Here is a 57671-nt window from a genome sequence, read left to right on the forward strand (position 1 = left end):
TCATGCGTAATCCGGTCGGTTGCAAGCACCGATCATAGAATTGTGTAATCACACGTGCAGCCTTGCGCACCTGTGAACAAGCACACGCTTCTGCGAACGCCTTCAAGGCCGTTGTATCGAGTTCATGTCTTTCCTTTTCCATGGATAGGAGTATATACCCCTATTTTTGCCGTGTCAAGTTCCTGCATTCCACATAATTCGTATAGACAAATGCAAATACATGCCCTAGAATGTTATATTTGTTTGGAGCTGAAATTTTCCGGGTGCGATCTTGATCCCTGGCTATGAGTTTGTCTAAATAAAAGATTATGCTATGCCTCTATGTAAGCAAAGGAGCTGTATATGTTGTCTATGCCAACACTGCTATCGCGAGTGGCGGAACTACCTGCGAAACGTTTGTATCTGGTTGCTGGTCCTGCTGCCTCGGGCAAGACTACCTTCTCCCTGGCCCTGGCGCGCTATCTGGGCGCGGCCCTGCTCTCGATGGATCACTATTACGTGGATGAGGAGCAGGTGGTGAGAGAGTACGATGAAAAGTATGGGCTGGTGCCGCAGTGGGAGAGTCCAGAGGCTTATAACGTAGAGCGTATGCAGCAGGATATATGCGAGCTGCTGCGCACAGGCCATGCAAAGATTCCTCACTACAGTTTCGTGGAGAACCGCAAGGTGGGCGAGCAGGAGATGAGCCTGGGCCTGGAGCAGCCTCTGATTGTCGAGGGGTTGTACGCGATCCGTTTTGAGCCCTTATTTCGTGAACTGACGGATTCGTTTGTGTCGCTGTATATTCAAGCCGAGACAGAGGTCCGGCGTGCGCGTTCTCGTGTGCGTGATGTCGTTGAGCGTGGAAAACTACCCGAGGAGTTTGAGAAGCGCTACCATTTTGTCTCGCTGGGCGAACAGCGCTGGGGACTCTCACAGATGCGGGAGGCCAATTTTGTGGTGGAGGCAAATGAGGAGACGCGAGAGTGTTTTTTTCTGTAAAGCCTCTTCTTATTTTCGTCGCTAATGGAGGCTGCAGTACGAGATGTCAGGAAGAAAGCGCCAGATGAAAATTGCCTTTATTGGCACAAGTTGTGTGGGCAAAACAACGTTACTAGAACGGTACAGAGAGACATTCAAAAATGATCCAGGAGTGGCATTCGTTGCGGAAGCGGCAAGAATGTTTTTCGCAAATCATGCGACCTCTGATCGATTCTCTGTTGAGACACAAGGAAAAATTCAGCTTCTCGCCCTCAGAAACGAGCAGGAGGCGTATGCAACTGGAGCACATCTTCTCTTCTGCGACAGGTCTGTGCTTGACGCAGTCGTCTATGTAAGAGCCTGCGGTGATAAACTGGGCGCAAACAAGCTCTTTGAGAGAGTACAAACGTGGTCCTCTACCTACTCCAAACTGCTTTTACTCGATCCAGTTGGTGTAGACTATGTGATAGATGGTATTCGGCAGGAAGATCTCGATACAAGACAGCAATTCCATGACGCTTTTATCCATTTCTTTGAGGAGACATCTCTTCCATATGAACTCCTCAATGGGACATTTCAAGAGCGATGTCGTAGGATCGATGAAATCCTCAAAGCTTTCCAGGAGGAGGAAAAAATTAAGCTGCCAGGGTAGCAAAATCAACCTTGAAAGTTGGGTGTGCTTAGCGGATTAATGCGTTTTGGGGAATATTCTTTACAGGCTCTACAGAGCACCGTGGTTACCTGGTTGCCGTTGGAATGCGCATCGTACATAATGGGAGAGGAAAGATCATCTAGTATGTTAGATGAACGAATGTACCTGTTAGTGAGCCAAAGAGAAGGTTGTCTTTCTTATGGGAAAACAGGATATGCTTGCAGCAGATGGACTGCGTAGAGAAGACCTCGCGCTTATTACCGGGCGCGCCCATTACGTCGATGATATACGCCTACCGGAGGGGCGACCGGCGTCCCTGCATATGGCGGTTGTGCGCAGCATCTATGCCCACGCTATGCTTGGGCAGATCGATGTGGAGGCGGCGCGAGCGCTACCGGGAGTCGTGGGAGCATTTACGGGTGAGGAGCTGGTGAGTGATATGCCCATCCTCGAACCCGCGCCTATGCCAGGCCTGAAGAAGCCGCAGCGGCGTCCCATGGCTCTGCAACGAGTACGCTATGTAGGTGATCCCGTGGCGGTCGTGCTCGCAGAGAGTCCAGCCCTTGCAGCCGATGCGCGCGACCTGGTCGATATCAGCTATGAACCCCTGCCAGCCGTAAGCGATCCCGAGGAGGCACTCGCGCCTGGTGCTCCCCTGCTCTATGAAGAATTTGGCTCAAACATCGCCGTGCAGACGCATGCTAGCGGGGGTGATATCGAGGCCGCCTTTGCCCAGGCTGAGCATACAACGCGCTTTCGCGTTGTGAACCAGCGTATCGCCCCTAGCTCGCTTGAGCCACGTGGATGCCTATTTGACTTTGATCCCGCAACGGGCGAGCTAACAGCCTGGTTATCTTCACAGTCCATCTACCGCGCCAGAGATACCCTGGCGCATTTCCTGCACATCGCTCGCGAGAAGATTCATGTGTATAATGCCGAGGTGGGTGGGGGCTTTGGCTCCAAGGCGGGTTTTGTGGGCGAGGAGCTGGTTGCTGCCGCGCTCGCCGTCAGGTATGGACGGCCAGTGAAATGGATCGAGAGCCGCAGCGAGAATTTGCAGGCGCAGACGCAGGGACGAGGGCAGATCAATTATATCGAAGCAGCCTTCCAAGGCGATGGTCGCTTGCTTGGATTACGTGTGCATACGGTAGCAGACCTGGGGGCTTTTCTCGCCGCGATTACCGCTATGGTTCCGCATGGCACGGCCTATCTGCTGAGTGGCCCCTACCAGGTACAGGCTATTGATGTACAGATGGTTGGCGTCTACACTAATAAGGTTGCGACCGCGCCCTACCGAGGCGCGGGCCGACCAGAGGCGGCATATATCCTGGAACGCACACTGGATCGCATCGCACATATCTTAAAGTTCGATCCCGCCGAGGTGCGACAGCGGAACTTTATCGCCGCGAACGACTTTCCTCATCGGACAGTCATGGGCATGAGCTATGAGAGCGGCAACTACCAGGCTGGCCTGGAGCGCTTGCTGACCCTCGCAGACTATACTGGTTGGCGTACGAAGCAGCGCGAGCAGCGCTCCCAGGGTGAGAGCAAGCACCTATTAGGCATCGGGCTGGCAACCTTCATCGAAAACTCTGGCGGGAGCATGGGGCCGATCAGGCCTGGTATTCCCCAGGAGGCTGCCACAGTACGCATTCGGTCTGATGGCACTATCCTGGTGCAGAGCGGCGTGGCTTCCAATGGCCAGGGACACTTCACTGCCTTTGCCCAGATCGTGGCGAAAGAGCTGAATGTGCCTATGTCGCACGTTGAAGTTCAGATGAACGACGCCTCTCTGCCGGCCTTTGGCATTGGCACCTTTGGTAGTCGCACCACTCAGACCTCTGGCTCGGCGGTGCTGCTCGCTGCTCAGGCTGTGCGTGAGAAGGCCTTGCAGGTGGCGGCGCGGACGCTGGAGGTTTCTCCACAGGACCTGGTGCTGGAAGATGGACAGGTGATGGTGCAGGGCGTCCCGGCGCGCGTGTTGCGTCTGGGTGAACTGGCAAGGATGGTTGAGGCGCAGCCTGAGCTGATTGAGCATGATGCCCCTAATCCTGTAAATGGCGTTCCTATCGAGGGCCTGGCTGCCTGGCGTGACTTTGTCTCGCCTGAGTCGACCTTCTCCTCGGGCGCGCACCTGGCGGTCGTCGAGATCGATACTGAGACGGGCGAGGTAAAGCTGGAGGCATATGTCGCGGTCGACGACTGTGGGCGCGTGCTCAACGAATTCCTGGCCGAGGCTCAGGTTCATGGCGGCGTTGCCCAGGGAATTGGCCAGGCCCTCTACGAGGAGACGCTCTATGACCAGGAGGGACAGTTCCTTACCAGTACCTTCATGGACTATGCCATGCCCTTCGCGCGGGGCATACCCGAGATACAAGCCGCCTTTGTCGAGACGCCTTCGCCCCGCAATCCCCTGGGCGTGAAGGGTGTTGGAGAAGGAGGCACCATTGGCGCGCCCCCGGCGGTCGTCAACGCCGTTCTGGATGCCCTGGAACCGCTAGGTATTCAGAACATCGATATGCCCATCAAACCTGAGCGGGTCTGGAGCCTGATCCAGTCCGCGTATCAGGGTATCTTGAAAGACGAAGATCCTGTGCTCCCCTCAGTCTTCCAGGCAGAGGTCAAGGCCTCCAACGAAGCTCCCGAATTCGGGTAAAAATACATGTGGTGTGGTGGGTTGAGTTGCCGCAGGCAACTCAACCCACCACACCACATGTATGATCATGGTAAGACACCCTTAGCGCTGTTGCGCTCGTAGCCTGGCGAGGCGTTCGTTATCTTGCTGGAGCCTGGCTTCAGCGCGGGTAAGCAGTGTTTCGATCTGCTCATGGGGCCAGATGACGACTCCATCATCATCCGCGATGATCAGATCGCCATCACGGACGATAGTCTCTTCAAAGGTGATGCGCCCACCCACGACTGCCGGACCGTCCTTACGTGAGGCAGTAGGGGTCACCCCACGACACCAGACGCGGAATACTTCAAGTGCTTTAATCTCCCTGGAATCACGGACCAGGCCATCCGTAATCAGGCCCGCGAGTCCTGCATTCTGCATTTCGAGGGCGAGCAGGTCACCCACAGTCGCTGTCCGCGAGGCATGCCCACCCGCGACGACTAGCACCGTTCCCGGCTCAGGTGGTGCTTCCAGCACTTTGCGAATGGCCAGGTTATCATCCTGGCTCATCAGCGCGACATAGGCTGGGCCAACGACGCGTGAACCCGGTAACAGCGGAAGAATATAGTTGGGAAGGACGCCCTTTCCTTCGCTCGCGTCAGATGCTAGCGTGGCCGAGAGCCACTCTGGATACTCTCTCATATGCTTTCTTTGCCTTTCCCTATTAGCAGCTAAATAATGCGATATGCATCTTCTGCATATCGCCTCGCGCCTACCACATCGCCTACCCGTTATTATATTTGCGATTGCCCCGAGATGCCCGCCCGGGCAAGCTATATCATATAACATAGCGAGTGCCGCAGGCGCGAGAATTAGTTGCCTCGCTGCATGCGTTCGACAATCAAGGTCATCACATGGCTGACTGCCAGGGCGACCTCTACATCTTCCTGTCCCTGAAAGTCTTCGCGCGTGGGGCTGTGGAGCGCAATAATACCAAAGAGGCGCGATCCTATCAGGAGCGGTAAGAGAAGGGTTTGCTCCATACCTGGAGCCAGGTCTTGCAGCGGAGTGGGAAGCTGTGATGTCTGGAAGAGAGACGTTTCCTCTTGCTGGAGATGTACCAGCAGAGGCATGCCTTCCAGTGATTTCCCCATGAACCGATGCGCCAGGCGTTGCTCCTCTGGCTCATCCAACCCCAGACAGAGTAGATCCATGACGGTCATGTTGGCATCTAGAAGGAGAATGCTTGCACGTGTGGTGTGGAAGAGTTGACATTGTAGAGCGGTGATTTGCTTCAAGCTCTCACGTTGTTGTCTAAGCTGATTGGTATCAGGCCTCTTGGTTGCTTCTAGCGCAATGACATGCGCAAGCTCCAGAAACATATTGAGGCGATCATAGATCTGGCGCTCAAGCGCGCGCTGCCGAGTCACATCGCGATAGACGAGGACGGCCCAGCGAATACACCTCTGTTCGTCGTAAATGGGAGTGCCACTCACATTAAGGAGGCGGTCCTGACCATCCAGCGAATGAATGAAGATGTCGAGCGTGCTCTCACCCGTCAGGGACTCGCCCGCGAAGATACGCGCCAGCGGCGTCTGCTCTATCAGCAGGTGCTGCCCCTCCACAGAGCGAACTTGCAGAAGTGCGAAACGTTCTTCGTGCGAGAGGGCGAGGAAACGCGGATGATGTTCAATCAAAAAGAGATCATGAAAAGCCATATTGGCCCAGAGGAGAAAGCCCTCCTCATTGAAGACCGCCAGCGGATCGGTCAGCGTTTCGATGATCTGCAGGAGAGAAGGCGAGAGTGGCAAGGCGGTATCTGTGGTGGCGGCAGAAGAGTTTGACAAAGCAGGCATGTCTCTCACTACACCCGAATCTGCTCTGCCAAAGTTGTTATAGAGACTTTTCGGTGTGAAAGAATCTATTGGTGGTAACATAAACTCAGGCTTTTGGGGGAAAAAGGTACGCTGGTTATTCTGAAGCATATTCACACACCATTTCATCTAGCTACATTTTAAATTGTTTACCAACATATTTGAATACATGAGCTTGCCTGTACTACTATAACATAGATGTGTGGAAAGGCGTCAATGGTGTAAAAGCGTATAAAATCGATAAAGATAACAAGAGGCGTAAGTTTTTCATCCTTGTTAAGACTTTGTGATACATTGCAACACAATGCACTAAAATGAAAGCAGGCAGGTGGCCGATATTGACCACCTGCCCGTTTGTATTCGGAATGAATTATGTACCGGATGTCAGGCGGGAGAGGTTTCCCCTGTTTCCGCGAGTTCTACGCGCTCCGTCTCGTCGTCGTGACGCAAGAAATCTGCCTCGCGGGCCTCGCGACCTACGGCAGTAAAGATGATGACCGCCAGGAAGGCGCCTAATGAGAAGTAAGCCAGCGCTAGTTGATAGTTGGGGAGCTTCTCCGTTCCCAAGGCATTGGCCGTAACGCCCTCGATGAAGACGATCCAGGAGGCGAAGAGATTGCCGAGCTGGTAGGCAAAGCCCGGGAAGGTACCACGTACATCCGTGGGCGAGAGCTCATTCAGGTGAGCAGGGATAATACCCCAGGCACCCTGGACCATAAACTGTAGCAAGAAGGCGCCAATTGACAGTGAAACGGCTGTTCCCACTAGCGGTATCTGAATCAGGCCTGTCCAGAGCGGGATCATAATGATGCCCAGGATACTAGCGATGATAATGGCGCGCCTGCGACCCCAGGACTGAGAGAAGGCCCCAAACAGCGTGCCTCCAATAATCGCCCCAATATTCGAGATAATCGTAATAGTGGAGGCCTGTCCAGGACTGAAATGTAGTTGAGCCTTCAAGAAAGTTGGCAAGTTATCCTGAGTGCCATGAGAGAGACTATTAAAGGCCGTCATCAGGAAAATGACATACAAGAAGACGAGCCCATGGCTCTTAATGGCCTTCCAGATGCTTTGCCACATCCCGATGCCACGCGAGCGTAGTGACTCCTGGCGTTGTGCCCAGACCTCGGATTCGGTGACGCTCAGGCGAATATAGACTACCAGGAGGGCGGGCAACGCGCCCACAATAAAGAGGCCGCGCCAGCCAATAATGGGAAAGAGTATCCCATAGGCAAGGGCCGCCAGCAGATAGCCAAAGGCATAGCCTTGCTGGAGAATACCAGAGTAGAGGCCGCGTGAGCGTGTTGGCAGCGACTCCATAGCCAGCGAGGAGCCGAGACCCCATTCTCCGCCCATACCGATGCCAAAGAGAATGCGCAAGACAAGGAACGTAATATAGTTGGGAGAGAAGGCCGTGAGGAGTTCCAGGGCTGAATAGAGCAGGATATCGATCATAAGCGGAGTGCGACGTCCAAAACGTTCAGCCAGTAAACCAAAGATGAGGGCGCCCAGCGGGCGCATCGCCAGAGTTAGGGTCACGGTCAGCAGGATGGCGGTAACCCCAAGGTGAAACTCTTTGGCAATCTCGGTCGCAGTCAATGAGACGAGGAAGAAATCAAAGGCATCAAGGGTCCAACCGAGAAAGCTCGCGATAAAGGTGTTACGTTGATTCCTGTTTAATGAGGTAGCGACGCTGCTCAAGGTAGAGTACTCCTTTACTATAAGCTCATCCTTAACAAATAGTATGTGCGTGTGCCGCCATGTGTAAATTTATATAAATTGGGGAGGAACGGTGAATTACACTATATCACTTTTTTCTTAAAATGTGTTAGAGCTATCTTATTAAAATTCGGTATTCATAATTCTAGCCTTCTTCTTTCTCAAGGTTGTGTAACGGAATATGAATAGGAGGCCGCTTAGGCAGGCGGTTGAAGGCACCTGGTACAAAGGTACTTTCTCTCTTGTCACGTGCTGGGGGAGGAGTATAATACGCCTGTTTACAGGACCTTGACGAAGGGGCAAGTCACTCCAAAGAAGGGTGATTTTAGAGATATAATTTGTGGTCGATATTCTAAATTAGTGAGGATCGCAAGAGCTATTTCGTGAAGACCACATAGGAAATGCTACCCCCTTCAGGCATGGAAGCAGTCAGTTTAGTGTTCTTATATATGAGACATGGTGCAGCCCTATTATCTCTTTCATTTCATTCTTCAGATAGAGGTACATGTCTGCATACTTCTTCTCCGAACACCCTGAGCGCGCCTGTCCCGAATGGGGGAAGCGCTAGACACGCCAGTGGCGCGTGCCCCCGAATGGGGGTTGGGTTTCGGAATAAGATCAGAGAGCAAAGCAACAGAGATAGTCAACAAGTACAAAACTTGTGAAAATAAAGGAGAAATTGTATATGCCTACGCTTGAGAAGTTCTGTGAGCACGACCTGGTTATGTGGCACTATCGTCAGGGCCAGAAAAATGTTCCCGCCCCCGCCGTGGTTATTCGCCAGGAGGCAGATGGCGTGGTCATCCGTGTCAAGGTTGAGGGCAGCGTCAAGCAGGTCGTTGTCGCTCCCGAGCAACTCTCGCATCGCTAAGAGCGATACAAAAGAAACGTCGATCATATGACTATGACGCATGATCGACGTTTCTTTTTTTAATAGAGGAGTAAGGTTGCAGGGCGCGAGTGCCCTTTACTGACACCCTTACTCCTCTCTATTTTCCTCTGCTCTAGAAGGTGGTTTCCAGAGGGCTGTACTCGCCCTGCCAGAGGCGCTGCATCTCCGTGCTGGTCGCCAGGAGGTGCTCGAGTGTGCCTTCGGCCTCGAGTTGGCCATCCTTGAGGACGAGAATATGGTCGGCGCGGCGCAGGACGGAGCGCCGGTGAGAGACCGCCAGGACCGTCTTCTCTCGTTGCGCGAAGATGCGCTCCCAGAGGAGAGCCTCGGTCTCAATGTCCAGCGCGCTGGAGAGATCGTCCACCACCAGGAGTTCGGCGGGACGCACAAACATACGTGCCGCGGCGGAGCGCTGGATCTGGCCCCCCGAGAGACGCACGCCTCTCGGACCGATCACGGTATCCAGGCCCTCGGCCATCTCCGCAATATCAGGTTCCAGTACCGCCAGCTCAAGTGCTTGCTTCAGGTTCGCCTCACTATCCTCCATACCAAGCAGGATATTTTCACGTAGACTATCGCTAAACATGTGCGGCACCTGTGAGGTATAGGCGCTGTGTGGAGGTACGAAGAAGGCCCCTGGCTGCTCCACGCGTGTCGCGTTCCAATAGATATCGCCTGCCTCTTTCGGCAATAGACCCAGCAATACCTGCAAGAGGGTCGTCTTGCCCGAGCCAATCTCGCCAGTAATGACCGTGAACGATCCCCGTGTTAGCGAGAAGTTGATGTCACGAATACCATGCTCAGCGTCGGGATAGCGGTAGCTAAGTCCTTCAACTTTCAATTCCTGGAGTTTGCCCTCCCCAATGGGAGGCGGCGCGGGCAAGGTTGGAAGTGGTCCGCGCATATACAACGGACTCACTTCAACCAGTTTAGATGCAGGTGCCCCTTGCATCAGTGTAAGCAGACGTTCGACAGAGACATCTGCCTGCTTGTATGCTGTCAGCATGCGACCAAAGTGCGCGGTAAACTCTGTAATCCAGCCCAGGTAGTAGACAAAAAGCGCGAAGTCGCCCACGGTAAAAGACCCATTATACATCACCTGCCCAGCCAGTAACAGGATCACGCCTGTACCTATGCTCACAGTATTGGAGAAGGTCGATTGAAGCACCTGGTCAAGCAACTTGTCGCGCACCGTCATCGTCAGGCGGACCTGGTTGAGGCGCTGAAAGTGTGTAATGCTCTTTTGCTCGGCATTTGCGATCTGTACCGCCTGTACCGCGCCAAAGAGCTCGCCCAGGAAGCCCGTCACGTCGCCGGTGGCCTTACGGTTATCGCCACGTCGCTTCTTGATCTGCTGACCCGCGATATTCACGCAAGCCACGATGATGATCAGGGGTAGGTAAACGAACAGGGTAATAAAGGGACTGATTTTGAGCATGATAACAAAGGCTATGCCTACAAAGAGAATCAGGGCAATCAGGTCGTTAAAGCCCATCAAGAAGGAGCTAATCTCGTCCACGTCATCGCGCAGACGGCTGATAGCCTCACCCGAGGATGCGGGCAGCGCCCGAGCACCTGGCAGTTGCAGGACCCAGGCGAAAATGTTTTTCTGGAGCAGGGCCGCGCTGGTATACATGAAGGGCGAGTTTGTCAATTGACAGCCTGCGAGAAAGGTCAGACGCCCCAGGCCTGAGGCCAGGAAGAGCGCGGCTATGGACCAGAGGAGCTGCTCATTCAAGCTATGGACTGTTAAGCTATCAAAGAAGCGCTGTGAGATCAGACCTGGAATCATCTCGAAGATAAAGACCAGCACGATAGAAAGACAGTTGAGCAGGTAATACCAGGGCTGGAAGCGAATCAGGTGCCAGAAAAAGCGCCAGGCTTTCATTGTAGAACCTCCTCATGGGCGGCGTGTAGCAGATGTGAGAAGTAGGAGTCCGAATCGGAGGCGAGCTGAAGACGGGAGCCATACTCGCGGATGCCTCCATCGTCGAGCACCATGATGCTATCGGCCCGCTGAACCGTACTCAGGCGATGCGCGATAATAATCGCCGTTCGCCCCTGGAGCAGGGTATCAATGGCGCGCTCCAGAAGCCGCTCAGTAGCTGGATCGAGGCGTGAAGAAGCCTCATCCAGGATAATGACGGCAGGATCTTTGAGGAAGACACGCGCAAAGGCTAGAAGCTGAGCCTCACCGGCGGATAGGCCACCTCCGTTTGTCGCCAGAATCGTGTCCAGGCCGTCCTCCAGTTCATCATACCAGTCGCGGAGTCCGAGTGTCTCTAGAGCCTGGAGGATGCGCTGATCATCGATACTCTGGTCGAAGAAGGTCAGGTTGTCGCGGACGCTGGCATGAAAGAGCTGTACATCCTGCGTGACCATGCCGATCATATCGCGCAGGTCGGCTCTCCTGGCGGCGCGCAGCTCCTGGCCGCCCAGGCGGATTGTTCCCTTGATTGGGTCATAGAGGCGGAAGAGGAGGCGGGTAATGGTCGTTTTGCCGCTGCCCGTTCGCCCCAGCAGCCCCAGCACCTCTCCGGCCTCGATATGGAAGTCCAGGTCGCGCACGACCATGTCTTCCTCGCCGTAGCCGAAGGAGACATGCTCAAACTCGATGTCGAGCGCACCTTTGGGAAAAGCCACACCGGGGCCATCCTCAAGCTCGCTCTGCACTTGAAGTAACTCGCGGATGCGCACAAAGCCAGCGCTGGCCTTCTGGAAGTCATCGAGCTGATCGGTTATGGCCTGAATAGGTTGAAAGATGAGCTGAGTGTAGTAGAAAATCAGAAAGGCCATACCCAGCGTCATCTCACCACGCTGGTAGAACCAGGTGATGACCAGGAAAGCGACCATGGTTCCCAGCAGAGAGGTGAGAATAGGCATGGTCCAGACAGCGACCGACATAACCCTGGCTGAACGCGCAGTACGCAAGCGCTGGCGTGTATAGCTGTAGAGGCGGCGCAAAACGTAACCCTGCGCGCCGCTGGAGCGAATATCCTCTGTTCCATGCAGCCGCTCTTCAAGAAAGCCATACAGTTCGGCGCTAGCCTGGCGAAAAGTCTTCCAGCGCGTCACCGCGACATTGCGCACGCTATTAATCAACAGTAGCGCTACGATAGTGAAAAGGGCGAGCGCAAGCCCTGCGCGCCAATCCTGAAAGAGCATTACGATGAGAACGCCAACGAGCAGCAGCAGATTGCCCAGCACTTTGATGACAAACTGAGAGAAGAAATTTGCCAGGGCTGTTACATCGCCATCCACGCGCTCGATGAGTTCACCCGGAGTATGCTTTTTATGGAAACCCATGTCCAGTGTTACCAGGTGGAGAGCCAGGTCAACGCGTAGTGCGTTGGTCGCTGTCCAGCCCACGCGCTCGCTATAGTAGGTTGCGACAATCTTCACCGCCTGTTGTAGGAGCGCGACTACGATGAAGAGCAAGGCAATCCCAAGCACAGGTGTCTGAATGGTAGTCGCAGTAATCGTGTCGATAAAAATACGTAGAAGCTGCGGGTTGACGAGCTGGAGCGCGATATCGCCGCAAAGCAAGAGCGCCAGTAACACCACCAGGCGCCCTTGTGGAGCAAGATAGGTTGCCAGCAGATGGCGATAGTCTTTGAGATGCATGATGGTCCCTTCTATTGTGGATGTATGTACCCGGCGAGTGTCCAGTGGTAAAATCCTAGAACAAACGAGCGCAAGACAGGATATAAAAAAACAACAGCAAAGCTAGAGGATGGGACAGCATCCCGCGGAACATACAGAGAAGATGTGAGTGGAAAGGAATCGCGGGCGTTGACCATCCTGCGCCCACGGTCTGTGTAGAGCGTCTATGCGCCTGGAGAAGTACTTCCGTCAAGTGTAGAGGCAGCATAAAAAGGGCAGAGTGAGGCCTTGGGCAAGTTAAAACTGCCGGTATTACGAGTTGTTGTCAGGTCTGGCAGCCATACCCTAGAAGCCATGAACACGCTCCCTCTGCGGTTATAGTAAAGCAATCAATACATTTGAGCTTTTCTAGTTTACCTCAAGAAAGACCCCAAAGTCAAGGCCTGTAGATGCGGTGTATAACGTATATGCGTAAAGATTTACGCCACTAGCTTTTCGTCATGATATGGCTGGTTTAGGGATTGATTGTATAGAGTGTGGCAAATGCCTACGACATTGTCACACGCTATCGATTAGTGGATAGATCTTTGTAGCAGTGTTGCCCTTATTGGGTTGCCAGAAATAGGACCCGTGTATGTAGCTTGATCAATGATTTTAAAACCTATTTTCAAGTAATACTCACCCAACTTTTTATTCTCTGTCGGGTAATCGAGTCGAAGGTAATGAAGACCGAGTGTTCTCGCATATTTCTCTATGAGGGGGAGAAAAATTTGGCCCCCAACGCGAATTCTCTGATTGCCAACTTGCAGGCCCCCTTTGCGCAAAGAAGCCGTAACAGAAAACTTTTCCACGTAGATCGCAGGCGTTGTGAGGTCTCGCCAAAAGTGAGGAGCTTCAAGAGAGAGGAATGTTGCGCCAATGAGAGTATTGGTGTCTCTATGGCATAACAGGTAGAGATTTTGAGCTTGAATTATTTGTAGTATTCTCTCGCTGTTAAAAGGAGCCCAATCCGTTGACTCATGCATACAAGGATCGATGGATGCTCGGACATCGTTATAGTGCGTCACGACCTCAGGCACTTCTTCTGAAGTCGCTTTCCTGAACGTAAAGTTGCTTAATAATTCTCTACTCATAAACAGGAATAATAAATGAAAGAGTCAGGAAAGTCAAGGAAGGGCGTGTGGCGCTTCTGGTCTAGACAAAACGATACCCTTGAGTATCGCGGGCACGAAAGGGAACTTTTGGCATGCACAATCCGTCACCTTGAATGGAACAATGGCATATCGACATGTGACTGCGCATCGTTAGCACTCATATGTAGAGTGCTTGCCTGTGGGAATGCTTAGGAGAGTCATGAGATGAGAATGAGAAAACCATCATTTCGGCATGGAGTGCGCGTGAGCATTATCGCCTCATTGCTTGGCCTCTTTATCCTGGCTATGAGTGGCTGCGGGAGTGCCAGCGGAGGATCTACCAGTGGTAACCCTTCTAGCACCAATGTAGTCAGGCAAACGGTAGCGCCCTCTGTCTCTGCTACTAGCGCCTCGAAGACTCCAACCGCACTCGCCGCAACCCCGACCACGCCTGGCACAACCGCCATCTTGAATTGTGGTGCGGTCAAGATATCGGCATTGCCGATTTCAGGAGATGCAAAATCCCGTGATGCGGAAGAATGTTTTTGGCATGCCTATCAACAGTGCCAGGCCGCAATCCTGATAGTGAATTTTACCGGAATAGATACGCTTACCAGGCATACTGTTACTCTGGGGCCAGGTACGCAATCTGGATCTTGCCATGTGACGGAGGTGGTGCAGCATTCAATAATGCCTCAACCACTCAAGACGACCGGCAACTATAGCTGTGGCAGTATTAACCGTACATCTCAGGCCATGGTGATAAAGGCTTGCGGCAAAGATGGAGATATCACTATCCCTTTGAGTTAAGCCGCAGTAGACGCGCCAGGCTGGAAGATTGTTGATCTTCCAGCCTGGCGCGAAGCATTAGCCGGTGCCTATCCTCATGGTAGAGGTCCCTCTCTTGATGAGGACGTGAGTATGATTTAGGGTCCGGTAAGGACGCACCCGGTGACGTGGTTATCCCACTCTTTCTGCACGATGTAGGAGTGTCCGTTCCAGGTCACATCTCCACCGCTGCTATTGAGTGAACCAAATTTCCAGGCACATTTGTCGCCAATCTCAGACCCACTGCTATCGTACCAGGCATTGAGCAGGGGATCGGTCGCTGCCTCCATCTGCTCATGCGAGGTGACGTTGATGGTCTGATCGGCGTCATCATGGTTCGGGCTGGAACCTGGATTGCAGGAGAAGCTTGCCGCGTAGGGCATGGCTGCGTAGATGGTGTGGCTGCCAAAGTAGCTGTGGTAGGCACAGAATGCGTTGGAGGCACACTGTGAGTGGCTACTGTCGAAGCAGAGATTCTCATTGGCCTGGGTGAAGACAAAGAAGATGTGGTTAGTGCTTGCCGTCCAGCCATTGGCGCTGATAGCGCGCGAAACCTCTTTTTGAATGTCGGAGTCCAGCAGGGGACTCCTGGGATAGGAGGCGGTATCAGTCCAGGAGCCACCGAAGGTAGCGTTGGAAGGATATCGGCCAGAAGAATCTGTGTACTGGGTGTTGTTTTTGTACAGGCCCGAGGAGCCGACATCACCAAAGTAGCGATTGATCAGGCTGTGATACCCGGAACTGACGCTGTGGTTCGGCTCCCAGTAGATAGCGTATGCTGTTGCCGTGCCATTTTGCACAGCGCCGCCATAGTAGTTCAGATTGCTCCCTGCAAAAGGGGTGACTTTGGCGCTGTTCGAGGTATTGGAGCGCCAGAGGAAATGAACCTTACTAGACTTTGCGGCGGCTGGTGTGGATGCGGCAGAAGCGCCAAGGGGCATGAGCGTCAATGCCGCTAGAGCCATCATGATGGCAGGAAGTACGAGGGTGAGCAATGCTCGCCTTCTCATGTGTCGATACTCCTTCTTCTTGAAGTAGTTAGAACACAATCAAAAATTAGGGGGAACAACAGTGTGGCACCGGCTGACGAAAAATCCCTTTCTCGTCATTGCTTGTTATTAAGTGTACTTTTTGCCCCTTCACTCATGCTTCGCTGTTAATTTAACACAAAGTTAATACAATAGGTCTCAAGTTTGAACTTATGTTAAGAAACTCCCTTTAATTGAAGGATCCATTTATAAGGATATCTTCTCTAAGAGTATCTTATGTAAGATTTTGTCTTATGGAAGATAAGAGGCGAATTAGCAAGGCCGTCTAGTGGTCTAGATGACTTGACAATGAAATGAAAAGCAGATACAGTTACTATTAGGTTTTCTCATTTGGGTGTACGCGCATATCCCGTAAGAATCCGCCCACTATACGTTATGCTTCAGGGATGTATGCAGCATAATATACGGTCTTCTAGACCATAGGACGTAAGGTTTATAAGCAGGCGCTGCGCGTACGGATGTGCCCTGGTGAGTTTTTGCTAGTGCTTTTTATATTGGCAAAGCGTTTTTATGCGGGAGGGAAACCCAATGAAGCGTCGTGCACCAAACCGATTCCTCGCAGTGGCCTGTATCGTGTTTACCCTGGTTATGTCCTTTGTCGTCACACATGCTGCCCAGGCCCAGTTCTCCCCTACGAAGGCTCAGGCCGCCACTCTGGCCTCGAGCAACAAGATCAATGCCGCCTATTTTACCCAGTGGGGCATCTACCAGCGTAACTACAACGTCAAAAATATCGTGACGAGTGGTACGGCCTCAAAGTTGAATGCCTTGATGTATGCCTTTGCGAACATCAACAGTAGCTATCAATGTTATTCAGGCGATACCTATGCCGATTATCAGAAGACATTTACCGCCGACCAGGCGGTGAATGGGGTCGCCGATACCTGGAACCAGCCCCTGGCGGGCAACTTTAACCAGCTCAAGGAGCTCAAGGCACTCTATCCCAACATCAAGATCTTTATCTCTATCGGTGGCTGGACCTGGTCCACTAATTTCTCTGCCGCCGCCTCGCCACAAAACGTCTCTGCGTTTGTACACTCCTGCATTGATCAGTATATCCTGGGCAATCAGGCTGGCCCAGGAACGATGGCGGGTATCTTTGACGGTATCGATATTGACTGGGAGTATCCCAATGATCCAGGGAATGGAAATCCCCATGGTCCCCAGGATACGCAGAACTATACCAATCTGCTCAAGGAGTTTCGCACCCAACTTGACCAGGCTGGCGCTCAGGCAGGAAAGCATTACCTGCTGACAGTCGCCGCCCCTGCTGGCCAGGACAAGTATCAGAATATTCAGCTCAACCAGATTGGTCAGTATCTGGATTGGGTTGACCTCATGACCTATGATATGCATGGAGCATGGAACGCGACTGGTCCAACCGACTTCAACGCGCCCCTGTATGCCGATCCCGCCGATCCATCGGCTCCTCCTGCGAACTCGTACAGTATTGATCATGCCGTAACGGACTATCTCGCGGCCGGTATTCCCGCCAGTAAAATTGTCATGGGCATGCCTATCTATGGGCGTGGCTGGACGAATGTCCCCAATGTCAATCATGGCCTCTATCAGAGCAGCTCCTCAATGCAGGCGGCTCCAGGTACCTATGAGGCGGGTATCGAGGACTACAAGGTGCTCAAGAACCTGACGGGGTATACCAGCTACCGCAACCCGGTGACCCAGGTTAACTGGGTGTACAATGGCACAACCTTCTGGAGCTATGACGATCTCACTACCGTCGCGACCAAGACGAATTATATCAATAGCAAGGGTCTGGGCGGTGCCTTCTCCTGGTCGCTGGATGGCGATGATGCCTCGGGAAGTTTTGTGAATGCCGTCTATAGTGGCCTGGGGAACTCTGGCGGCAGCACGCCAACACCAACGCCGACCAATACCCCGACGAAGACGCCAACGCCAAGCCCAACCAACACGCCCACTCCAACGCCAACTAATACACCAACTCCAACACCGACGAACACACCAACGCCAACGCCAACGCCAGTTCCAGGTAATCTGGTAACCAATCCCGGCTTCGAGAGTGGTACCCTCTCTGGCTGGAGTTGCGATAGTAACGACAAGGTGGTCTCCTCGCCTGTGCATGGAGGTACTCATGCCTTGCAGGTGACGCCAACCAGTTCGACGACGGGCGAGTGCGACCAGGCGATTACGGTCCAACCCAATCATACTTACACTCTGTCGGCCTATGTGAATGGCTCCTATGCCTACATAGGTGTTCAGGGTGGAAGCTCGAACTGGACCAGTAGTAGCAGTTACACCCAACTGAGCGTAACCTTTACGACTGGTGCCTCCCAGACGAGTGCCACCATCTATATCCATGGATGGTACGCCCAGGGCAACGTCTACGCCGACGATTTCTCATTGCAATAGCAGTTGCCCCTCTCTAATGAGGAAGCGTCCCCAGTAGCCGCGTACGCAAGTAGCGGCTACTGGCGAGATTGGTCAGTTTCCATAGGTGATGACCATGGGTGGTGGGTTGAGCGACAGGACATCTTTGGGGGGCATGATGCCTGTCTTGGCCTCAATTTTATAGAAGATTTTAAAGCCGCCATAACGGAAGTTATGGTAGTGCTGCATGTCGTTGCCGACCCACTCGTTATACTGTTGCCTCTTCTCCTCTTTGTCTCCGGGAAAGCCACCGACACTATCGACATGAATTACCATGTCAACCAGTGGGCTGGAGTGTAGGTTGCGCTTATCGGCGATCTCTGCCTCTCCGGCGTCGTAGGGATTACTCGCGCTCTCGCCATCCCCGCGATACTGGTGGATGATGAGGATCTTCCGCGGGATGTGATACTTCAGGGGAAGCGCGGCGACGGCGTCAATAATTGGATTCAAGTCGCTGGACCGCACATTGCTTAGATTTGTGCCCGGAATACCGTCGTGGCGGGGGAACATCCATTCCGGGTCAATTGCCATATGCACAAAGGGATATTGCGCCAGGTAGGGCAGAAAGGACGAGACCTCCTTCATGACGGGAGCCTGGCCGATGTTTAGATCGAGAAATAAGAGCAGGTTATTGCGCCGACAGAAATCGACGTATGTACGTAAGGTGTCGTCGTCGACGTGATGACTATAGGTGTTATCGGGACCTGGATAGGAATCGGGCACGCTCACGACGAGATCAATTCCTAGCTGTACAGGATGAGCCGGGTCTAGCTGCTCATAGACTGCTCCCTGTTGCTTTAGATGATTGAGCATGTCCTGGTTAACTATATAAGCAGGACCAGTCGGCTCGGCGCCTGGTACGGCATAGAAGGCTACCACACGATGGGTAGGCAATACCGCTCCCACACTGGGATCAAAGGGGACGGGAGTGGGAGTGTGACCTGGCTTGGAGACAGTATGCGTCGTTTCCGCATGAGGAGAGGATGGTGAAGCCTTGCCTACCAGTAAATAATCTTGCCATAGAGGTAGAGTGACGAGCGCGACGAGAACCACCAGGATACCAGCGAGTGTAATTCCAATCGGTAGGTATCTGTTACGGCGGACAGGTTTTGGCGGTGCTTCTGGTAAAATTAATGTAGTCTGTTCAACCTCTGGTTGCTTGACTTCAGGCTGTTCAAGTGATGCTTGATCCATTGCTATCTCAATCCTTTATAAGGAACTGTTGTGGTTAAATAATAATTGTCCTCCTTATATTGAACAATGTTTGCGTACATGATTTCATCTCACCTGGTACTTTTATCGCCAAGCTGTTTTAAGAAATACAAGGGTGCAGGAGGGTCTCCCTCCTGCACCCTTGTATTTCTTAAACACATCCTTAACGGGTCATGTTGCCTTTGTCGGCGGCCCCGGCATTGGCGCGGGCCGCTTCGCGGTGTTGTGCCATCTCCTCCACTGTACGTGTGTGTAGGCGTGCCGCGCCCTGTGTCTCATGTAGGTGAACGCGCTTCCCGGAGTGTTCAAGCTCCGCGATCCGCTGTTGCGCCTGGGGAATAGCTTCTTGGTACTGGGGGAGCCACCTGGCCTGGGCGACCAGCATCTCATCGGTCATCTGCCAGACTTCTTCAGGATTGCAGACCGCGCCCACTAATGGATCATGCAGCATAGCCTGTTTGAGCAGGGTCACATCGCCATGTACAGCGGCCTGCATCCCCATTTCCTGCACACGCACACTAACCGAGCAGGTTGCCGCGCAGGCCAGGGGCAGGTCGCCGATGACAGGCATATGGATGCCAGTTTTATCCACATAACCAGGAATTTCAATGGTGCAGCCATCTGGTAAGTTGGTGATGTGGTGCTGATTAGGGATGTTGAAGTGGCCACGATAGATGCGCCCGGTCTCCAGGGCTTCAATGATGTATGAGCCATGCTCCTCGCTGCGTTTATCTGGCGTGAAGATGGCGGGTGGCTCCTGCATCCAGTTGGGGAAGTCGGTCTCGAACCAGTTGCGCCCCTCGGTGCAGACGCGTAAGTAGCCGCCAGTCTCGCCATTGATCCAGCTTGAGAGGTCAATCCACTGCTCGATCTCCTCGGGGCGCTTGCGATACCAGGGTAGATACTCGCTCAAGTGTCCATTGGACTCTGTGCTATAGTAGCCGAAGCGGCGCAGGACATCGATACGCACCTTCTCCGTTGTCGGAAAGGTCGGATGTTGCTCAAACAACTCCAGTAGTTGTGGCAGCATATCGCGTCCACGCCACTGGACCTTGATGAACCAGGTCTGGTGGTTGATGCCTGCGGCGATGACCTCTACATCCCGTCGATGAAGTTTTGCCTCGGGATCCAGCAAGCCTTCGCGTTTGGCCCAATGCTCGATAACGCTGGTGATCTGCCAGTGCGCGCCCTGCACGCCATGACAGAGACCAATAGTGGGCACGCCGCCATAGGTGTTACACGCCCAGACATTCATTGCCATTGGATTGGCATAGTTGAGCAGGATCGCTCCTGGTTTGGCTACTTCGCGGATATCTTTGCAGAAATCCAGTAGCGCGGGAATGGTGCGCTGGGCATACATGATGCCACCAGCACAGATCGTATCACCCACGCATTGATCAACCCCATACTTCAAAGGGATATCAATATCGGTCTGGAAAGCCTCCAGTCCACCCTGGCGAATGGTACAGAGTACATAATCGGCATCTGCCAGGGCCTGGCGACGATCAAGGGTGGGTTGAATGGTCGCGGGCAGTTTGTTGGCTTCAATATCGCGCTGGCACAGCTTTGTGACCATATCCAGGTTATGCTGGGAAATATCGGTAAAGGCAAAGGTGGTATCAGCCAGTTCGGGTACGGTCAAGATATCGCGGACCAGCGTCCGAGTGAAGCCAATGGAACCAGCTCCAATGATGGCGACTTTGATTGGCATCGCAGGCATCCTTTCAGGTAAGTGGTGCAGTATATTGCTATTGTGCTTACTGTAACACGCCATAAGAAGTGCCTTCAAGGTCAGAATGTTCCCTCGTGTCTGGCACTTCCTGGGAGGCTGCTTACGCTTTCGTCAGAATAGCCACATCATAGGCTTCCAGCAGAAGTGTTTCTGCAACCTCCTGGTCGCGTAACAAGTCATGATAGCGGTTGCCTGGCGGGAGCGCGACCCGAGTGGGCGTGTCCTGGTGGTTGAGCAAGAAAAGCAACTGGCCCTGAGCGTTTTGGCGAAGTGTAGCCTCGACCCCTGGAGGCGTGGTGAGCACCGGGTGGATCTGCTGCTCCTGGAGGATACGCCCATAGAAATCATCCAGGAAGCGCGACTCCGGCTCACTCCCGATATAGTAGGCAGCTCCAGCTCCGATGTTGTGGCGAGTGAGCACTGGCGTGCCAGCGTAGAAATCGTCGCCATAGGTCGCGAGTGTGGTGGCCCCTTCACAGTGAGTGATGGCGCAGAGATGGCCGCAGGTATAGCTCTCGCCACTGTCGTGCAGCACAATCCGGTTGTGTTGGTCAGGATGGAGCGCGTCAATCTCTTCATTCCATATACCAAGGACCTCACGCAGTGGTCCGGGATAACCGTTCTCGAAGGCGAGGTCACACTCGTCAACCATACCGCTGAAGTACGTCGTAACGAAGGTGCCTCCCTGCCTGACAAAGTCACGTATACGCTCGGCTACGCCTGGTTTGAGCATATAGAGCATGGGTGCGATCAGGACGCGATAGCGGCTAAAGTCTGAGTCACTGAAGACAATATCGACCGGCACATTGCGTTTCCAGAATGTGGCATAATGCTGGCGTACGGTCGCCACATAACGCTTATCGCGCACCGGTCCGATGCTGGCGTCCATGGCCCACCAGTTGTTCCAATCGAAAATGAGCGCGACCTCTGATGGCGTGACGCCGCCCAGGGTACGATCTTGCAGGCGCAGGAGTTCCTCTCCCAGTTGGCGTACTTCACGAAAGACGCGGGTATCACTACGTCCACTGTGCTCAATTATGGCGCCGTGCATTTTTTCGCACTGGCCACGGCTGCGGCGCCACTGGAAGTACATTACCGTCTCCGCGCCGTGGGCTACCGCCAGGTAGCTCCACAGACGCAGGACGCCCGGTCGTTTGAGGCTATTGTATTCCTGCCAGTTCTGGCTGCTGGGCGTTTGCTCCATCAGCATGAAAGGCTGGCCATCGCGTAACCCACGCATAAAATCATGGGCGAAGGCGATGTCGGAAGCCTGGTCGTGCGCGCTGGGATAGCAGTCCCAGGAGATCACATCGACCTCTTTCGCCCAGGCGCGGTAGTCCAGTTCGGAATAGGTATTCATCATGTTGGTCGTGATAGGCAGGTGCTGCGAGTAGGCGCGAATGGCGTCGCGCTCGGTTTTATAGCATTCCAGCATCATCTCGCTCTGGAAACGCTTGTAATCGACCACCAGCGCGTGGTTTGAGCGTTCCCCATTGGCATAAGGTGGCTCGATCTGCGACCAATCAGTGTAGGTATGGCTCCAGAATGCTGCCCACCATCTTTGATTTAAGACATCCAGATTTGCGTAACGCTGCTGGAGCCATGTGCGAAACGCAGCAGCACAGTTTTCGCAGTAGCAAGCGCCAGCATACTCATTCGAGACATGCCAGGCAATGACGGCGGGATGCTGGTGATAGCGTTCCGCCAGCTTGCCTGCTATCTGTACAGCCAGGCGGCGATAATTAGCTGAGCATGGACAATAGTTGACACGCCAACTATGATGCCAACGTACGCCGTTATCACCAGCGCGCATGACATCGGGATAGCGCTGCGACATCCAGGCTGGTTGGGCCGCGGTGGGCGTGGCCAGGCAGACGAAGCGTCCCGCCGCAGCCAGCTTGTCCAGGATGGTATCGAGCCCCTCGAAGGTAAAACGTTCCTCTTCAGGCTGAAGCGAAACCCAGCTAAATACACCCAATGTCGCAACCTCAAAATGGCACTCCTGCATGAGCTGGATATCTTCGTCCCAGATAGCCCGTGGCCATTGCTCTGGATTATAGTCTCCCCCGTGCCAGATAAAGGGCGCGCGTGAATTCAAAGGAGAAAATGGTTGCATCAAACTCTCATTTCGTTGTTTCTCAGGAATCGATCTCAAACACTTAGCTTTACGAGAATAGTACCATCCTCGGCCTGCACCCAGGTATTTTGTGGCTGCTGTTCTCCTGACGATACCTCCTTGCATGCTTGAGTAGTATTGATCAGTACCTCGGTAACGAGCGCGCTCCCGGCCAGGGGAAGTAGACGCAGAGCAAGCTGACGTTTGGCCCCTGCAAGGCTGATACGCAACTGGCTGCCTTCCAGCTCGGCGGTGATGCGTGTCTGACCATCTCTATCCTGCAGCTCAAATGTCCCTCGTTCCAGCAGGTAAGCCTCGACCGTGATATCCGTAAAAGGTTCCTCGGCAGTGAACGAGACAGGTTCGGCAGTCGGAATGAGCGCGTTAGCACGCACATAAAGGGGAAGGGTTTCTAGCGGTGCCTGCACCTGGATGGTACGAGGGCCAGTGAATGTTTCGCGCGTCCAGTAATCAATCCAACGGCCTTCTGGCAGATAGACCGTGCGCTCCCCACTAAGATTGTAGATAGGGGCTACCAGCAGTTCCTCGCCGAGCATATATTGCAAATCCATTGTGTGGGTCGAGGGATCATCCGGAAATTCGAGCACCATTGGCCGCATAATGGGCAAGCTGGTTCGCGCGGCTACACACGCGTAGGTGTAGAGATATGGGAGCAGGCGGTAACGCAGGCGAGCGTAGGTGCGGAAGAGCTCCAGTCCCCGCGGACCAAAATCCCAGGGGAGGCGGGTAGAATTGCCATGGGCGCGGATCATTGGCGAGAAAAGGCCAAACTGTGCCCAGCGAACATAGAGTTCTGTCGAGGGATGGCCTGTGAAGCCGCCAACATCGTGGCTCCAGAAAGCGTGACCACACATAGCCATGCTCAGTCCGCTACGTATGGTCGAAGCCATGGCGGGAAAGGTGCTGTTGACGTCGCCACTCCACTGGGCTGCATGGCGTTGCCCGCCTGCGTACGTGGAGCGTGCCCAGACCAATCCAGTGTGGCCTGTAACCTCCTCGGTGACCTGGGCGACAATGTCGTTGTACAGCAGCGAGTAGAGATTATGGAGTTGCTCGCCTTTGATACCACTATAAGCTAGCGCGTCGTTGGGAATGCCTTCGCCAAAATCCGTCTTATACACGTCGGCGCCAATGCGAAGCGGTTCGCGCAGCAGCTCTTTAAACCAGGCGATGGCCTCGGGGTTGGTGACATCAATGATGCCAACTGGCGGGTGGAAACCACCCCAGATATCGACCACGTACGTTTGACCTTGCGCGTTCTTGAGAAAATATCCCTTTTCATCACCCCTGGTAAAATACTCGCTCTCGATGCCAATATATGGGTGCATCCAGAGGCACACCTTGAAGCCCATGGATTTAAGTTCAGCCAGCAAACCAGCGGGATCAGGGAATAGCTCGCTATCCCATAATAGCTCCGACCAGCGGCCAAAACGCTGCCAGTAGCAGTCCAGGTGTAAGACATCACAGGGAATCTCGTGCTCACGAATCAGTCGGGCCCGGCGCAGTACCTCTTCAGCACTATCGCGTTGAAACCCCGAGGAGATCCAGGTACCCAGAGACCACTTAGGCGGCAAAATGGGAAAACTTACCAGCGAGCCATATTTGGTAACGATGCTCTTGAGATCGGGCCCGGCTATCACATAGTAGTCCAGCGCGCTGTCCCGGCTAATGATGCTGTAAGTCGCCGTGTTACTTGCCACCATGTCAAAATCCACCGCATTCGTGGTATCGACGAAAACACCATACTTGCGTGTACTCACGACAAAGGGCACATTTTTGTAGGAGCGCTCGCTAAATGCTCCACCACAATCGATATTCCAGGTCGTAATGCGTTGCCCGCGTTTATCGAAATCAGTGAATTTTTCACCAAAGCCAAAGAAGTGCTCATCTGGCTCAGCGGTAAAGCTATCGTGGAATGCGACACGCTGACCGTTTATCTTGCTCAGGCCAAAGGGCAGCACGGTCAGCTTCATGCGTACATTGGTAACTTCGCTGTAATTTTGCGAAAGCAGGGGGCGACCATCAGCGTCACAGAAAGTGAGATGAAAAGGTTGAAGGGCGACCTCTATACGCAACGATGGCGTTTGCAAGTAAACGTACCCCTCGGAATGCGTTATAGTCACTTCGCATTCGTCTGCCGGAAAGTCGCGCGCCAGGCGTATACGCGCGGGATCGCTCTCCTCATTCTCCAGTAGCACTCGCGCGATGCCATCGGCTACCAGGATGAGCGTGACAGTGACGTTTTCTCCGCTACATGTCTGGCCCTGTAGCACAATTCCTCGCGCATGCTGTCCTTTGACCTCTGCCTGAACAAGAAAATCAGGCCCTCCCTGGTCCTCCGCCTCGCGCACAGGAAGTTGGGGCGGCTCAGTCATATACACATTGTACGGGAGCAATGGAACCTGATCAGCCATAAGAATCTACTCCTTCCATATCAGTGAAACGCTTTGTCCGTTGAAAGGTAGTACATCAAGTCATATGTACATAGAAACGACAGGATGGCATAGAGAGTTTGTCGCCGAAAACAAACTTTTTAATTTGGAGAATGTTCTCTTGACAATGGGCGTGCCATTGAGTAATCTCATAATAGGATCGATTTGGGAGCGATCCCAAAACTATTGTACATGATGCATTGCCCAAAAGTAAACGCTAGAGATTCAAAAAAAACAAAGAGGTTGAAATGCCGCAATTGACGATTGAAGATATTGCCAGATTAGCTGGTGTTTCTCGCTCAACAGTGTCCCGGGTCCTCAATAGTCAGCCGAGCGTCCGGCCTGCTGTAAGAGACCGTGTGCAGGAAGTGATTATCGCGCACGGATACACTCCCCAGGCAGCGGCGCGTCAGCTCGTCACACAGCGTACGCGTAGCATTGGGCTGATTTTGCCCGATAATGTCTATAACCTCTTTGGCAACCCAATTTTTGCCTTGATGAGCCAGGGAGTGAGCCAGGTTTGCGCGCAACAAGGTTATACATCTCTGCTCTTTATGGGTCGGCAGGATATGAATGAGCAAGATATGTTTAAAATGCTGCGCGGGCGTGAGTTTGATGGGGTTGTGTTAATCAGCAGCAACACTAATGATACCTACGCGGCCTTTCTCAAAGAGACGGGCATTCCCTATACGCGGATTGGCCATGAGCCAGAGCAAGACGACCTCAGGTATGTAGATGTGGACAATGTCGAGGCTGCGCGTATCGGGGTCAAGCACCTGATCTCGCTAGGGCATCGGCGTATAGCTATGCTTAAAGGGCTGGCCAGGGACACCTGTACCTCCGACCGCTATCAAGGCTATAAGGAGGCTTTGGAGGAAGCCGGTATCCCGCTGGACCCGGAGCTGGTTGGTGATGGAGATTGGTCCACCGCTAGTGGTTATGAGTTGACAAAGCGTTTTTTGCGGCTTGAGAGGCCGCCCACAGCCCTCTTTTCCTCCAACGATATGATGGTCGCGGGTGTAATTCGGGCAGTACACGAACAGGGGCGAAGGGTGCCTGAAGATCTGGCTATTGTTGGTTTCGACGATCTGCCCCAGACGACGATGATCTTCCCGGATTTGACTACCATCCGACAACCCTGCGTGGAGCTGGGTATCCGCGCTGCCGAGATGCTCATTGAGCAATTGGAGCAAGACACGAAAGAGACCACACCCATGCATGTCATTTTACCGACAACATTGGTGATTCGTGAATCTTGCGGCTTCAAGCGCCGCTCGGTTGTTTCTTAACGCAGATTCATTATTTAACATAAGCTACGGCTTCTGGATAACAAGCAAGAAACTTGACAAGCGCATATTTATTAGGTACACTCATTCGTAATAAAGTTATGGGAGCGATCCCAAATGCCATCAGTTCATTTTAGCTGAATAAAGAGCAGAGGTTGCAATGCTGCAATTCACGATTAAACGTGAGCAAAACCAGAGTAGGTCTGCTAGCCAGATCACGTATTGTATCCAGCTCCAGAGACCTCATCCGGTAAAAAACATGGTGTCAGGGGCTCATAAGTAGATGCCTATCGATATTTCTGCCTACTTGCGCACCCAATAGCACCTGACTTTCTAGCGTATGTTCCCCCGTTTTTCTAGGCAAAGCATATTGCCATTGATGAGGCATTTTCTTATCATCAGTTCAAAAGGTTGAGCTGATGTACGTAATCTGCAGTATTTCGACGAGCCCAGGAAATGCGCTCACCTTTCTGTTTCTAGCCTCACCAAATATGGAGCTTAGAGCGGGCGCTCTTACTACGCATGTCTAGTTGATATGTTGTCAACTAGAGAATACGTCGTGCCTGAGGGAATGAGTATTATTTTGGAATTGGATGTTGCTGTTTGACATCTCTCTTTCCGCTTGATATATGGGACTGAGAAGGAACTATTGTTATGCAAGCACCAACGCTACCAACTGAACAGAAGATAGTGAGCCACCAGCGGCAGCGTGCCCCTAAGCGCTCCCTCTGGCGGGAGATACGTACAAATGTCTGGTCGTATATCTATGTCACGCCGATGCTTGTGCTGTTGCTGGTTTTCGTTGTCTATCCTACCTTCGCCTCGCTGGGTTACACGCTCTATCAATGGAATGGCATTGGTGACCCTTCAAACTACGTGGGCCTGGATAACTTTGTACGCGTCATACACGATCCCTTTTTCTGGGGTGCCTTTCAGCATACGTTCATTTTTACCCTCGTGCTGGTGCCTATCCAGTTACTCCTAGCCCTGGCCCTGGCGCTCGTCCTCAATAATCCCAAATTGCGCTTTGCCTCTTTCTATCGCTCGGTCTATTTTATTCCGGCTGTGACTTCCCCCGCGGTTATCGGCGTTGTGATCCAACTGATTCTCTCTAATTTTGGCGATAACCTGAATCAGCTCTTGTTGAGCATGCACCTGATTCATGAGCATATTGACTGGTTGGGGGACCCACGTTTCGCGCTGGGCATTATTATCGTGGTGGGCATCTGGAATACGCTGGGCTATAACATGGTCTATTTCCTTGCCGGACTGCAAACCATCCCGGCCGAGCTCTATGAAGCGGCCAGCATCGATGGGGCCAACAGCTTTGCGCGCTTCTTCAGGATCACTATTCCGCTCTTGCGCGCGGTTGGCCTGGTCATTGTGATCCTGGCGATTCTGGGCAGCCTCCAGGTCTTTGACCTGGTGCTGGTCTTGACCGATGGTGGTCCCTATCAGGCGACCGAGGTGGTTAACACCTATATCTATCATCAGGCATTTGGTGGCTCCGCCCGCGCAGGCGTTCAACCCAATGTTGGCTTTGCCTCGGCTGCTTCATTCTTCTATGGCCTGATCTTGCTTGGTCTCTCCGTAGCGCAAGTGCTGATATTCCGTTACATCAATCGCCAGCGTGCCATTGAGAGCGGTCAATAAAGAGGATGTACAGGGAGGTTTCTGATGAGTGTTTCTTCTATAACAGATAAGCAACAAAGATCTCGCAGGTTATTCTACAAATTTCGCCAGAAAGGGGGTATCGGGCTAACTCACCTCATTCTGCTGGCTGGTGGCCTTATCTGGATGTACCCATTTCTCTGGATGCTGGGCAGTTCACTGAAGACCAATGGCGACTTCTTTGATCAGGGATTGAATATTTTCCCTCGGCAGATCGAGTGGTCTAACTATGTCAATGCCTGGAACGAGGCCTCTTTTGGCCAGTATTTCTTCAACACCGCCATTGTGGCGGGAACAACCGTCATCGTGGTGATGCTTTTTACCGCGATGGCTGGTTACACGCTGGCACGTACGAATTTCCCTGGCAAGAAACTCTTGCTTGGACTCATCGCGCTGACACTCTTTCTCCCGCATGGCTATACTATTATTCCTGTCTTCGATGTTGTCCAGCGCCTCGGTCTGTTGAATACGCTGGCCTCGGTCATTCTGGTGCAGGCGTCTGGCGGCATGGTTTTCAGCACCTTTTTGTTCATGGGCTACTTCTCGTCTATGGAGCGTGAGATTGAGGATGCGGCACGTGTTGATGGCGCAAACTTCAACCAGCGCTTCTGGATGGTGATGTTTCCCCTGGCCGGTCCCATGCTGGCTACGGTGGCTCTCTTTACCTTCATCGGCGCCTGGAACAGCTTTTTCATTCCCCTTGTTTTTACGCTGGGCGTTCCTGAACTGCGTACCCTGGCAGTGGGTATGTATGCCTTTATTGCCGAAAATAGCACAAACTGGACTTACCTGGCCGCCGGTTCGGTGATTACTCTGGGTCCCATTATGGTGGTCTTCATTCTGCTGCAACGCTATTTCATCAATGGCGTGGCTGGCGCTGTCAAATCATAGTGGCATGGATGGGAGGTCGGTTTCCAGCCTGCCTCCTCCATGATCTTAGTGGTACAGTCGCCAAATTCGTGGCTGCAAGAGCCTGTAGGGTCCATGCGGACATGGACTGCGAGCGCAGCGACGTTCAGGGCACAAGAGTCTATGCCTGCATGGACCCTACAGATTATGTGAATTTCACCACTTAGGCGCAGGTAAGCTTACCTATAGGCAACTTTCTTTAAAGGAGGTGAGACCAACAGTCTGATAATACATCGACACATCCTATCTGACATTCGACGAAGAGTAAGTGAAGCACATTCAACCACTTTATTTCGCAAGCAAAGGAGCCTATCGTTATGGATTTTTCATCTCGTTTCAGTCGGCGCAATTTCGTGAAAACGGCTGCGGCTACAGCGGGGGCTGCTACGCTGGGTAGTGCCCTGGCAGCCTGTGGTAGTAGTGGCGGTTCTTCATCAACGATCACACTCAACTATTGGGACTATTTTGTTAGCCAGGCACCCTGGATCGATAATGAGATCAAGCTGTTCGAGAAAGCGCACTCTGGCATCAAGATCAAAAAGACGATCCAATTGAACTCTTCCTACGCCAACCTCTATTCGTTGGCTGTGAAAAGTCACAATACCCCTGATGTGGCGATGATTCCTCCGCAACCCAACTTCAATATTCAAGTCTCACAGGGTTGGTTTATGCCAGTCGATAAGTGGGCCAATGCTGCCTGGAAAGCGAAGTTCCCTGAAGGCACCTTCCACGAAGGAAACAATGTATTTAACGGGAAGCTTTACTCCGCTCCGATCTCTGGTGCTGCTCCCTGGCTTCAGCTCTATATTAACAATAAAGTCTTCCGCGATGCTGGCCTGGTCAATAGCGATGGCAGCGTGATGATACCCAAAACCTGGGATGATGTGACGCATTTTGCCGAAACCATTACCAAGAAGAGCGGCGGCAGTACCTATGGCCTGGGCTTTGGTAACAGTGGAGGAGGCCTGTTCCAATGGTTCACGCATGTCTTCACTCTGGGGGCTGGCGCTGTTGGCGGCGGCTATACTATGGACTACCGTGTCGGTAAATACACCTATAGCACGGACCGCAACTATTACGACTTCTTGAGCCTGTTCAAAGAGTGGAAAAATAAAGGCTATATTTACCCTAACTCGGTGAGTATCTCTGACGAGGTTAGCCGTGCCTACTTCGAGCGCGCCAAGTACGGAATGACAATGGGAGGCGTCTGGAACCAGGCCGAATGGACAACGCATAACTTCACCGATTACTCGCTGACGACATTGATCTCCCCTACGGAAACGCCAAAGGGCTACTTCCCTACGAGTCCGGGCGGTACCCTCTGGGCTATTCCCGCGGGGACGAAGCATCCCGAAGAGGCCTGGGCCTGGTTCGACTGGCTGTATAGCGTGGATGCAGGCAAACGCTGGACGCAGCAGTTCAACGAGGATCTCTCTACCTTCCCGCAGAATAACGATTCCAGCAAGATCAAATTCAAACCATTTGCCGAGTTTGTTGGCCTTAGCAAGTATGCAATGCCTGCTCCTGATCCCAGTATACGCAATCAGCAGACGGCGCATGTGGAAGTGCAGGCGGTCAAGCCCAATCTGGATGATGTCATCGCTGGCTATTATACTGGTCAGCTTCAGGATCTTCATGCCGCTCTTTCCGATATAGAAGGACGTATGCAGAAGGCACAGGATGATGGCGTCAAGACAGCACAACAGAAGGGCTTCAAGGTTAGTGCAGACGATTACAAGTTCACCGATTGGGACCCAACCAAGCCCTATATCACCAAACCTGCTCAGAGCTAGCATGCCGAGGAGCGAAGCTCTCCCCGAGTCAGAGAGTTCCGTTTCGTAGGTTTACTTGCAATGAAGGCCAGAATCTGGAGGTGTAAGTCGTCAAACGAGGTAAAATTGCCTCGTTCGACGACTTACGTCCCAGAATACTGAGCCAGATTTCGATAGAACCATTGCTATTGATGTTTAGACGATTTTATCTCGATGTCACGCCTGTGATCCCATCAACGACGTTCACGACGAAGCAGTCCCCTGGTTTCCTATTGTTTTGACCATACGTACATGCTGGGCCGTTGCCTCGCCTAGTCCGCTGCTTGCGCCGGTAATGACAACGATCTTTCCAGCTATGTTGCTGTTGTTCTCGCTCATCATCTTCACTCCCGCATGTTTATAACGGCCGCTCGGCGGCCAGTCTCCTCTTTAGTAGCGGTCTCCTAAGACCGTGATGTTGGACATGGCGCTCTCGATCTCCCGCAGATCACCTTCGGAGAGGTCGACATTGACCACGCCGATGTTCTCCTCCAGGCGCTCGATCTTGCGGCTGCCCGGAATAGGAACGATCCACGGCTTTTGAGCCAGCAGCCAGGCGAGCGCAATCTGCGCAGGCGTCGCCTGTTTCTGCGCTCCGATTGCTGTCCGCGCTCCGGGTTCAAATGTGACACTGGCGCCGACCACGCGGGCCGGTTCAGGGGCCTCGAACAGGGGGTCAATGCGTACCGTACCGGTAAAGTACTCGGCTGGTCCTTTGCCGGAAGGCTGCGAGCCACTTCTTTTGATGTCCATGTCCTGAAGTCCTCCATTATGCTTACAAAAGTAGAGAGGCGTGCTCTCTGTCTGGAGGTAGTATAGACGCCCTGGAGCACAGGGTGATAGTATGATTGTCGAAAATGATTGTCTGATTCTGCAAATCTTCCAGGTGAGCGTTGGAGAAACATGTGAGGAGGTTACGATGGATGTGGGAAACCACCAGCAGGCAGAACGTGATGCACAGCGGGTACAAGCTAATCGTGAGGAACTGGTTGAGAGGATCGGGCGGGCCATCCGCGAAGATAGGGCTGCCCAGCCGCTTAGAGGGCTTCACCTGTCCCGTTCCTCCTTGTCTCTCAAGCCAGTTCACAGCGTGCTCGAGCCATCCGTGTGCGTGATTGCTCAGGGTAGCAAGGAGGTTCTTCTGGGTGAGAGCCGCTATCGGTACGACCCCTCACAGTATCTTCTCGCCACTGTCGAGTTGCCCCGCGTCAGCCAGGTTCTCGAAGCATCGAAGGAGCGGCCCTACCTCAGCCTCCGCCTGGAACTCACTCCCACCTTTGTCAGTTCGGTTATGGTTGAAGCTGGTCAGGCCTCGCCGAGAGATCATGCTGATGTGAGGGCCATCAACGTTAGCCCGTTGGATGGGAACCTGCTGGACGCCTTTGTGCGGCTCGTCAGGCTCCTGGATTCCCCTACCGAAGCGCAGGTCCTCATGCCACTGATCACGCGGGAAATTATCTACCGACTCCTAGAGGCCCGCCGTCTGATGTTGAGTGAAGACCTCGACGCAGCAAGTGCTGCCTATCGGGTAGGATACAACGACGCCTCCCACTTCAATCGGGAGTACAAAAGCCTCTTCGGTGTCCCACCGATGCACGATGTGCAACGGCTGCGGGAAGAGGCCCTGGAAGGAGCTGGCTGATAAGCCAGAGAGAACCGCTCTCCAGATTGATGAGAGAGTTTGGCATGAATCCCTCGTTCAACAAACCGCCGCAGGAGTCTCCTGCCTTTGAGGCATGAGGTAACTGACCGTCTATTGCTTTCGCTGTAGCCATTGGACGGCGATCAAGGTCTTAGCATCATTAATCTTTCCTTGTTCCAGCAGGCTCCACAACTCGTTCAGGGATAGTTCTACCTGCTCGATATCTTCATGCTCGCCTGCCGCGCCTCCGCCAGCAGCGACCTGGTCGGCGTTCCCTACCTCGGCATAGTAGAGGATGATGCGTTCAGAGGAGCCTCCTGGGGAGACGTAGAAGGTCGCGATATAGGTCAGATCATGTACCTGGTAGCCAATCTCCTCATAGATTTCGCGGCGAATACAGGCTTCAGGTTGCTCGTTCTCGTTGATGCTGCCCGCCACGACTTCTGTAAGCCAGCCTGGCCCCTTCTCATAGGTTGGGTACCTGAACTGGTTAATGAGAATGACCTTCTGGGTATCTCGATTGAAGAGCAGGGCTGCCGCTGAGTCTCCACGCTCAAAAACGAGTCGCTGTACTGGCTCGCTCATCTGCCCATTGAACTTCTCAAAGCGGAGCGTGGCTTCTTGAATTTTGAAGTGCTTTTCGTCGAAGGTGGTGCGTTGCTGCTGAATGTCTACTTTGCGCATAAGCTATCCTCCCTCAGATGATATGTATATAATCATAATACGTTGAGAGATGGGGGAGCCGTTCTGAAAGTAGAAGAGGATTTGACACGAAGTCCAGGAGTCATGTAGGGTCCATGCTAGCTTGGACTCCGAGCGCAGTGACCTTCCCATGTCTGGGTGTTGGCCTGCGGGCCTCGGAGTCCAAGCTAGCATGGACCCTACAATTCATCCCTGGCTCCTTACTCTTGGGGCAAGAGAATGCTTTGTGGGGTGCCGGTTTGGGCGGCCTTTACTGCTGCGAACATCAGCGCCAGGGTGCCGAGATTGTCGCGTCCGGAGCACTCGGCCTCGGTATCGCTTTCAATGGACTGGATGAAGGTTGCCAGGCTGCCGAGGCGGTCGAGGTAGGGAACCTCGGGTAAGGCCAGGCTGGCGCCTTCTTCGCCGATGGTGTAGACAGTAGCGCGGTCGTCGGCTGGCTTGTCGCCGCGTCCAGTCCACTCAATGGAACCGTTATGGCATTCGATGCGCCATTCGCCGTTCCAGGGAGTTTGCGGGCTGGTACTGGCCCAACTTCCCCGATAATTTACCACTGCACCGCCGCTGAACTCAATGGTGGCGGCAGCCGAGGATGGATCATCGAACTGGTCCCAGGAGGTATTCCAGGCGTGGCAGGTGATGCGCTGTGGCTTCTGTTTCAGGAGTTTGCGCATCAGATCAAAGTGGTGTACTGCCATGTCGACCAGGAGCGGTTGCCAGGCGCGATAATAGAGGTAGGCGTCGCGAGGTACATTGACATAGCGACGGAAATCAATATTAATGGTGGAGATCTCTCCCAGCGTCCCCTCTTGTAAGAGAGCATCAACCGCGGCAACCGTCGGCTGGAAGCGATAGTTCTGACTGACCATGAGGTGTACACTACGTTCCCGAGCCAATTTGACCAGGGAGTCGGCCTCTTCCAGTGTAGGCGCGAAAGGCTTCTCAACCAGTACATGCTTATTATGTTCGAGGGCTATACGCGCTAGCGGAACGTGAGCGTTCAGGCCAGCAGTGACCAGTACCGCGTCGCAATCAACCCCTTTTAAGGCCTCTTTCAGATCAGTGAAACATGCTTGAGCAGGTAGGGTATAATCTTCTTGCACACGCTGTAGAGCTTTCTCGCTCATGTCAACGCACGCGACCAGTTCTACGTCTAGATCATTGTTTAGAACGAGTTTTGTCCAGGAGTGGCCCCAGCCACCTACACCTACTTGGATGATACGTAAAGGCATATAGTTCACTTCTTTGCAGGGAATATAAGCGCCAACCACGGAAGTGTTTACAGATAGCGTTGTTCTCCAGGTTGTGTGCTCTATGACTACTGTATAGCTGTAAACATTTTGATGGTACCTGATCTATTTCTTGATTGTCAAGTATACCACTTGTAGGCTTGTAGGTAGATGGCGTCTTAAATGTTCGCCTTTCGCGCCTGCGGTGCTCAGGGTAGGGGATGGAGACGCGTGGTGCGGGCGAATTTGCCCGCACCACGCGAGATCTGAGTAAAGAACGTTGCTTAAGCCAGTGGACGGAAGGTGACTGCTTGTGCCTCTTCTGCGGAAGCACGTCGAACATAGCTCTCTCCGGGCGTGGTTCGTGCGACCTCTCTTCCTCCCTTGAAAACATAGAGGCGGGGTGGCAGCAAGCGCAGGGCCTCGAAGGCGGACGGCGCATCCAGCAGGAGAAAGTCTGCTGGCTTTCCCTCCTCAATCCCATAGCGATCCTCAATGCGTAATGCCTTCGCACCATTGCTTGTAATGAGGTCCAGGACGTCATTGATCTCTTCGTAGCCGCTCATATGGCAGAGAAAGAGCGCCAGTTGCGCGGCCGCGAGCATATCTCCACGTCCCAGGGGGAACCAGGGGTCCATAATGGAGTCATGCCCCAGGGCGACGTTGACACCGTTGGCTAGAAGCTCTTTGATGCGTGTAATACCACGGCGTTTGGGATAGGTATCGAAACGCCCCTGTAAGACAACGTTGTCAAAGGGATTGGCAATTACGTGCATCTGGGCACGCTTGAGCAGGCCCATCAGTTTAAAGGCGTAGGCGTTGTCGTAGGAATGCATGGCGGTGCAGTGGCTGGTGGTCACGCGTCCATGCCAGTTCTGCTTCATCGTATCTGCGGCCATGACTTCGGTAAAGCGCGAGTGAGGATCGTCCGTCTCGTCGCAGTGGCAGTCAATGTCGCGGTTGAACTCCTTGGCAAGCTCAAAGACATAATGGACATCCTCAACGCCCATATCGCGCGTCCACTCATGATGCGGAATGCCGCCCACGATATCGCAACCTAGCCCCATGGCCCGGCGCATGAGCTGCGGTCCCTCGGGGAAGGAGAAGATGCCATCCTGGGGAAAAGCTACCAGTTGTAGCTCACAGATATCGCGGACCTCTTCACGTACCTCTAGTAGCGCCCTCAGAGCCGTCAAATTGGGGTCGCAGACGTCGACATGACTGCGGATATGGAGCGTTCCCTGCGCGACTTCCCAGCGAATCTCTTCCAGGGCGCGGCGCTTAACATCCTCAACAGTCAGGCTGCCTTTGCGCTCACCCCAGATCTGAATGCCCTCAAGCAGTGTCCCTGAGGCATTGTAGCGCGGCTGACCGACTGTGAGTACGGCGTCCAGGTGCACATGCGCATCAATAAAAGGAGGCGAGAACAGCCTGCCTTCGGCCTCGATGACTCGTGCTGCCTGAGAGGCATCCAGGTTTGTCCCTATCCGCGCAAAGAGGCCATCCTTGACCGCGATATCCACAAGATCCTCATGCCTGTGTAGGCGCGCTCCGCGAATGAGTATATCGTATTGCATTAGACGCTTAAATCCTCTCTAGTCTGTACAAAGAGAGACAGGTGGTAGTTTCCTGTAAGCCGGTACGGCATCCAGAAAATTACCACCTGTCTCTGTGCGTATGAGTACAAGTGGCCAACGCTGCTAAAACATGCGCCTACATATAATGGTACCACCATACGTAGGCGTATGCCCCTGTGCCCTTTATGGGTATTTAGCAGCGTCGGTCGAGAACATGAGATTAGTTCTTCGCCTAGCGCTTGCTCTGCTTTAGCTCCAGGGGCGCAGAATCAAGTACGCGATACAGGCGAAGACGACGCCCAGCTCAAAACCAACATCTGCACCGCCCAGGATCTGAGCCAGGGGACCGGTGAAGAGCAGCTGCGAGGCGCCCAGGTAGACGCCGACCAGGCCGAGGGCCATGGAGATCAGCGCGGCCCAGCCAATTGGAAGTTTGCCGGCTGTATTCCAGTCATCCACGTTGTACTTGCCACGGCGGAAGAGGCGATCCTCCAGGAAGAGGATAACCGCCCAGGGACCCAGCCAGTAGGCGACGAGGAGGAGGAAGTTGTCCAGGGCGCTGCTATAGTTCCCTGCGATAGGAATAGCAATCGCGATGTAGATGACGGCGCCAATCAGAGTCCAGATGGCGCGGTTGATCTTCTGGAAGCCCTTGCCCAGTACTTGCATGGTCAGACCCAGGCTATAGTCATTGGGAATATTGTTGGCGACGACGCTTAACGTGAGCAGCGCCAGCAGGAAGGTTCCAAAGCCACCCAGGGGCTGGAGGACGGCGGCCAGGAGATCGCCACCCTCTTTGCCCGCATAGGCTGTGGCTGTGCTCAGGGCCAGCCCCAGGGTCTCGAGCAGGATGCAAGGGATGGTTACGCCCAGGAAGGTCAGCCAGAAGACGCGCGCGGCCGAGGTCTCTTCAGGCTGGTTCACATTGTAGTCAGCGGCGTATGAGGTCCAGCCAGTCGCGAAGCCATAGATCGCGCCACCAAAGGAGAGGAGACCCGCGACCCAGGCCAGGCTCATCGCAGGCGTTGGCACAATAGTGGTCTTGGGACCGCCAATAATCGCCAGGAGCGCGAAGATAATAGCCATGGGAATCCAGGCGAAGCGCTCATAGCGATGGACATATTTGTAACCGTAAATGCTGATAACAGTTGTCAGTGCAGCAATGACGACGATGCCCACCCAGGCAGGTATCGCGCCCTTGCTTAAGGCGGAGACGAGCTGGCCGCCGACGATAACGTTCACGGCCGACCAGCCGATACAGGCCGCGACATTAAAGAGAGCCATGATGATGGCGCCAACCCAGCCAAAGGAGAAGCGGGAGATCGTCATCTGGCGCAGGCCCAGCTTGGGACCCAGCGTCGAGAAGAATGCGACCGGCAAGACGCCTAGAATGTTGAAGAGGACTATAATGGCCAGCCCATCCCAGAAGCCCAGCTTGAAGATAGGGATCGCCAGGCCGCCCAGGGCGACGGTTGAAATAACCAGGTTGGCCGAGAGCCACATGGTAAAGTTGTCAAAAATGCGAACGTGCGCACGCGCTTGAGGAGACACACGCTCAATACCGTGTGTCTCAATTGGCTTCTCAAGATCAGAAACAACAACAGTATCGGTTGCCATTGAAGAAGGACCTTCCTTTACGGGTATACAGATGTGTAAATATAAGTACGTCTATCCTTTTGGCATAGAAAAAACGTTGTAAGCGTAGGCTTACAGCGTCCTCTGCCATTGGAAAAATTATCTCTGCTGTCATTATATGCTAGAGCCTGGCTCTATAGCTACTCGTTTTTTGTGCACTTTGAACAAAAAAATGCTGGCGGAGAAAAATCCGCCTCCATTTGATGGTAAGGTACTTCTATGTATGCCTAGCAAAAAAAAGATACAAGGGATAAATATTGATGAAACTTGAGCGACCCAATATTCCTACGATGCTTTCCCAGCTTGAAAGAGCTTACCAGTTGTTGGCTGACCACTATAACGCCGCTCAAATGGATAGAGAGAGGCTGACCACTATCTTACTGGACTTGTGCTGGTACGCGCAACGCCTGGGCGAAGAGCGATGGGAAGTGGCCCCAAGAGTGGGACATTGGAGCTTTGCTGAAAACGTGTGGCATATTACTGAACAGGCATTAGAAGAGGCCCAACAACCAACCTCCGCCTCTATCGTATACTTTATAGACCATGGGAAAGAACATGTTGGCCAGGCTGCCGAGATCTTTGCCCTGTTTGAATATGGTCAGGCGTAGCCCTGGTTTTTTCAGAGATGTTTATCTAGTTAAAAGGGAACTGTATGACAAATAGTGCTACAACAAAGCTTATTCCACGCAAGGTCCTCTTTGGCAATCCGGTCAAAGCCAGCCCCCAGGTCTCGCCCGATGGCAAACGCCTGGCCTACCTGGCGCCCGTGAATAATGTCCTGAATGTCTGGGTGGGGTCGCTGGAGGGTGACGATTATCAGCCGGTGACCGAAGATACAGAGCGTGGTATACGCTTTTATTTCTGGGCAGCCGATAACAAGCATATCGGCTATATTCAGGATGCTGGTGGTGATGAGAACTGGCGCCTTTACCTGACGAATGTGGAGACGCGCGAGACACGTGACCTGACTCCTTTTGCGAATGTCCAGGCCCGCCTGACTGGCCACGATAAGCATTTTCCCCATGAGTTACTGGTCGCGCTAAATAAAGAGAATCCCCAGGTTCATGACGTCTATCATCTCGATCTCCCTTCGGGCGAATTAAAGCTAGTGGCCAAGAATCCCGGTAATATCGCGAGCTGGGTGATTGATACACAGTTTAAGGTGCGTGGCGCGGTCGTCACTCTTCCAGACGGTGGCAGCGAACTGCTGGTACGCGAGCGGGAGGAGAGCGAGTGGCGCAAGCTTGTCTCGTGGACCTCTGAAGACGCGCTCACAAGCGGCCCCGTTGGCTTTACCCTGGATGGAAACTCTCTCTACCTGGAGGATTCCCGAAACGCCAATGCCTCGCGCCTGGTCAAACTCGCACTCGATAGCGGAGATGTGAGTGTACTGGCGGAGGATGCGCTGTATGATGTCGGCAGCATCATGATCCATCACGATACCTACGAGATCCAGGCTGTGGCCTTCAATCGTGATCGCGTGGAGTGGACCGTGCTTGATTCGGCCTTGCAAGAGGACTTTAAGCTGCTGCGAGAGCTACAGGCCGGCGATATCTCCATCATCAGCCGTGATGACAATGATCAGACCTGGATTGTGGGCTACGTCGTGGATGATGGCCCTGTGGCCTACTATGTCTATGATCGTGCTAGCAAGAGTGGGCGCCTCCTCTTTACCAACCAGCCAGAGCTGAGCAACTACACGCTGGCCCAGATGCAGCCAGTGAGCTTTAAGGCTCGCGATGGCCTTACCATTCATGGCTACCTGACGCTGCCAGCAGGCGAGTCGCAAAAGCCCTTGCCCCTGGTGCTCAACGTGCATGGTGGTCCCTGGGCGCGCGATGGCTGGGGCTATCGTCCCGAGGCCCAATGGCTGGCTAATCGAGGCTATGCCTGCTTGCAGGTCAACTATCGTGGCTCGACCGGCTATGGCAAGGAGTTTTTGAACGCGGGCAATAAAGAGTGGGGCGCTAAGATGCATGATGACCTGGTGGATGCCGTGCACTGGGCCATTGAGCAGGGCATTGCCGATCCCGCGAAGGTTGCGATCTATGGTGGTTCCTACGGCGGCTATGCCGCCCTTGCCGGAGCGACCTTTACCCCCGATCTCTTCTGCTGCGCCGTCGATATCGTAGGACCCAGCAACCTTATCACGCTGATTCGGACCATACCGCCCTACTGGTCGACCTTCCTGGCGAACTTCCACATGCGCGTGGGCAACCCCGATACCGAGGAGGAGTTCCTGAAGTCGCGCTCGCCGCTCTTCAAGGCCGACCAGATCAAGATTCCCATGCTTATCGCGCAGGGTGCCAATGATCCACGCGTGAAGCAGGCCGAGTCAGAGCAGATCGTCGCCGCCATGAAGGAGAAGGGCATTAGCTACGAATATATGCTCTTCCCGGATGAGGGACATGGCTTCGCCAAACCCGAGAATCGCATCAAGTTCTACGTCGCGGCGGAGCGATTCCTCGCCAAGCACCTGGGCGGTCGCTACGAGGAGACAGAGGAGACCGCTTAATTGAGCTTTCTCTAGCTTGATAGCTTCCTCGACAATTGACATGAGAGAATTGCTGGCCCTCTAGCTGGCCATTTTTCGTGCAGCTAGAGGGCCAGAATAGTTTAGTTTCATCTGGATACTATTGATGTTGCTCACTTTGACAAATGGCGACAGTGATGCCTACAATCTGAACTGGTTGGTCAGAGAATGACAGTGGAATCAGCGTTTGACAAGTATGTGCAATGCAACTTAGAAAGGTTGATAGATGCAACAACCACAAACTCATCGTGGAGCACGTGGCTTCGCCCCTTTTCGTGTGAATACGCTCACAGAAGTCCTTCAAAGCTATGATTGGTTTGAGCAGATGCGGACCTCCAGTCCTGTCTACCAGGATGAGCAAACGCATCTCTGGCAGGTCTTTCGTTACGCGGATGTGCAGAAGGTGGCTACCGATTATCAGCACTTCTCTTCTGAGGCCGTGCCGGGCTTCTCGGAGGACTCCTTCTTGCGTGATACGGTTGTGGCGAAAGATCCCCCAGACCATCGCAAGCTGCGCAACCTGGTTAACGTAGCCTTTACGCCCCGCGCGGTGTCGCGCCTGGATGGCCTGGTAGCACAAATTACGCAGGAGCTATTGGACGAGGCTCTGCCCCTGGGCAAGATGGACGTGGTCTCAGATATCGCCTTTCCTCTCCCGGCCAAAGTCATCGCGGAGATGCTGGGCGTGCCACGCGAGGACTGGGATATCTTTCGTCGCTGGGCTATCTCTGAGCCAACTGAGCAGGTGAACTCACGTGAGGAGGCGCTGCGCGCTCGCCAGGCAATGGGTCAGCAGATGCATGATTACTTTGTGGGGCTCCTGGCTGAGCGCAGGCGTTCACCGCGCGAAGATTTAATTACTTCCTTGAGTAGGGCCGAGATCGATGGCGAGCACTTGAGTGAGGATGAACTGGTGAACTTCTGCCTGCTCTTGCTGGCGGCTGGCCAGGAGACGACCAAGAACCTGATTGCTAACGCTATTCTCTGCTTTACCGAGAACCCCGAGGCGATGCAGCGCCTGATTGCGGAGCCAGCTTTGATGCCAGCGGCGATTGAAGAGGTTCTACGCTATCTCGCGCCAGTCTGGTTCCTCTTCCGTCGCACCACGACCGAGGTGGAGCTTGGTGGGCAGCGTATTCCTGCTAACTCTATCGTTCTGCCCTGGCTGGCCTCGGCCAACCGCGATCCAGAGCAGTTTCCTGATCCCAATCGCTTTGATATTCAACGCGAGCCCAACCGCCATCTTGGCTTCGGACACGGCATCCACTTCTGCATCGGTGCGCCCCTGGCCCGCCTGGAGGCCAGGATTGCCCTCCCGATGATGCTGGCCCGGTTGAAGAACATTCAGCGTGTCCCGGATTTTCCTATCACGGTGCGAACTGGCGTCGTCTTTGTCATTCAGTCGCTACCCATCACCTTTGTAGCTTCATGAATTACCCAGTTCCCTGTCGTAGCATCGTCTCTAGAGAAGAGACAACGTTTACGCACGGACCTCGTGCTAGAAAGTGTAGAGAGTTTATGGTTAAGGCCACCTGGAATGGTGTCACGCTGGCGGAGAGCGATAAATGTGTCGTCGTAGAAGGGAATCAGTATTTTCCCCTCGATGCCGTCAAGCGTGAATACTTGAAGGAGAGCGGCACGCATACTACCTGCCCCTGGAAGGGCGAGGCCAGCTATTACTCGGTTGAGGTAGATGGCAAGACGAATAAGGATGCTGCCTGGTACTATCCCATACCCAAGGAGGCGGCTAAGCAGATCAAGGATCACGTCGCTTTTTGGCGTGGTGTCAATGTAGAGGTAGAGTAGAGTATCGCCGCCCTGGACTGCATGTTCAGGGCGGCGATACTCTACTCTATGCCACTGGATTATGCAGGGCTAAACTGCCAACCTGGATGTGTACCTGGTCGCCAGGTTGAAGCGAAAATTGGTCGGGAGGTACGATGCCAGTCCCAGTCAGCAAGAAGGCACCGCGAGGGAAGGCTAACTCCTGTCCCAGATAACTGGCGAGTTCCTCAAGCGTGCGCTTCATCTGTACGGTGCTTACCTCATCGTGGAAGATCAATGTGTTGTTGCGATAAATGGAGAGTGCGATGGGCAGAGAGCGCATCTGATCAGCGCTCGCCAGCAAGATGCCGGGTCCAAGCCCGCATGAGCCGTTGTAGACCTTGGCCTGGGGCAGATAGAGCGGATTCTCACCCTCGATGCTGCGCGAGGACATGTCGTTGCCAGCACAGTAGCCGACAATCTCCATCTGGTTGTTGAGGAGCACCACCAGCTCTGGCTCCGGCACATTCCAGTCGCTATCGCGGCGAATGCGGAGTGGCTGCTGCTCGCCCTGAACGCGCCAGCCCAGGGCTTTGAAGAAGAGCTCTGGTCGTGTGGCGTCATAGACTTTCTCATAGACATCCCCTACTTCAGACTCAAGCTTGCGTGCCTCGCGACTGCGCAAATAGGTGACGCCACTGGCCCAGACCTCCTGCTCTGACTCGATTGGCGCCAGCAGGTGTTCCTTCAGGTCTTCGCCAGTGGAGAGTCCCTCCAGAGTAGCGAGCATATCCTTCGCCGAGAGACTGAGTAAGGAGCTAAGGCTAAAGGTCTCGACGATGACGTGACCATCCCTGGCCCAGCGTATGCCCTGGGGGGTAAGGTGTCGCGTGAGATACATAGTTGCGTCTCCTCTCTGCAAATATGTGTGTCTGTAGAGAAAAGTTGTGAAGGTGGATCGCCCTCGGGCGACCCACCTTCACAACTTTTCTATTCTCTATAGCCAGCGGCTGGTTTCGGTTAGCTCGAAGGTGGTGGTGCCACGGATATCCTGGGAGGATGCGCCGACCAGGACCTCGAAGGTACCAGCCTCAGCCACCCATTGATGCGCTTTGTCATCGAAGTAGGCCAGGGCTTCGCGTCCGATCTCCAGGGTGACAGTCTGCGTTTCGCCGGGGTTGAGCGCGACCTTGGCGAAGGCCTTGAGCTCCTTCTCGGGACGGTGCAGGCTCGCCTTGATATCGCGCACATAGAGCTGCACGATCTCTTTACCAGCTCGCTCGCCTGTATTGGTGATGTCCAGCGAGACCTGGAGGCTGGCGTTGGCGCCTATCGCCCCAGCACCTGCCTTCAGTGGACCATAGGCGAAGCTGGTGTAAGAGAGGCCATAGCCAAATGGGAAGAGGGGTGTGACCTTCTTTTTATCGTAATAGCGATACCCAACGAAGAGTCCCTCTCCATAATGTACTTTCCCGTTCTCGCCGGGATAGTTGATATAGGCAGGGTTGTCCTCCAGGCGTACGGGGAAGGTCTGTGCCAGCTTGCCCGAGGGATTCACATCGCCAAAGAGGACATCAGCGATGGCATTGCCACACTCCTGACCCGGATACCAGGCCTGCACGACTGCCGCGACCTTCTCTAGCCAGGGCATGGCGTTGGGCGTACCCGCGTTGAGCACCACGATGGTATTGGGGTTGGCTTCCGCGACCCGCGCAATCAACTCATTCTGTTCGCCTGGCAGCTCCATAGCGGCGCGGTCGAAGCCCTCGCTCTCCCACTCGCCATTTAAGCCCGCGAACACTAGCGCGATGTCGGCCTGAGCGGCCAGGGCAGCGGCTCGCCCAATCATGTCTTCGGGAAGTGGTGGCAGGCAGCCCAGGCGTACGGCAGAGGCCATGGTGTTCGCGCTTTTGCCAAATTCAAGCACGAGATCATATGCCTGCCCCGCCTGCATCTCCACACGCTGTCGTACTTCGGTGCTCCCCATGCCAAAATAGCTGTCGCCGGGCGTCGGGCTGGTCCAGTTATCAATGACTTCCTCTCCATCAATGAAGAGGCGGCTCAAACCTGCGCTGACGAGACTGAAGGTATAGGTACCGGTCGCCTGGGCCACGAAACGCCCCGTAGCGCGCACGGCGAAGCGGTGGGGATCGATGCCCTCGGGCAGCGGGCCAAACCACATACGCTCGCTTGTCTCAAGTTGCTCTTGCTGGACAGGTGTGCCCTCCGGCGTTGCTGTGTTGAAATATGCTAGAGAGAAAGCATGCTCGGCCCCTTCCTCATTAACGAGGAACTGAGTATCAAGGAGAGGTAGCAGCTTGTGGCTGGTGCAGCCCTGCTCGTAGCCAACCTCTGTTCCCTCGCCCAGTTTGGCGAGGATGCCTTCGAAGGGCGAGATCCGGTAGTGTGGATTGACCTGGGCGCTGCCGCCGCCCATGATCTGGGCCTCTTTGGCGTTTGGCCCGATAATGGCGATGGAGCGTAACGCCTCGCGCTGGAGCGGTAGCGCATTCTGCTCATTCTTCAGCAGGACTATGCCCTCGGCGGCTGCCTTGCGAATCAGGGCGCGGTGCTCGGGCAGGTCAATCGCCTGCTCTGGCTCCTCCTCTGGCTGCGCGAACTTTCCGGCTTTCTCCAGCAAGTTTAGGAGTCTGAAGACGCTCTTATCGATGGTCTCTTCCGTGACTTCGCCATCCTTGACGGCCTGGAGCAGTTTCTCGCCACGCCACAGCCCGGGTCCTGGCATCTCCAGGTCGAGGCCCGCGTTCACGGAGGCGGCGGTGCTCTTGACCGACATAAACCAGTCGGACATCACTACGCCATCAAAGCCCCACTCATCGCGCAGGATGCTTTGCAGGAGTTCTGGATGCTCGCTGGCAGCGACACCATTGACGAGGTTATAGGAGGCCATGACGGCCCAGGTGTTGGCCTCACGAACAGCGGCCTCAAAGGGAGGGAGATAGATCTCGCGTAGCGTGCGCTCATCAATCTCGGTGCTGATGCTGTAGCGCTCGAACTCTGACTCGTTACCGGCATAGTGTTTGACGGTTGCGCCGACGCCCTGGCTCTGGATGCCCCGAATGTAGGCCACAGCCATCCTGGCTGTGAGGTAAGGGTCCTCAGAGAAGCTCTCAAAATTACGTCCGCCAATGGGAGTGCGGTGGATATTTACCGTGGGAGCCAGCAGGACGCGTGCTCCCTTGCTCTTTGTCTCCTGGGCCAGCGCCTGCCCAACACGTTCGACCAGGGCGGTATCCCAGGTTGCCGCGAGATTGGCCCCGCAAGGGAAGCAGGCGGCGGTGACGCCTCCCTGCATGGCGCCACCCCGGGCGCCGTTAGGACCATCGCTCACTTTTAACGCGGGGATGCTCAGTCGATCATTGACAATAGTATGCCACATATCGGCGCCAGCGAGCATGGCGACCTTCTCCTGGAGCGTCATTTGCTGAAGCAGGTTCTCTGTGGTCTCAGACATATTTTTATCCCTTTCGATAATATGTATAGACACTCGTATATTGTATCGCGTTTTGGCGCGGGTTTGTAGGTGGTAAGTGATATGAGGAAGGTTGTAAAGCTCCTCAAAAGCCCCACTCGATGTATGCTACAATTAGCCAATAGAAGAAAAAATTTAGAGGATACTATTTGTGGATATACACTATACCAATCCTGTCTGGCAGGGAGATATGCCAGATCCCTTCGTACTGAAGTGGGAGGGCCAGTATTATGCCTTTGGTACTGGTGGTCAGAAACGCGAGGCGAACGGCAATATTTTTCCGGTCCTGCGCTCGAATGACCTCGTGCACTGGCAGGCCTGTGGAGGCGCGCTGATACCGCCTCCAGCCGAGCTTGGAGACGATTTCTGGGCGCCAGAGGTTGCCTATGATGGAGGGAAATTCTACCTCTATTACTCGATTGGCAAAGGGTTGCGCCATCAACTGCGCGTGGCGACGAGCGAGTCTCCTGTGGGGCCATATCAAGATACAGGTATGCCCCTGGTCGATCCGCGAATCCAACCCTTCTGTATTGATGCTCACCCCTTTCGTGACGACGACGGCCAGTGGTATCTCTTCTATGCTCGTGACTTTCTCGATACCGAGCATGGCTATCACCAGGGGACCGCGCTGGTCATGGATCGTTTAGCGACGATGACGCGCCTGGCTGGCGAGGAGACAACCGTCTTGCGTGCACGCCATGACTGGACGCTCTTCGAGGCTCAGCGCTCCATGCCCCACTATGGTATCACTGCCGATTGGCACACCCTGGAGGGTCCCTGTGTACGCAAGCACGCTGGCCGCTACTACTGCTTCTATAGCGGCTCCAGCTTTATGACCGAGAATTACGGAGTAGATTACGCTATCAGCAGCAGCGTGCGCGGTCCCTATACGGGCGAGGGCAGCGAGGCCCGCGTGCTGCGTAGTGTGCCAGGAAAGGTGCGTGGCCCTGGACATCACTCAATTGTGCTAGGTCCCGATGGACGGACGGAGTATATTGTGTATCACGCCTGGGATGCGCAGATGCAGGTGCGCCAGATGTGCATTGATCGCCTGCTGTGGGCCTACGAAGGCCCTCGCTGCGCTGGCCCCTCGGTTGATCTCCAGCGGATCGTTCTCTAAGCAGAAATAGGTTCTCAGTAGCATATATAAGGGATGGGTATGTGGCACGGGCAATTGCCCGTGCCACATACCCATCCCTTATACCTACAGGCGAGCTTGCGAGCCGAGACGATAGAGGACGGATACTTTCATGGTTGATGGATAGCCACGCCCCGGGTCGAGAGCGAGCGTTCCCTTTGTTACGACATGGCAGGAGTATCTTGTGTGGTAGTGACTCTATGCTTTAGCGCGCGTTTGCTCTTTTTCTTGCCCGCAAGAATGCGGCGAGAGAGGAGGGGAGCTACCAGGAGAAAGCTGGCAACATAGATGCCCAGAGCCCAGGTGGCGTGCGTGTCGCTACCGGTCATGATGCCATGGACGCCCGCGAGTACGAAGATGGCCAGGGTGAGGACGTGCAGGCGCTTCCACCATGTATAACCAATGCGAGGGCGGAGCAAGGTGCTCAGGCCAATCGCCAGGCCAAGGTACAGGCCAATGATGCCCAGGGCCATCCAGGGTGGGCGATAATGACTGGCGAATGGAAGCAAGATCTCGCGCCAGCCGAAATGGGTAAAGGGATCGACCCACACGGCCGCGATATGAATGCCCAGGAAGGTCGTACTGAGTAACGTGAGAAAGTTATGTAATTCGCTATTGATCAAGCGTGGCCAGTGGGTGCGCGACTGCACCTGTGTAGAGAGCGCGAGTCCCACAAACACTGCCAGCGTGAGCAGAATATAGGAGGTGAAGCCTCCGGCCCGGGCGACGTCCCAGGTAATGTCTTGCCAGATGACGTTCATTGTTCCTCACCCTTCATAAGTGCTATGGGCCAGGACTCAATGGCCTCCCATGTCCCATCCTCGCGCACAAATAGGCCCGCGATACGATGGGCGCGCAGGAAGGCTGCACCTTGCTCAAACCCAAGAATAAAGGCGACTTTGGCTGCGACCTCGGCCTGCTCGCAACGGTCGGCCGCGACGGTTACCGACCAGAGATCGTTCCAGGCAGGTAGACCCGTGTGTGGATGGAGCAGATGATGATAGCGTGTCTGGCCCTGCTGCCAGTGACGGCGCGCGATGCCCGAGGTGGCAAGGGCGCCCGCCCGCAACGGAATGGTCCAGGACTCTTCGTGCCCAGGAATGGCAATCGGCCACTGGCCCTCCCCAGGAGGTAGTCCCAACACCGCCAGGTCGCCACCTGCATTCACCAAAGCGTAGGAGATGCCCTCTCTCTGGAGAAGATGTAGCGCGGCATCAACCGCCATGCCTTTGGCGATCCCGCCAAAATCCAACTTACAACCCAGGGGCAGGGTGATACGCCGCGCGGCCCGGTCGACCTGGATTGCTCGCCAGCATCCTCCCGGAATCCCCCTATCTCAGGTTTATCCTGCCGAGGCGCGATAGCCTCAAAGGTGCGATCATATCCCAGGTGTATTAGCTGTTCCAACAAGGTTGGATCATAGATCCCCTCTGTCGCGTGGGCTGCTGTCAGGGCCGTCTCCAGCGTGTTTAAGAGCAGCTCGCTGACAATGGTAGGTACCCCTGGCTGCCGGTTCAGTTGGGAAAGCTCACTCTCGGGCAGGAAACGGCTTAGTGTGCTTTCCCAGACGTTGAAGAGCGCGCGTACCAGTTGTTCTCCCGCCTCTGCCTGTTCTATAGGCAGTAGGAGGGAGATGGTGGTTCCCATCGCCTTGAACTCGCGGCGTCCCATGCCCAGAGGATCTCGATAGTCAGGAGGCGCGGGAGCCACTGACAGGACCTTGGGGGCTATAGCTGGGCGCGTTATTGACGACTGCTGGTAGTCTGTAGTTTGTGCCTCCCTGGGTATAAGCTGGCGCGCTGGTGGCCGTTGGAGTAGCGGTACTGGTTCCCTGTAAGGCATCTTGCGATCCAAGGTTATTTCCTTCCTGCTGCTGGAAAAAACTGTTGCTCTTCTGAGATGTAGCTGTGGTGGGTGTCACGTGTTTGGCGGTTGATGATGGGTTCGTTGGCTTAGCCGCTGTCTGTAATTGAGAATAGGCGATCAGGCTACCAACGATACCAAAGGTGGCAAGTGAGGCAATAACGGTACCTCGCTTAAAGATGTTTGCCAGAGCCAACGCCCGCGCCTTGAGCATTGGTTTAGCAGGCGAGGCCGGGGCTTTTGCCTGGGAGCGAACCGCTTTTGTTTTAGCTAAGTTGAATGACTGTGTTTCCATGAGAGAGGCTACTTTCTTGCTTGCTATAGCTTCCAACTACGCGGTTTGCTGCAGGATCTGGTGAATGACGCTTTGCACGACGCTGGCGGGAATGGCGTAGCTGATGCCGTTGGCGGTTGTGTTCGATTCTGTATTGATGGCGGCCAGGGTGGGAATGCCAATGACTTTCCCCTGCATGTCTACAAGGGCACCCCCGCTATTGCCTGGATTTAAGGCCACGTCAGTCTGGATTGTCTGAGAGATGGTCACTGCGGCGGATTCGGAGACGCTGCGGTTCAAGGCGCTTACAATGCCTTGCGAGGCCGTTTCTGTAAGCCCTAAGGGATTACCTATGGCGATAACATCCTGTCCAACTTTGACTTTTGTAGAGTCGCCGAATTGAGCGATGGCCATATGCGCAAAAGGCGCGATGCGCACAACTGCCAGATCATGCGAGGCGTCGGTTCCGATTAACTGTGCCTGCTCTGTTGAGCCATTGCTCAAGACTGCCTCAATCTGCTGGCCGCCATCGATAACATGATTATTGGTGACGATATCGCCTTGCGCGTCAAAGATGATGCCTGAGCCAAGCTGCTCGCCCTGAGAGGTTGTTACCTTTAATTCGACGACCGCTGGCTCAACACTGCTAATAACGCTCTCCGCCTGCGTGGTACCTGATGTAGTGCTGGATGATGAGGCTGCTGAACCGGTCGTAGATGTGGTGCTTTGCGCGGGTGTGTGAACAAATTGCCAGCCCGCGAAGAGACCCACGCCGAAGACAAGCAGGAGTACAAGCATGAGGAAGGCTAAGGCGACGCCGCCTGTTCTTTTTTGACGTGTCTCTGGCCTTTTCTTCTGCTCCGGCTCCACAGGATATTCAGGTATTTGAGCCTGATTATGCTGGAATTGGCCTGGTACTAGTTGTTGATCAGTATATGTGTTTGGCATTATAAATGATGTTGAAGGAATGGTATGAAGAGGCGAAACATCCTCATAGTGTATATATTCTTCTCGCTGTGGCATATTTCTAGTCTCCTGCTCTTTGACTAACACCAGCACTATTCGTTCGACGTTATTATTGGCCAGTGTAGTCTTTTTCTATGAGAAAAACATTGTAAGTGTATGAGAGAAATTTCATATGCCCTTTCGAGAAGGAAGAGTGATAATAATTTTTAGGCTTTGTCATATCTTTAGTGTACTCTTTCTTCTTGAAAGGACAAGTTATATATATGTTTATGTGTATTGCTAGACAATCATTTATGTCAAGAACTTCCGCGTTAATTGTAGCGTCCATGCTGGCATGGACTTCTCCGGCTAGGCCTGGCGCGGGAGTGGCAGCTCTGGCTGACTGCTTACAAAGGCTTGCTTCTCCTGGCGCCACTTGCGTGTGTAGATGATGAGTTCGCGGAAGGCGCGCAGAATAACGCTGAGTTTGGCGCCCGTGGCTTGTCCGCCGTGTCGGGGCAGGTGGAGCACGCCAATCTCATGATAGCTGTATCCCGCTTGCTTCAACTTGTAGAGGAGTTCTGCGTTGATCATGGCGCCCCGGGTCTCTAAGGGATGTGTACGCAAGAACTCGGTGTGTAAGAGTTTAAAGGCGCAATCGATATCTCGGACATGGATGTCGAGAAACCAGCCAATGAGGCACTTCCAGCCCCAGGCATTGAGGCGGCGCATTGCCGAGTCCTGGCGCTCCAGGCGATAGCCGATGACCGCGTCATACCGCTCAATGGCGCCGAAGAATTGCTGTAGCTCGCGAATATCAAATTGTCCATCGGAGTCCATAAAAAAGGTCAATTCCTTCGTCGCGGCCTGAAAGCCACTGACCAGCGCGGCTCCATAGCCTTGATTGGTTGGGTGGGTGACCAGGCGAAGCTGTGGTAGGTCTCTGGCAAGCTCAGCAACAATAGTGCCGGTCCGATCCGCGCTACCATCATTCACCACAATAATCTCAGCGTCCAACCGCCATTGTTGCAGAACGCGCCAGACGTCCAGGATAGTATTACCAATAACCTGCTCTTCGTTATAGGCTGGCAGAATGACCGAGAGGCTATGTTTCTTTATCACTTCTGGCTGTTTCCTTTCATCTCAGTTCGTCCTCGGTGGATCTTCTGTATATTAGAGTAGCAAGGTTTTATGTGAGTTCTATTGGAAGAAGATGAGAGATATCTCATGCTTGCAGACTTGTACGATTGGCTGACTTGACGTGATATAGTGTGGAGAAAGCAAACCTGTACTGAACAAAGGAATACCAATGATGGCTATACCGCTGAGTGCCGACTATGCCTCGATGCTTGATGCGCAAGATCGGCTGGCTCATTTCCGGGAGCGCTTTGTCGTTCCTGACCCTGAGCTTATTTATATGGATGGGAACTCTCTGGGACGTCTCCCAAAAGCCACACAGGCCTATGCCCAGGAGCTGATCGAGACGCAATGGGGGACGCGCTTAATTCGCGGTTGGAATGAAGGCTGGTTCACGGCGCCGGAGCGTATTGGCGCGAAGATCGCGCGCCTGATCGGCGCACAGCCAGATGAAGTCATTGTGGCGGACTCCACCTCGGTCAATCTCTTCAAGCTGGTGGTAGCTGCTCTGCGGGCGCAGCGGGGACGAACGCGCCTGGTGACGGATGATTTAAACTTCCCCTCGGACCTCTATGTCCTCCAGGGGGCCATTGAGCTTCTGGAGAAGGGGCATCGTCTCGATATCATTTCTTCGCCTGATGGCATCCATGGTCCCGTCGCCGAGATCCAGGCTTCCCTTGATGAGCAGGTTGCCTTGCTGACGTTATCGCACACAGTCTTCAAGAGCGGCTACCTTTACGACATGGCCGAGTTAACCCGGGCCGCCCATAGTGTGGGTTCACTGGTACTCTGGGACTTGAGTCACTCCGTGGGCGCGGTCCCGGTTGACCTGAACGTTGCCCAGGTTGACCTGGCGATTGGTTGCACCTATAAGTATTTGAATGGAGGTCCGGGCGCTCCCGCCTTCCTCTACATTAGTCGCGAGCTACAGGAGCGCCTCGGCAACCCCATCGCTGGCTGGATGGGCCAGAGAGACCTGTTTAATTTTGCCCTGGACTACAAACCCGCCATGGGCCTACGCCAGTTTTTAACGGGGACGCCCCCCATTCTCTCGCTCTCACTGATCGAGCCAGGCGTTGATGTACTGCTAGAGGCTGGCCTGGACGCCTTACGCACCAAGTCTGAGCAACAAAGCGAGTATTTGATACAACTATGGGAAGCCGTGCTTAAGCCAGAGGGCTTTGTCCTCAATTCGCCACGAGAGGTCCAGCAGCGTGGCTCGCACGTCTCACTTGGCCACCAGGAAGGCCTGCGCATCGATATGGCGCTCATCAACGACATGCAGGTGCTACCCGACTTCCGCGCGCCCGACAATATCCGCCTGGGCCTGGCCCCCCTCTATACCTCCTTTAGCGACATCCATACAACCGTCACGCGCCTCCACCGGGTCGTAGCAGACAAGCTCTACGAGCAATACCCACACGAAGTCCCAATCGTCACCTAAACAAATATGGTGGTTGGGTGGTTAGGCGCGTGCGCCCAACCACCCAACCACCATCTAACACACAATTGATCTCTGAGCGCCGCAGGAGCGAAAACATAGCCAATTAGGCTAAAAAAGATGCTTATCTCATCCTCAAACGATAAAACTAAATAGAGAGTAATATATTTTAGCTCAAGATAAACGTTTTGCATTGAACATTTCTCTTTCTCTATATATGTGTTCTGCTTTATTTGGAGGCTTTTATGTCTAAACCGCCGGGTGCAAACAAGCTCTTCCGTTCGCCTATTCCTGGCAGTGAGGCAAGCAAACATACAGGTGCCCTCGCTCATGGGGACAGCAGCGAAATTGGTACCCAACCTGTTCCAGCTATGCCGACTGAAACACCTTCGCATCCCTCTTCTAGTGACCTGGCGGATCGACCAACGATGCAAGCTCCGGCTGTTCAACCTGCAAGTGGAGTATCATATCAGCAGAATCCTGTCTCGCAGGCAGGGATAGGAGGGTATAACCCCATGCCTGCGCCGTTCCCTGTCTCACAGTCAGGGATAGGCTACGGACCAGGTCCCGCCCAACCGCCCGTTACACCACGCCCCCAGGCCCTGGCTGGACAGAGTGGCAATCTGAACAATATGCAGCGGCCGCCTGCTGCCGCAAATACGCCGCGCCCTAATGCGTTTGTCAAAACACGCAGGAAATACTCCAACCTATCAACGCGTGCCAAAATCGTGATCCTGGCCATGCTTGCGCTCTTACTCTTACCCTCAGTGTTTATTGTGCTTGAGAGTGTGAACGCCTTTGCCCTGTATAGCCAGGCCGATAGTGCCATTAAGCACCTGGAGGCGGCCCAAAACGTCTTTAGTGGGGGAGGGAATAGCCATGGTAACCTGGCGCGTTACTTTGATGTGAAAAAGCTCCGCCAGGTTCAGGTAGAGATCAACGCAGCACATAGTGACCTGGTCAGGCTGCGGGATGAGCTGGACCAGGATGGAAATGTGGCCATGCTAGCTAACATGGTGCCTGCCCAGGTGGGGACCGCCCGTTCCCTGGTACACATTGGAGTTGACGCTACCGAGATTGGCCAGATAGCGCTTCAATCCGCCATCAAAATGGCCCCCACACTCTCGCAAGCCTTCAATAATCCCCTCAATAGCGGGAGTAAGAATACCGAGGAGAGCACAGCCCCCTTAAAGCCGTATCTTACATCGAATAATGTCGATGAGATATTTGCAGATATAAACCTCATCATTCCTCATGTCCATGCGATGAATATGCAGGCCCGAGGTCTCTCCCTCAACACCTTGCCGCTGAGTAGCAAACAGAGTAATCTTGTAGGCTCGCTCCTGAAACTCCTACCTGCGGCTGAAGTCGGCCTGAACCAGACAATGAGAATGAAGAGCGAGATTAGCTGGTTGCTTGGCGCTGACCAACCTCGTACCTTTCTGGTGGAACCAATGGACCGCGCGGAACTGCGAGCCACGGGCGGCTTTACCGGGCAGTTTGGTGAGCTCTCAATTAATGGTGGACATATGTCCCCGCTGAAGCTGAAGAATATTGCCCAGTTTGAAGAGGATATTACAGCTGAAGGTGCTAAGCTACCAGATCAGAAAGTCTACAACAAAGTGGTAGGTCAGTCGGCGCCAGATCCCTATAATTGGTGGCCTGTTGGTAACTTTGGTATGCGAGATGCCAATCTCTCTGCTGACTTCCCGACATCCGCGCGCCTGATTATGGACCGCTATAATTACGAGTTTGAGAAAAAGCTTGATGGCGTGATTATCTTTACACCTGCCTTGATTGAACATGTCTTACATGTGACCGGCCCCATCCATATTACAGCCTATAACGAGACCATTACCGAGCAGAATCTTGAGGCACGGCTGCACTACTATCAACTAGATAACACTGGAATTCGCCGGGAAGAGATTATTGAAAAGGTGGAAGACCCGCAGCAGGCGCGCAAGCTCTTTACCCAACAGGTAACCAAAACCCTGATGGATACGGCTCAGCACCTGCCATATGATAAGGTGCTGTCTCTGGTGAATGAGATGTTTCTCGCGACGAAAACCAAGGATCTACAGATCTACTTCACCAATCCTAAGGTTAATGCCCTGATCACCAAATATGGTGCAATCGCTTCGCTGGATCGCTCGACCCAGCATGATGGCCTGGCCGTGATACAGTCGAATCTTAGTGCCAGCAAAGCATCGCAATATGTGACTACATCGATAAAGGATACTATTAGTATCAATGCCTCGGGTGGGGCGACCCACCAGGTCGTGATGACGTTGAATTATCAAAAGAAGGGCGATGTGTATGGTATGAGCACCTATCGCGATTATGTGCGAATCTATGCGCCACCCTCTAGCCAGCTCATTTCGAGCTACGGTTTCGCGCACCACTTAACTCCATATTGTGGCTCTGGCGCGGGCTATCAGGCATGCGGACAGGATGTATATGGCGATGGCACTCTTGTTTGTACAACGGCTCCTGTTGATACCGACTCCACTTCGTTTCTTGACTATGGTGCCGGTTTCCAGAAGCCGATCCCGGTCATCGGTCAGCTAACCAATCAGGAGAGCGATGAGCCTGGACGTGCCATGTATGCGGGTTGGGTGGTTGTGCCGCCCAATTGTAGTATCAAGGTGACGCTCTCGTGGTCTGTACCCCCAAGTAGCCATACCTATAGCCTGCTCTTCCAGCCGCAGGCGAGTGTGCATCCACAGCTAGACTTGACGGTTAAGTCGGCCCAGAAGGCCTGTGCGGGTAGTAAGCCCTCCGACTTACACTTCGCCGGGACTATGGATGGGCAGGATCGTACCTTTACCTTGCAGACTGGGCAGTCCGGTGGTGGCTGCGCTCTGAGGCTGTCCTGAGGTTTGCGCGATCAGTTGAAGCTTCTGCTGGCGCGTGAGGCACTTGATCTGATATTCGGCTCGTAGTGCCTCACTCTTGCCTGGAAACGTCCAACTGGCGAGGAGAGTCACGGGCCGATGCGCGCGCGTGTAGTGCCCACCTTTTCCCGCATTATGCGTGGCGATCCGTCGCTGGAGATTGTTGGTGTAGCCTGTGTAGAGCGTACCGTCCGCGCATTTAAGAATGTAGACATAGTGCGTCTCGTCGCTTGTCTCTGGCATGCCTTATCCTATCTCGCATGACTTCTCGCGCCTGCGGCGCTCGCTATGATAAATGGTATGATGCAAGTTAGCGGCCACAGGCCGCTAACTTGCATCATACCATTTATCATACCTTTTGAGAACGGAGGTCAATTGTGGAGAATGACGAGGTAACCAGGCTATCGCTACGCTACTGTGGACTTGCTACGCTTCCCGTGTCCCTGGCTCAACTGACCTCTTTGCGGATCTTAGATCTTACTGGTAATACATTGACATCTCTGCCCGAAGAGCTTGGCAACCTGGCGCAGTTGCAGGAGCTGTACCTGGACGATAACCGGCTCACTACGCTGCCTCATGCCCTGAAGAAGCTGGTGAACTTGCGCGCGTTGCACGCAGATATGAATCGCCTGAGCGCTTTGCCTTCTTCCCTCTACCATCTTCCACACCTGGAGACGCTTCGCCTTTATAAAAATCGGCTTACTGACCTCCCCGCTGATATTGGGCGACTGCAAGGGTTGCGCGACTTTAGCGTTGGGAAGAACCAGCTCACCTCTCTCCCCGAGTCATTATGGGAATTGAGGCGCCTCCAGGCCTTGAATCTCGCGGAGAACCAGCTTACTTCTCTCTCCGAGCGCATCGGCCAGCTAACACAACTGCAAATGTTGGACGTGGCTCATAACCAGCTTACTCTGCTCCCCGAGTCGCTTGGTCAGTTGACGAACCTGACGCATTATCTCTACCTTAGCAACAATCGCCTGACGGCCCTCTCTGAGTCACTTTTCACACATCTTACCGAGCTTGCATATCTTAATTTCACCGATAACCAGCTCACCGAACTCCCGCGCAGCCTTGGTTGTCTGACCAGTCTCAAAGAGCTAAGGATCTATAACAACCAACTGTCAGCCTTGCCCGAAGAGCTTGACAATCTGGCAGCTTTATGCGAGCTGCATGCGATGAACAATCACCTGGAGGCACTGCCAGATTCCCTGGGCAAGCTAAAGCAGTTGAGGGAGTTACGCCTCGCCAATAATCACCTTGCTTCTCTCCCCACATCCCTCGGTGAAATGGAGAACCTTACCGTCCTGGACCTGCGCAATAACCGCCTCGCCGCTCTTCCAGCCTCTCTTGGTAATCTGGCTAAGCTGCGTTCTCTCGATCTGCGGGCGAACAGGTTGACCACCCTCCCCTCAGGTTTGCAGAAGCTCCAGCACCTGGAGAAGCTGGACCTGAGATGGCTAAAGCTCTCCCCGCTTCCCACCTGGCTTGATCAGCTTGAGCAACGCGGATGCACAGTGCTCTTGTAGAGTCCAAGCTTGCTTGGACCCTACATTTTGTCGGATGCATTTGTGCCTGCTAAGCAGGGACCTGGCTGGTCGTATCTGCTGGCGTTGTGGCCAGCTCCTGAGCGAAGAGAGGGTCCTGGAGCTGGTAGGAGGGCGCGAGACCAGGCTGGGAATATAGTTGCTGTAGCTGCTTGGTTGGGATGGTGCCTAGCGCTGTGCTGGGAATGCTTTGTTCGCCCGTGGCTTCGCGCCAGGCCGACTCCCAGATGGAGGCCAGGCATTGTGCTCCATCAACCATCAATTGTATGGTCTGCTCGCCTAGCTGTTGCCACATGTAGTTCAGACTGTTGTGCATCTGGCTCCCAGTGTTGTAGGCGGCAATAATAGTCTCGGGCGGTAAGAACTGAAGACTGTGGTGCATCATGGCGATAACGGCCAGTGCCGCCTGTTTGCCCCCTGCAATGGGCGGGTTGAGCGTGATACCCGCCAACTTCTGGTTGATGCCATCCACAATCTCGGCGGTAAAGCGATTGACCATGGCCGTCTCGTAGGCGCTATGTACGCCATGCTCAGATGGCTGGTCTGGGTGCCCATGGTGCAGGTAGGAGACATGCAATGGCTGGCAGGCATCACCCACATAATGGGCCATAGTGCCCGCGATACAGACGAAGCTCGCGACATCTTGCTGCTTTAAGGCCGCCACCATTTCATCGTACATCTGCCAGACGCGGAAGGGTAAGGCGCCGCGCTTGGCATCCATGTTGAGCGCGTCATAGAAGTTGTTCCAGAGCGCGATACTGACGTTGCGTTCGTCCTGGCACAGATCGAGTAATGTTTGCCCGTCAAAGGCCCCCTTTCCAGGCTGGTCCATGTCGGCGAAGTGGTTGGATTCGTCCTGCGGTCGCGTTGTCCTCCATATCAGGTCAGCCACGTCGGCCAGGGGGACAAATTGCCCGCCACCATGAATATGGGTTGTCCC

45 protein-coding genes and 1 pseudogene (2 of these 46 cut by a window edge) are annotated in these 57671 nt (G+C 54.0%); 19 read left to right on the forward strand and 27 right to left on the reverse strand.

The window, feature by feature from the left end:
- Nucleotides 1-142, reverse strand: the 5' portion of a protein-coding gene (locus tag JMJ04_RS39505; RefSeq protein WP_201375849.1) for a MarR family winged helix-turn-helix transcriptional regulator. The gene continues 323 nt to the left of window position 1, outside the view; only the first 142 of its 465 coding nucleotides appear in the window; the start codon lies at nucleotides 140-142; the stop codon falls past the left edge of the window.
- A gap of 200 nt (nucleotides 143-342) precedes the next feature.
- Between JMJ04_RS39505 and JMJ04_RS39510 the strand changes: the two genes are divergently transcribed.
- The 3 genes from JMJ04_RS39510 to JMJ04_RS39520 all read left to right on the forward strand — a co-directional run bounded on the left by JMJ04_RS39510 (nucleotide 343) and on the right by JMJ04_RS39520 (nucleotide 4268).
- On the forward strand, nucleotides 343-981 hold the full coding sequence (locus tag JMJ04_RS39510; RefSeq protein WP_201375850.1) for a uridine kinase family protein: 639 nt from the start codon (nucleotides 343-345) through the stop codon (nucleotides 979-981).
- A gap of 43 nt (nucleotides 982-1024) precedes the next feature.
- Nucleotides 1025-1612 carry an ATP/GTP-binding protein gene (locus JMJ04_RS39515; protein ID WP_201375851.1) on the forward strand — a complete coding sequence of 196 codons (588 nt, stop codon included), beginning with the start codon at nucleotides 1025-1027 and terminating at the stop codon, nucleotides 1610-1612.
- Between the two features lie 199 nt (nucleotides 1613-1811).
- Entirely contained in the window at nucleotides 1812-4268 is a 2457-nt protein-coding gene (locus tag JMJ04_RS39520; protein ID WP_201375852.1) for a xanthine dehydrogenase family protein molybdopterin-binding subunit, read from the forward strand.
- An 81-nt stretch (nucleotides 4269-4349) separates the two neighbouring features.
- Here the strand turns inward: JMJ04_RS39520 and JMJ04_RS39525 are convergent, their stop codons facing one another.
- The 3 genes from JMJ04_RS39525 to JMJ04_RS39535 form a co-directional block, all read right to left on the reverse strand.
- The gene (locus JMJ04_RS39525; protein WP_201375853.1) at nucleotides 4350-4928 is read right to left on the reverse strand and encodes an RraA family protein; all 579 of its coding nucleotides are present in this window, start codon (nucleotides 4926-4928) and stop codon (nucleotides 4350-4352) included.
- Nucleotides 4929-5098: 170 nt separating this feature from the next.
- Entirely contained in the window at nucleotides 5099-6082 is a 984-nt protein-coding gene (locus JMJ04_RS39530; RefSeq protein ID WP_201375854.1) for a PAS domain-containing protein, read from the reverse strand.
- Between the two features lie 402 nt (nucleotides 6083-6484).
- Nucleotides 6485-7801, reverse strand: a complete 1317-nt coding sequence (locus tag JMJ04_RS39535) for an MFS transporter (protein ID WP_201375855.1) — start codon at nucleotides 7799-7801, stop codon at nucleotides 6485-6487.
- Between the two features lie 703 nt (nucleotides 7802-8504).
- On the opposite strand from JMJ04_RS39535, the gene JMJ04_RS39540 reads away from it, so the two are divergent.
- Nucleotides 8505-8690: a hypothetical protein gene (locus JMJ04_RS39540; RefSeq protein ID WP_007920161.1), complete on the forward strand. Its 186-nt coding sequence runs from the start codon at nucleotides 8505-8507 to the stop codon at nucleotides 8688-8690.
- 133 nt (nucleotides 8691-8823) lie between these two features.
- Here JMJ04_RS39540 and JMJ04_RS39545 read toward each other — a convergent pair whose 3' ends face one another.
- Nucleotides 8824-10599 (reverse strand): ABC transporter ATP-binding protein, encoded by a 1776-nt coding sequence (locus tag JMJ04_RS39545; protein ID WP_201375856.1) that lies wholly within the window; start codon nucleotides 10597-10599, stop codon nucleotides 8824-8826.
- The gene (locus JMJ04_RS39550) at nucleotides 10596-12335 is read right to left on the reverse strand and encodes an ABC transporter ATP-binding protein (protein WP_201375857.1); all 1740 of its coding nucleotides are present in this window, start codon (nucleotides 12333-12335) and stop codon (nucleotides 10596-10598) included. The genes JMJ04_RS39545 and JMJ04_RS39550 overlap by 4 nt, the downstream gene beginning before the upstream one ends.
- 1337 nt (nucleotides 12336-13672) lie before the next feature.
- Here JMJ04_RS39550 and JMJ04_RS39555 point away from each other — a divergent pair.
- Nucleotides 13673-14257 (forward strand): hypothetical protein, encoded by a 585-nt coding sequence (locus JMJ04_RS39555; protein ID WP_201375858.1) that lies wholly within the window; start codon nucleotides 13673-13675, stop codon nucleotides 14255-14257.
- 116 nt (nucleotides 14258-14373) lie between these two features.
- Here the strand turns inward: JMJ04_RS39555 and JMJ04_RS39560 are convergent, their stop codons facing one another.
- Nucleotides 14374-15285, reverse strand: a complete 912-nt coding sequence (locus tag JMJ04_RS39560) for a hypothetical protein (protein ID WP_201375859.1) — start codon at nucleotides 15283-15285, stop codon at nucleotides 14374-14376.
- Nucleotides 15286-15852: 567 nt separating this feature from the next.
- Here JMJ04_RS39560 and JMJ04_RS39565 point away from each other — a divergent pair.
- Nucleotides 15853-17712, forward strand: coding sequence for a glycosyl hydrolase family 18 protein (locus tag JMJ04_RS39565; RefSeq protein WP_236038901.1), 1860 nt, complete (start codon nucleotides 15853-15855; stop codon nucleotides 17710-17712).
- A gap of 72 nt (nucleotides 17713-17784) precedes the next feature.
- Here the strand turns inward: JMJ04_RS39565 and JMJ04_RS39575 are convergent, their stop codons facing one another.
- From JMJ04_RS39575 to yicI, 4 genes are all read right to left on the reverse strand, one after another.
- Nucleotides 17785-18924 (reverse strand): hypothetical protein, encoded by a 1140-nt coding sequence (locus JMJ04_RS39575; RefSeq protein WP_201375860.1) that lies wholly within the window; start codon nucleotides 18922-18924, stop codon nucleotides 17785-17787.
- Nucleotides 18925-19105: 181 nt separating this feature from the next.
- Nucleotides 19106-20653 carry an alpha-glucosidase/alpha-galactosidase gene (gene melA, locus JMJ04_RS39580; protein ID WP_201375861.1) on the reverse strand — a complete coding sequence of 516 codons (1548 nt, stop codon included), beginning with the start codon at nucleotides 20651-20653 and terminating at the stop codon, nucleotides 19106-19108.
- 121 nt (nucleotides 20654-20774) lie between these two features.
- Nucleotides 20775-22790 carry a beta-galactosidase gene (locus tag JMJ04_RS39585; RefSeq protein WP_201375862.1) on the reverse strand — a complete coding sequence of 672 codons (2016 nt, stop codon included), beginning with the start codon at nucleotides 22788-22790 and terminating at the stop codon, nucleotides 20775-20777.
- Nucleotides 22791-22825: 35 nt separating this feature from the next.
- A complete protein-coding gene (gene yicI / locus JMJ04_RS39590; RefSeq protein WP_201375863.1) occupies nucleotides 22826-25225 on the reverse strand; it encodes an alpha-xylosidase in 2400 nt (799 codons plus the stop codon).
- Nucleotides 25226-25491: 266 nt separating this feature from the next.
- On the opposite strand from yicI, the gene JMJ04_RS39595 reads away from it, so the two are divergent.
- The 4 genes from JMJ04_RS39595 (at nucleotide 25492) to JMJ04_RS39610 (ending at nucleotide 30902) form a co-directional block, all read left to right on the forward strand.
- Nucleotides 25492-26532, forward strand: a complete 1041-nt coding sequence (locus JMJ04_RS39595) for a LacI family DNA-binding transcriptional regulator (RefSeq protein WP_201375864.1) — start codon at nucleotides 25492-25494, stop codon at nucleotides 26530-26532.
- A 651-nt stretch (nucleotides 26533-27183) separates the two neighbouring features.
- On the forward strand, nucleotides 27184-28182 hold the full coding sequence (locus JMJ04_RS39600; protein ID WP_201375865.1) for a carbohydrate ABC transporter permease: 999 nt from the start codon (nucleotides 27184-27186) through the stop codon (nucleotides 28180-28182).
- Between the two features lie 24 nt (nucleotides 28183-28206).
- Nucleotides 28207-29091, forward strand: coding sequence for a carbohydrate ABC transporter permease (locus tag JMJ04_RS39605; protein ID WP_201375866.1), 885 nt, complete (start codon nucleotides 28207-28209; stop codon nucleotides 29089-29091).
- A gap of 335 nt (nucleotides 29092-29426) precedes the next feature.
- A complete protein-coding gene (locus JMJ04_RS39610; RefSeq protein ID WP_201375867.1) occupies nucleotides 29427-30902 on the forward strand; it encodes an ABC transporter substrate-binding protein in 1476 nt (491 codons plus the stop codon).
- A gap of 267 nt (nucleotides 30903-31169) precedes the next feature.
- Here JMJ04_RS39610 and JMJ04_RS39615 read toward each other — a convergent pair.
- Nucleotides 31170-31259, reverse strand: a pseudogene (locus JMJ04_RS39615) (oxidoreductase); the annotation flags it as partial.
- 51 nt (nucleotides 31260-31310) lie between these two features.
- Nucleotides 31311-31673, reverse strand: coding sequence for an aldo/keto reductase (locus tag JMJ04_RS39620; protein WP_201375869.1), 363 nt, complete (start codon nucleotides 31671-31673; stop codon nucleotides 31311-31313).
- 166 nt (nucleotides 31674-31839) lie between these two features.
- On the opposite strand from JMJ04_RS39620, the gene JMJ04_RS39625 reads away from it, so the two are divergent.
- Entirely contained in the window at nucleotides 31840-32562 is a 723-nt protein-coding gene (locus JMJ04_RS39625) for an AraC family transcriptional regulator (protein WP_201375870.1), read from the forward strand.
- 111 nt (nucleotides 32563-32673) lie between these two features.
- Here JMJ04_RS39625 and JMJ04_RS39630 read toward each other — a convergent pair whose 3' ends face one another.
- From JMJ04_RS39630 to JMJ04_RS39645, 4 genes are all read right to left on the reverse strand, one after another.
- Complete coding sequence (locus tag JMJ04_RS39630; RefSeq protein WP_201375871.1) at nucleotides 32674-33246, reverse strand: NUDIX domain-containing protein; 573 nt, start codon at nucleotides 33244-33246, stop codon at nucleotides 32674-32676.
- Between the two features lie 218 nt (nucleotides 33247-33464).
- Nucleotides 33465-34496, reverse strand: coding sequence for a Gfo/Idh/MocA family protein (locus JMJ04_RS39635; RefSeq protein ID WP_201375872.1), 1032 nt, complete (start codon nucleotides 34494-34496; stop codon nucleotides 33465-33467).
- A gap of 281 nt (nucleotides 34497-34777) precedes the next feature.
- Nucleotides 34778-36070 carry a cytosine deaminase gene (gene codA / locus JMJ04_RS39640; protein ID WP_201375873.1) on the reverse strand — a complete coding sequence of 431 codons (1293 nt, stop codon included), beginning with the start codon at nucleotides 36068-36070 and terminating at the stop codon, nucleotides 34778-34780.
- A gap of 249 nt (nucleotides 36071-36319) precedes the next feature.
- Nucleotides 36320-37687 (reverse strand): purine-cytosine permease family protein, encoded by a 1368-nt coding sequence (locus JMJ04_RS39645; RefSeq protein WP_201375874.1) that lies wholly within the window; start codon nucleotides 37685-37687, stop codon nucleotides 36320-36322.
- Nucleotides 37688-37965: 278 nt separating this feature from the next.
- Between JMJ04_RS39645 and JMJ04_RS39650 the strand changes: the two genes are divergently transcribed.
- The 4 genes from JMJ04_RS39650 (at nucleotide 37966) to JMJ04_RS39665 (ending at nucleotide 42044) form a co-directional block, all read left to right on the forward strand.
- The gene (locus JMJ04_RS39650; RefSeq protein ID WP_201375875.1) at nucleotides 37966-38313 is read left to right on the forward strand and encodes a hypothetical protein; all 348 of its coding nucleotides are present in this window, start codon (nucleotides 37966-37968) and stop codon (nucleotides 38311-38313) included.
- 44 nt (nucleotides 38314-38357) lie between these two features.
- Entirely contained in the window at nucleotides 38358-40220 is a 1863-nt protein-coding gene (locus tag JMJ04_RS39655) for a S9 family peptidase (protein ID WP_201375876.1), read from the forward strand.
- Between the two features lie 244 nt (nucleotides 40221-40464).
- A complete protein-coding gene (locus JMJ04_RS39660; RefSeq protein ID WP_201375877.1) occupies nucleotides 40465-41670 on the forward strand; it encodes a cytochrome P450 in 1206 nt (401 codons plus the stop codon).
- A gap of 86 nt (nucleotides 41671-41756) precedes the next feature.
- A complete protein-coding gene (locus JMJ04_RS39665) occupies nucleotides 41757-42044 on the forward strand; it encodes a DUF427 domain-containing protein (protein WP_201375878.1) in 288 nt (95 codons plus the stop codon).
- A gap of 46 nt (nucleotides 42045-42090) precedes the next feature.
- On the opposite strand, the gene JMJ04_RS39670 is transcribed toward JMJ04_RS39665, so the two are convergent.
- Nucleotides 42091-42903, reverse strand: coding sequence for a fumarylacetoacetate hydrolase family protein (locus JMJ04_RS39670; protein ID WP_201375879.1), 813 nt, complete (start codon nucleotides 42901-42903; stop codon nucleotides 42091-42093).
- Between the two features lie 96 nt (nucleotides 42904-42999).
- The gene (locus JMJ04_RS39675; protein WP_201375880.1) at nucleotides 43000-45477 is read right to left on the reverse strand and encodes a beta-glucosidase; all 2478 of its coding nucleotides are present in this window, start codon (nucleotides 45475-45477) and stop codon (nucleotides 43000-43002) included.
- Between the two features lie 169 nt (nucleotides 45478-45646).
- On the opposite strand from JMJ04_RS39675, the gene JMJ04_RS39680 reads away from it, so the two are divergent.
- A complete protein-coding gene (locus JMJ04_RS39680; protein ID WP_201375881.1) occupies nucleotides 45647-46615 on the forward strand; it encodes a glycoside hydrolase family 43 protein in 969 nt (322 codons plus the stop codon).
- A 179-nt stretch (nucleotides 46616-46794) separates the two neighbouring features.
- Here JMJ04_RS39680 and JMJ04_RS39685 read toward each other — a convergent pair whose 3' ends face one another.
- The 6 genes from JMJ04_RS39685 to JMJ04_RS39710 form a co-directional block, all read right to left on the reverse strand.
- Nucleotides 46795-47394 (reverse strand): ferric reductase-like transmembrane domain-containing protein, encoded by a 600-nt coding sequence (locus JMJ04_RS39685; protein ID WP_201375882.1) that lies wholly within the window; start codon nucleotides 47392-47394, stop codon nucleotides 46795-46797.
- Nucleotides 47391-47885 carry an FAD:protein FMN transferase gene (locus tag JMJ04_RS48275; protein WP_338001081.1) on the reverse strand — a complete coding sequence of 165 codons (495 nt, stop codon included), beginning with the start codon at nucleotides 47883-47885 and terminating at the stop codon, nucleotides 47391-47393. The genes JMJ04_RS39685 and JMJ04_RS48275 overlap by 4 nt, the downstream gene beginning before the upstream one ends.
- Nucleotides 47798-48343 carry an FAD:protein FMN transferase gene (locus tag JMJ04_RS48280; protein ID WP_201375884.1) on the reverse strand — a complete coding sequence of 182 codons (546 nt, stop codon included), beginning with the start codon at nucleotides 48341-48343 and terminating at the stop codon, nucleotides 47798-47800. The genes JMJ04_RS48275 and JMJ04_RS48280 overlap by 88 nt, the downstream gene beginning before the upstream one ends.
- Nucleotides 48324-48791, reverse strand: a complete 468-nt coding sequence (locus JMJ04_RS39700) for a hypothetical protein (RefSeq protein ID WP_201375885.1) — start codon at nucleotides 48789-48791, stop codon at nucleotides 48324-48326. The genes JMJ04_RS48280 and JMJ04_RS39700 overlap by 20 nt, the downstream gene beginning before the upstream one ends.
- 36 nt (nucleotides 48792-48827) lie before the next feature.
- Nucleotides 48828-49793, reverse strand: coding sequence for a S1C family serine protease (locus JMJ04_RS39705; protein ID WP_201375886.1), 966 nt, complete (start codon nucleotides 49791-49793; stop codon nucleotides 48828-48830).
- Between the two features lie 291 nt (nucleotides 49794-50084).
- The gene (locus JMJ04_RS39710; RefSeq protein WP_201375887.1) at nucleotides 50085-50837 is read right to left on the reverse strand and encodes a glycosyltransferase family 2 protein; all 753 of its coding nucleotides are present in this window, start codon (nucleotides 50835-50837) and stop codon (nucleotides 50085-50087) included.
- A gap of 187 nt (nucleotides 50838-51024) precedes the next feature.
- Between JMJ04_RS39710 and kynU the strand changes: the two genes are divergently transcribed.
- Nucleotides 51025-52296, forward strand: a complete 1272-nt coding sequence (kynU, locus tag JMJ04_RS39715; protein WP_236038906.1) for a kynureninase — start codon at nucleotides 51025-51027, stop codon at nucleotides 52294-52296.
- A 242-nt stretch (nucleotides 52297-52538) separates the two neighbouring features.
- Entirely contained in the window at nucleotides 52539-55169 is a 2631-nt protein-coding gene (locus JMJ04_RS39720; protein WP_201375888.1) for a DUF4012 domain-containing protein, read from the forward strand.
- On the opposite strand, the gene JMJ04_RS39725 is transcribed toward JMJ04_RS39720, so the two are convergent.
- On the reverse strand, nucleotides 55077-55430 hold the full coding sequence (locus JMJ04_RS39725) for a GIY-YIG nuclease family protein (protein ID WP_201375889.1): 354 nt from the start codon (nucleotides 55428-55430) through the stop codon (nucleotides 55077-55079). The genes JMJ04_RS39720 and JMJ04_RS39725 overlap by 93 nt on opposite strands.
- Nucleotides 55431-55564: 134 nt before the next feature.
- Between JMJ04_RS39725 and JMJ04_RS39730 the strand changes: the two genes are divergently transcribed.
- The gene (locus JMJ04_RS39730) at nucleotides 55565-56713 is read left to right on the forward strand and encodes a leucine-rich repeat domain-containing protein (RefSeq protein ID WP_201375890.1); all 1149 of its coding nucleotides are present in this window, start codon (nucleotides 55565-55567) and stop codon (nucleotides 56711-56713) included.
- Between the two features lie 49 nt (nucleotides 56714-56762).
- Here JMJ04_RS39730 and JMJ04_RS39735 read toward each other — a convergent pair whose 3' ends face one another.
- Nucleotides 56763-57671, reverse strand: partial view of a phospholipase C/P1 nuclease family protein gene (locus JMJ04_RS39735; RefSeq protein ID WP_201375891.1) — the 3' end only. It continues 1341 nt past the right edge of the window; the window shows 909 of its 2250 coding nt (coding positions 1342-2250); the start codon falls outside the window, past its right edge; it ends in the stop codon at nucleotides 56763-56765.

This window comes from Ktedonobacter robiniae, from assembly GCF_016587375.1.
Lineage (GTDB): Bacteria > Chloroflexota > Ktedonobacteria > Ktedonobacterales > Ktedonobacteraceae > Ktedonobacter > Ktedonobacter robiniae.

Bases quoted from the DNA above. Each gene is read 5' to 3' on its own strand.
- JMJ04_RS39565 (WP_236038901.1), top strand. From the start codon at position 15,853: ATGAAGCGTCGTGCACCAAACCGATTCCTCGCAGTGGCCTGTATCGTG.
- JMJ04_RS39560 (WP_201375859.1), bottom strand. From the start codon at position 15,285: ATGAGAAGGCGAGCATTGCTCACCCTCGTACTTCCTGCCATCATGATG.
- JMJ04_RS39650 (WP_201375875.1), top strand. From the start codon at position 37,966: ATGAAACTTGAGCGACCCAATATTCCTACGATGCTTTCCCAGCTTGAA.
- JMJ04_RS39625 (WP_201375870.1), top strand. From the start codon at position 31,840: ATGGATGTGGGAAACCACCAGCAGGCAGAACGTGATGCACAGCGGGTA.
- JMJ04_RS39600 (WP_201375865.1), top strand. From the start codon at position 27,184: ATGCAAGCACCAACGCTACCAACTGAACAGAAGATAGTGAGCCACCAG.
- JMJ04_RS39660 (WP_201375877.1), top strand. From the start codon at position 40,465: ATGCAACAACCACAAACTCATCGTGGAGCACGTGGCTTCGCCCCTTTT.
- JMJ04_RS39675 (WP_201375880.1), bottom strand. From the start codon at position 45,477: ATGTCTGAGACCACAGAGAACCTGCTTCAGCAAATGACGCTCCAGGAG.
- JMJ04_RS39540 (WP_007920161.1), top strand. From the start codon at position 8,505: ATGCCTACGCTTGAGAAGTTCTGTGAGCACGACCTGGTTATGTGGCAC.
- JMJ04_RS39685 (WP_201375882.1), bottom strand. From the start codon at position 47,394: ATGAACGTCATCTGGCAAGACATTACCTGGGACGTCGCCCGGGCCGGA.
- JMJ04_RS39665 (WP_201375878.1), top strand. From the start codon at position 41,757: ATGGTTAAGGCCACCTGGAATGGTGTCACGCTGGCGGAGAGCGATAAA.
- JMJ04_RS39545 (WP_201375856.1), bottom strand. From the start codon at position 10,599: ATGAAAGCCTGGCGCTTTTTCTGGCACCTGATTCGCTTCCAGCCCTGG.
- JMJ04_RS39720 (WP_201375888.1), top strand. From the start codon at position 52,539: ATGTCTAAACCGCCGGGTGCAAACAAGCTCTTCCGTTCGCCTATTCCT.
- JMJ04_RS39655 (WP_201375876.1), top strand. From the start codon at position 38,358: ATGACAAATAGTGCTACAACAAAGCTTATTCCACGCAAGGTCCTCTTT.
- JMJ04_RS39550 (WP_201375857.1), bottom strand. From the start codon at position 12,335: ATGCATCTCAAAGACTATCGCCATCTGCTGGCAACCTATCTTGCTCCA.
- JMJ04_RS39610 (WP_201375867.1), top strand. From the start codon at position 29,427: ATGGATTTTTCATCTCGTTTCAGTCGGCGCAATTTCGTGAAAACGGCT.
- JMJ04_RS39635 (WP_201375872.1), bottom strand. From the start codon at position 34,496: ATGCCTTTACGTATCATCCAAGTAGGTGTAGGTGGCTGGGGCCACTCC.
- kynU (WP_236038906.1), top strand. From the start codon at position 51,025: ATGATGGCTATACCGCTGAGTGCCGACTATGCCTCGATGCTTGATGCG.
- melA (WP_201375861.1), bottom strand. From the start codon at position 20,653: ATGCCAATCAAAGTCGCCATCATTGGAGCTGGTTCCATTGGCTTCACT.
- JMJ04_RS39525 (WP_201375853.1), bottom strand. From the start codon at position 4,928: ATGAGAGAGTATCCAGAGTGGCTCTCGGCCACGCTAGCATCTGACGCG.
- yicI (WP_201375863.1), bottom strand. From the start codon at position 25,225: ATGGCTGATCAGGTTCCATTGCTCCCGTACAATGTGTATATGACTGAG.
- JMJ04_RS39595 (WP_201375864.1), top strand. From the start codon at position 25,492: ATGCCGCAATTGACGATTGAAGATATTGCCAGATTAGCTGGTGTTTCT.
- JMJ04_RS39510 (WP_201375850.1), top strand. From the start codon at position 343: ATGTTGTCTATGCCAACACTGCTATCGCGAGTGGCGGAACTACCTGCG.
- codA (WP_201375873.1), bottom strand. From the start codon at position 36,070: ATGCAATACGATATACTCATTCGCGGAGCGCGCCTACACAGGCATGAG.
- JMJ04_RS39620 (WP_201375869.1), bottom strand. From the start codon at position 31,673: ATGGACATCAAAAGAAGTGGCTCGCAGCCTTCCGGCAAAGGACCAGCC.
- JMJ04_RS39530 (WP_201375854.1), bottom strand. From the start codon at position 6,082: ATGCCTGCTTTGTCAAACTCTTCTGCCGCCACCACAGATACCGCCTTG.
- JMJ04_RS39700 (WP_201375885.1), bottom strand. From the start codon at position 48,791: ATGGAAACACAGTCATTCAACTTAGCTAAAACAAAAGCGGTTCGCTCC.
- JMJ04_RS39575 (WP_201375860.1), bottom strand. From the start codon at position 18,924: ATGGATCAAGCATCACTTGAACAGCCTGAAGTCAAGCAACCAGAGGTT.
- JMJ04_RS39520 (WP_201375852.1), top strand. From the start codon at position 1,812: ATGGGAAAACAGGATATGCTTGCAGCAGATGGACTGCGTAGAGAAGAC.
- JMJ04_RS39725 (WP_201375889.1), bottom strand. From the start codon at position 55,430: ATGCCAGAGACAAGCGACGAGACGCACTATGTCTACATTCTTAAATGC.
- JMJ04_RS39585 (WP_201375862.1), bottom strand. From the start codon at position 22,790: ATGCAACCATTTTCTCCTTTGAATTCACGCGCGCCCTTTATCTGGCAC.
- JMJ04_RS39670 (WP_201375879.1), bottom strand. From the start codon at position 42,903: ATGTATCTCACGCGACACCTTACCCCCCAGGGCATACGCTGGGCCAGG.
- JMJ04_RS39605 (WP_201375866.1), top strand. From the start codon at position 28,207: ATGAGTGTTTCTTCTATAACAGATAAGCAACAAAGATCTCGCAGGTTA.
- JMJ04_RS39645 (WP_201375874.1), bottom strand. From the start codon at position 37,687: ATGGCAACCGATACTGTTGTTGTTTCTGATCTTGAGAAGCCAATTGAG.
- JMJ04_RS39515 (WP_201375851.1), top strand. From the start codon at position 1,025: ATGTCAGGAAGAAAGCGCCAGATGAAAATTGCCTTTATTGGCACAAGT.
- JMJ04_RS39555 (WP_201375858.1), top strand. From the start codon at position 13,673: ATGAGAATGAGAAAACCATCATTTCGGCATGGAGTGCGCGTGAGCATT.
- JMJ04_RS39705 (WP_201375886.1), bottom strand. From the start codon at position 49,793: ATGCCACAGCGAGAAGAATATATACACTATGAGGATGTTTCGCCTCTT.
- JMJ04_RS39630 (WP_201375871.1), bottom strand. From the start codon at position 33,246: ATGCGCAAAGTAGACATTCAGCAGCAACGCACCACCTTCGACGAAAAG.